Source organism: Antiquaquibacter metalliresistens, from assembly GCF_029211225.1.
Taxonomy (GTDB): domain Bacteria; phylum Actinomycetota; class Actinomycetes; order Actinomycetales; family Microbacteriaceae; genus Rhodoglobus; species Rhodoglobus metalliresistens.
In genome coordinates this window covers 1-54,549 of the sequence record NZ_JARGEM010000009.1, presented here as the reverse complement: position 1 = coordinate 54,549, position 54,549 = coordinate 1, and the positions used below count along the sequence as shown (strand labels likewise).

Annotated in this window: 54 protein-coding genes, 1 tRNA gene, 1 other RNA gene and 3 pseudogenes; 36 read left to right on the top strand and 23 right to left on the bottom strand. The window is 69.4% G+C overall.

Annotated features, from left to right (window positions below; all coding sequences use genetic code 11):
• Positions 1 to 563, bottom strand: a pseudogene (locus tag PYV02_RS14350) (ISL3-like element ISPfr2 family transposase); the annotation flags it as partial.
• Between the two features lie 226 nt (positions 564 to 789).
• Between PYV02_RS14350 and PYV02_RS14345 the strand changes: the two are divergent.
• From PYV02_RS14345 to PYV02_RS14320, 6 genes and pseudogenes are all read left to right on the top strand, one after another.
• Complete coding sequence (locus PYV02_RS14345; protein WP_275759755.1) at positions 790 to 1,770, top strand: dihydrodipicolinate synthase family protein; 981 nt, start codon at positions 790 to 792, stop codon at positions 1,768 to 1,770.
• 84 nt (positions 1,771 to 1,854) lie between these two features.
• On the top strand, positions 1,855 to 3,216 hold the full coding sequence (locus PYV02_RS14340) for an MFS transporter (RefSeq protein WP_275759751.1): 1,362 nt from the start codon (positions 1,855 to 1,857) through the stop codon (positions 3,214 to 3,216).
• 43 nt (positions 3,217 to 3,259) lie between these two features.
• On the top strand, positions 3,260 to 3,766 hold the full coding sequence (locus PYV02_RS14335) for a cupin domain-containing protein (protein WP_275759750.1): 507 nt from the start codon (positions 3,260 to 3,262) through the stop codon (positions 3,764 to 3,766).
• A 38-nt stretch (positions 3,767 to 3,804) separates the two neighbouring features.
• Positions 3,805 to 5,148 carry a PucR family transcriptional regulator gene (locus PYV02_RS14330; protein ID WP_275759749.1) on the top strand — a complete coding sequence of 448 codons (1,344 nt, stop codon included), beginning with the start codon at positions 3,805 to 3,807 and terminating at the stop codon, positions 5,146 to 5,148.
• Between the two features lie 265 nt (positions 5,149 to 5,413).
• A complete protein-coding gene (locus PYV02_RS14325) occupies positions 5,414 to 6,172 on the top strand; it encodes a glucose 1-dehydrogenase (protein WP_247961716.1) in 759 nt (252 codons plus the stop codon).
• Positions 6,173 to 6,250: 78 nt separating this feature from the next.
• Positions 6,251 to 6,586: pseudogene (locus tag PYV02_RS14320) on the top strand (transposase); the annotation flags it as partial.
• A 363-nt stretch (positions 6,587 to 6,949) separates the two neighbouring features.
• Here the strand turns inward: PYV02_RS14320 and PYV02_RS14315 are convergent.
• Complete coding sequence (locus tag PYV02_RS14315; RefSeq protein WP_033107114.1) at positions 6,950 to 7,261, bottom strand: putative quinol monooxygenase; 312 nt, start codon at positions 7,259 to 7,261, stop codon at positions 6,950 to 6,952.
• Positions 7,262 to 7,368: 107 nt separating this feature from the next.
• Here PYV02_RS14315 and PYV02_RS14310 point away from each other — a divergent pair, with 107 nt between their 5' ends.
• Positions 7,369 to 8,310, top strand: coding sequence for a GlxA family transcriptional regulator (locus PYV02_RS14310; protein WP_275759747.1), 942 nt, complete (start codon positions 7,369 to 7,371; stop codon positions 8,308 to 8,310).
• Between the two features lie 538 nt (positions 8,311 to 8,848).
• Here PYV02_RS14310 and PYV02_RS14305 read toward each other — a convergent pair.
• The 5 genes from PYV02_RS14305 to PYV02_RS14285 are packed head-to-tail and all read right to left on the bottom strand — an operon-like array spanning position 8,849 to position 11,281.
• On the bottom strand, positions 8,849 to 9,163 hold the full coding sequence (locus PYV02_RS14305) for a DUF7882 family protein (RefSeq protein ID WP_275759746.1): 315 nt from the start codon (positions 9,161 to 9,163) through the stop codon (positions 8,849 to 8,851).
• Positions 9,164 to 9,165: 2 nt separating this feature from the next.
• Positions 9,166 to 9,522: a hypothetical protein gene (locus PYV02_RS14300; protein ID WP_275759745.1), complete on the bottom strand. Its 357-nt coding sequence runs from the start codon at positions 9,520 to 9,522 to the stop codon at positions 9,166 to 9,168.
• A 24-nt stretch (positions 9,523 to 9,546) separates the two neighbouring features.
• Positions 9,547 to 9,996, bottom strand: coding sequence for an iron chaperone (locus PYV02_RS14295; RefSeq protein WP_420833642.1), 450 nt, complete (start codon positions 9,994 to 9,996; stop codon positions 9,547 to 9,549).
• A gap of 36 nt (positions 9,997 to 10,032) precedes the next feature.
• On the bottom strand, positions 10,033 to 11,010 hold the full coding sequence (locus tag PYV02_RS14290) for a squalene cyclase (protein WP_275759744.1): 978 nt from the start codon (positions 11,008 to 11,010) through the stop codon (positions 10,033 to 10,035).
• Positions 11,011 to 11,026: 16 nt separating this feature from the next.
• Positions 11,027 to 11,281, bottom strand: coding sequence for a hypothetical protein (locus tag PYV02_RS14285; protein WP_275759743.1), 255 nt, complete (start codon positions 11,279 to 11,281; stop codon positions 11,027 to 11,029).
• A gap of 161 nt (positions 11,282 to 11,442) precedes the next feature.
• Here PYV02_RS14285 and PYV02_RS14280 point away from each other — a divergent pair.
• The 4 genes and pseudogenes from PYV02_RS14280 to PYV02_RS14265 form a co-directional block, all read left to right on the top strand.
• Positions 11,443 to 11,766: pseudogene (locus tag PYV02_RS14280) on the top strand (PadR family transcriptional regulator); the annotation flags it as partial.
• A gap of 113 nt (positions 11,767 to 11,879) precedes the next feature.
• A complete protein-coding gene (locus PYV02_RS14275) occupies positions 11,880 to 12,248 on the top strand; it encodes a DUF1048 domain-containing protein (RefSeq protein ID WP_275759741.1) in 369 nt (122 codons plus the stop codon).
• A complete protein-coding gene (locus tag PYV02_RS14270) occupies positions 12,245 to 13,006 on the top strand; it encodes an ABC transporter ATP-binding protein (RefSeq protein WP_275759739.1) in 762 nt (253 codons plus the stop codon). Before PYV02_RS14275 ends, PYV02_RS14270 begins: the two co-directional genes overlap by 4 nt.
• A complete protein-coding gene (locus tag PYV02_RS14265; protein ID WP_275759737.1) occupies positions 13,003 to 13,767 on the top strand; it encodes an ABC transporter permease in 765 nt (254 codons plus the stop codon). The genes PYV02_RS14270 and PYV02_RS14265 overlap by 4 nt, the downstream gene beginning before the upstream one ends.
• A gap of 28 nt (positions 13,768 to 13,795) precedes the next feature.
• On the opposite strand, the gene PYV02_RS14260 is transcribed toward PYV02_RS14265, so the two are convergent.
• From PYV02_RS14260 to PYV02_RS14250, 3 genes are read right to left on the bottom strand one after another with little or no spacing between them, the layout of a single operon-like run.
• On the bottom strand, positions 13,796 to 14,152 hold the full coding sequence (locus PYV02_RS14260) for a DUF7882 family protein (RefSeq protein ID WP_275759736.1): 357 nt from the start codon (positions 14,150 to 14,152) through the stop codon (positions 13,796 to 13,798).
• 54 nt (positions 14,153 to 14,206) lie between these two features.
• The gene (locus tag PYV02_RS14255; RefSeq protein ID WP_275759735.1) at positions 14,207 to 14,530 is read right to left on the bottom strand and encodes a DUF7882 family protein; all 324 of its coding nucleotides are present in this window, start codon (positions 14,528 to 14,530) and stop codon (positions 14,207 to 14,209) included.
• Positions 14,531 to 14,536: 6 nt separating this feature from the next.
• Complete coding sequence (locus tag PYV02_RS14250) at positions 14,537 to 15,415, bottom strand: SDR family oxidoreductase (RefSeq protein ID WP_275759734.1); 879 nt, start codon at positions 15,413 to 15,415, stop codon at positions 14,537 to 14,539.
• 255 nt (positions 15,416 to 15,670) lie between these two features.
• On the opposite strand from PYV02_RS14250, the gene PYV02_RS14245 reads away from it, so the two are divergent.
• Complete coding sequence (locus tag PYV02_RS14245) at positions 15,671 to 16,087, top strand: hypothetical protein (protein ID WP_275759733.1); 417 nt, start codon at positions 15,671 to 15,673, stop codon at positions 16,085 to 16,087.
• Here PYV02_RS14245 and PYV02_RS14240 read toward each other — a convergent pair whose 3' ends face one another.
• Entirely contained in the window at positions 16,088 to 16,282 is a 195-nt protein-coding gene (locus tag PYV02_RS14240) for a PLDc N-terminal domain-containing protein (protein ID WP_275759732.1), read from the bottom strand.
• A 32-nt stretch (positions 16,283 to 16,314) separates the two neighbouring features.
• Between PYV02_RS14240 and PYV02_RS14235 the strand changes: the two genes are divergently transcribed.
• From PYV02_RS14235 to PYV02_RS14225, 3 genes are read left to right on the top strand one after another with little or no spacing between them, the layout of a single operon-like run.
• Positions 16,315 to 17,661, top strand: a complete 1,347-nt coding sequence (locus PYV02_RS14235) for a CoA transferase (protein ID WP_275759731.1) — start codon at positions 16,315 to 16,317, stop codon at positions 17,659 to 17,661.
• 25 nt (positions 17,662 to 17,686) lie between these two features.
• Complete coding sequence (locus tag PYV02_RS14230; protein ID WP_275759730.1) at positions 17,687 to 18,367, top strand: hypothetical protein; 681 nt, start codon at positions 17,687 to 17,689, stop codon at positions 18,365 to 18,367.
• A 58-nt stretch (positions 18,368 to 18,425) separates the two neighbouring features.
• Positions 18,426 to 19,247, top strand: coding sequence for a DUF1684 domain-containing protein (locus PYV02_RS14225; RefSeq protein ID WP_275759729.1), 822 nt, complete (start codon positions 18,426 to 18,428; stop codon positions 19,245 to 19,247).
• On the opposite strand, the gene PYV02_RS14220 is transcribed toward PYV02_RS14225, so the two are convergent.
• On the bottom strand, positions 19,216 to 19,395 hold the full coding sequence (locus PYV02_RS14220; protein WP_275759727.1) for a LuxR C-terminal-related transcriptional regulator: 180 nt from the start codon (positions 19,393 to 19,395) through the stop codon (positions 19,216 to 19,218). The genes PYV02_RS14225 and PYV02_RS14220 overlap by 32 nt on opposite strands.
• Positions 19,382 to 20,866, bottom strand: coding sequence for a helix-turn-helix domain-containing protein (locus PYV02_RS14215; RefSeq protein ID WP_275759726.1), 1,485 nt, complete (start codon positions 20,864 to 20,866; stop codon positions 19,382 to 19,384). The genes PYV02_RS14220 and PYV02_RS14215 overlap by 14 nt, the downstream gene beginning before the upstream one ends.
• A 106-nt stretch (positions 20,867 to 20,972) precedes the next feature.
• Between PYV02_RS14215 and PYV02_RS14210 the strand changes: the two genes are divergently transcribed.
• Positions 20,973 to 21,374: a hypothetical protein gene (locus PYV02_RS14210; protein ID WP_275759725.1), complete on the top strand. Its 402-nt coding sequence runs from the start codon at positions 20,973 to 20,975 to the stop codon at positions 21,372 to 21,374.
• A gap of 363 nt (positions 21,375 to 21,737) precedes the next feature.
• Here PYV02_RS14210 and PYV02_RS14205 read toward each other — a convergent pair whose 3' ends face one another.
• Positions 21,738 to 23,207: a helix-turn-helix transcriptional regulator gene (locus PYV02_RS14205; RefSeq protein WP_275759753.1), complete on the bottom strand. Its 1,470-nt coding sequence runs from the start codon at positions 23,205 to 23,207 to the stop codon at positions 21,738 to 21,740.
• Positions 23,208 to 23,357: 150 nt separating this feature from the next.
• Here PYV02_RS14205 and aceA point away from each other — a divergent pair, with 150 nt between their 5' ends.
• The 9 genes from aceA to PYV02_RS14160 all read left to right on the top strand — a co-directional run bounded on the left by aceA (position 23,358) and on the right by PYV02_RS14160 (position 33,041).
• A complete protein-coding gene (gene aceA, locus PYV02_RS14200; protein WP_275759724.1) occupies positions 23,358 to 24,656 on the top strand; it encodes an isocitrate lyase in 1,299 nt (432 codons plus the stop codon).
• 20 nt (positions 24,657 to 24,676) lie between these two features.
• Positions 24,677 to 26,290: a malate synthase A gene (gene aceB / locus PYV02_RS14195; RefSeq protein ID WP_275759723.1), complete on the top strand. Its 1,614-nt coding sequence runs from the start codon at positions 24,677 to 24,679 to the stop codon at positions 26,288 to 26,290.
• A 134-nt stretch (positions 26,291 to 26,424) separates the two neighbouring features.
• Positions 26,425 to 27,717 carry a GAF domain-containing protein gene (locus tag PYV02_RS14190; protein WP_275759722.1) on the top strand — a complete coding sequence of 431 codons (1,293 nt, stop codon included), beginning with the start codon at positions 26,425 to 26,427 and terminating at the stop codon, positions 27,715 to 27,717.
• 196 nt (positions 27,718 to 27,913) lie between these two features.
• Positions 27,914 to 29,437, top strand: coding sequence for an acetaldehyde dehydrogenase ExaC (exaC, locus tag PYV02_RS14185; protein WP_275759720.1), 1,524 nt, complete (start codon positions 27,914 to 27,916; stop codon positions 29,435 to 29,437).
• A 103-nt stretch (positions 29,438 to 29,540) separates the two neighbouring features.
• Positions 29,541 to 29,945 carry a DUF779 domain-containing protein gene (locus tag PYV02_RS14180; RefSeq protein WP_275759719.1) on the top strand — a complete coding sequence of 135 codons (405 nt, stop codon included), beginning with the start codon at positions 29,541 to 29,543 and terminating at the stop codon, positions 29,943 to 29,945.
• Positions 29,946 to 29,980: 35 nt separating this feature from the next.
• Positions 29,981 to 31,645 (top strand): bifunctional 3'-5' exonuclease/DNA polymerase, encoded by a 1,665-nt coding sequence (locus PYV02_RS14175; RefSeq protein ID WP_275759718.1) that lies wholly within the window; start codon positions 29,981 to 29,983, stop codon positions 31,643 to 31,645.
• Positions 31,646 to 31,657: 12 nt separating this feature from the next.
• Positions 31,658 to 32,200: a PadR family transcriptional regulator gene (locus PYV02_RS14170; protein WP_275759717.1), complete on the top strand. Its 543-nt coding sequence runs from the start codon at positions 31,658 to 31,660 to the stop codon at positions 32,198 to 32,200.
• Positions 32,201 to 32,328: 128 nt separating this feature from the next.
• Positions 32,329 to 32,853, top strand: coding sequence for a DUF3145 domain-containing protein (locus PYV02_RS14165; RefSeq protein ID WP_275759716.1), 525 nt, complete (start codon positions 32,329 to 32,331; stop codon positions 32,851 to 32,853).
• A 14-nt stretch (positions 32,854 to 32,867) separates the two neighbouring features.
• A complete protein-coding gene (locus PYV02_RS14160; protein WP_275759715.1) occupies positions 32,868 to 33,041 on the top strand; it encodes a hypothetical protein in 174 nt (57 codons plus the stop codon).
• Positions 33,042 to 33,048: 7 nt separating this feature from the next.
• On the opposite strand, the gene PYV02_RS14155 is transcribed toward PYV02_RS14160, so the two are convergent.
• The 6 genes from PYV02_RS14155 to aceE form a co-directional block, all read right to left on the bottom strand.
• Complete coding sequence (locus PYV02_RS14155) at positions 33,049 to 34,293, bottom strand: beta-ketoacyl-[acyl-carrier-protein] synthase family protein (RefSeq protein WP_275759714.1); 1,245 nt, start codon at positions 34,291 to 34,293, stop codon at positions 33,049 to 33,051.
• Between the two features lie 83 nt (positions 34,294 to 34,376).
• Positions 34,377 to 34,625, bottom strand: coding sequence for an acyl carrier protein (locus PYV02_RS14150; RefSeq protein ID WP_275759713.1), 249 nt, complete (start codon positions 34,623 to 34,625; stop codon positions 34,377 to 34,379).
• A 72-nt stretch (positions 34,626 to 34,697) separates the two neighbouring features.
• Positions 34,698 to 35,696, bottom strand: coding sequence for a beta-ketoacyl-ACP synthase III (locus tag PYV02_RS14145; protein ID WP_275759712.1), 999 nt, complete (start codon positions 35,694 to 35,696; stop codon positions 34,698 to 34,700).
• Positions 35,693 to 36,613 (bottom strand): ACP S-malonyltransferase, encoded by a 921-nt coding sequence (locus PYV02_RS14140; protein WP_275759711.1) that lies wholly within the window; start codon positions 36,611 to 36,613, stop codon positions 35,693 to 35,695. The genes PYV02_RS14145 and PYV02_RS14140 overlap by 4 nt, the downstream gene beginning before the upstream one ends.
• 272 nt (positions 36,614 to 36,885) lie before the next feature.
• Positions 36,886 to 38,070: a PucR family transcriptional regulator gene (locus tag PYV02_RS14135; RefSeq protein WP_275759710.1), complete on the bottom strand. Its 1,185-nt coding sequence runs from the start codon at positions 38,068 to 38,070 to the stop codon at positions 36,886 to 36,888.
• 3 nt (positions 38,071 to 38,073) lie between these two features.
• On the bottom strand, positions 38,074 to 40,800 hold the full coding sequence (gene aceE / locus PYV02_RS14130) for a pyruvate dehydrogenase (acetyl-transferring), homodimeric type (protein ID WP_275759709.1): 2,727 nt from the start codon (positions 40,798 to 40,800) through the stop codon (positions 38,074 to 38,076).
• Between the two features lie 173 nt (positions 40,801 to 40,973).
• Between aceE and PYV02_RS14125 the strand changes: the two genes are divergently transcribed.
• A complete protein-coding gene (locus PYV02_RS14125; RefSeq protein ID WP_275759752.1) occupies positions 40,974 to 41,447 on the top strand; it encodes a peroxiredoxin in 474 nt (157 codons plus the stop codon).
• Positions 41,448 to 41,521: 74 nt separating this feature from the next.
• Here PYV02_RS14125 and PYV02_RS14120 read toward each other — a convergent pair whose 3' ends face one another.
• Positions 41,522 to 42,217, bottom strand: a complete 696-nt coding sequence (locus PYV02_RS14120; protein WP_275759708.1) for a hypothetical protein — start codon at positions 42,215 to 42,217, stop codon at positions 41,522 to 41,524.
• A 47-nt stretch (positions 42,218 to 42,264) separates the two neighbouring features.
• Positions 42,265 to 42,921, bottom strand: a complete 657-nt coding sequence (locus PYV02_RS14115; RefSeq protein ID WP_275759707.1) for a hypothetical protein — start codon at positions 42,919 to 42,921, stop codon at positions 42,265 to 42,267.
• Positions 42,922 to 42,974: 53 nt separating this feature from the next.
• Here PYV02_RS14115 and PYV02_RS14110 point away from each other — a divergent pair.
• The 10 genes from PYV02_RS14110 (at position 42,975) to rnpB (ending at position 53,882) form a co-directional block, all read left to right on the top strand.
• A tRNA-Val gene (locus PYV02_RS14110) sits at positions 42,975 to 43,047 on the top strand.
• 130 nt (positions 43,048 to 43,177) lie between these two features.
• A complete protein-coding gene (locus PYV02_RS14105) occupies positions 43,178 to 44,542 on the top strand; it encodes an MBL fold metallo-hydrolase RNA specificity domain-containing protein (RefSeq protein WP_275759706.1) in 1,365 nt (454 codons plus the stop codon).
• On the top strand, positions 44,539 to 46,413 hold the full coding sequence (locus PYV02_RS14100) for a heavy metal translocating P-type ATPase (RefSeq protein ID WP_275759705.1): 1,875 nt from the start codon (positions 44,539 to 44,541) through the stop codon (positions 46,411 to 46,413). Before PYV02_RS14105 ends, PYV02_RS14100 begins: the two co-directional genes overlap by 4 nt.
• A 24-nt stretch (positions 46,414 to 46,437) precedes the next feature.
• Positions 46,438 to 47,268 (top strand): universal stress protein, encoded by an 831-nt coding sequence (locus PYV02_RS14095; RefSeq protein WP_275759704.1) that lies wholly within the window; start codon positions 46,438 to 46,440, stop codon positions 47,266 to 47,268.
• A 35-nt stretch (positions 47,269 to 47,303) separates the two neighbouring features.
• Positions 47,304 to 48,224, top strand: coding sequence for a DMT family transporter (locus PYV02_RS14090; protein WP_275759703.1), 921 nt, complete (start codon positions 47,304 to 47,306; stop codon positions 48,222 to 48,224).
• A gap of 9 nt (positions 48,225 to 48,233) precedes the next feature.
• Positions 48,234 to 51,422, top strand: a complete 3,189-nt coding sequence (locus PYV02_RS14085) for a cytosine permease (RefSeq protein WP_275759702.1) — start codon at positions 48,234 to 48,236, stop codon at positions 51,420 to 51,422.
• Positions 51,423 to 51,463: 41 nt separating this feature from the next.
• The gene (locus tag PYV02_RS14080; RefSeq protein ID WP_275759701.1) at positions 51,464 to 52,282 is read left to right on the top strand and encodes a Nif3-like dinuclear metal center hexameric protein; all 819 of its coding nucleotides are present in this window, start codon (positions 51,464 to 51,466) and stop codon (positions 52,280 to 52,282) included.
• A 37-nt stretch (positions 52,283 to 52,319) separates the two neighbouring features.
• Positions 52,320 to 53,060, top strand: a complete 741-nt coding sequence (locus tag PYV02_RS14075) for a zinc ribbon domain-containing protein (RefSeq protein ID WP_275759700.1) — start codon at positions 52,320 to 52,322, stop codon at positions 53,058 to 53,060.
• The gene (locus PYV02_RS14070; protein ID WP_275759699.1) at positions 53,060 to 53,482 is read left to right on the top strand and encodes a reverse transcriptase-like protein; all 423 of its coding nucleotides are present in this window, start codon (positions 53,060 to 53,062) and stop codon (positions 53,480 to 53,482) included. The genes PYV02_RS14075 and PYV02_RS14070 overlap by 1 nt, the downstream gene beginning before the upstream one ends.
• A 14-nt stretch (positions 53,483 to 53,496) precedes the next feature.
• Positions 53,497 to 53,882: RNase P RNA component class A (gene rnpB / locus PYV02_RS14065), an RNA gene on the top strand.
• A 4-nt stretch (positions 53,883 to 53,886) separates the two neighbouring features.
• On the opposite strand, the gene PYV02_RS14060 is transcribed toward rnpB, so the two are convergent.
• On the bottom strand, positions 53,887 to 54,405 hold the full coding sequence (locus PYV02_RS14060; protein WP_275759698.1) for an FAD:protein FMN transferase: 519 nt from the start codon (positions 54,403 to 54,405) through the stop codon (positions 53,887 to 53,889).
• Positions 54,406 to 54,549: the final 144 nt, after the last annotated feature.

Below are 54,549 nucleotides of genomic sequence, written 5' to 3'. Positions count from 1 at the left end.
ATCACGGTGACGTACTTGTCGCCACGCCTGGTGTGGCGCCAGACGTGCTCATCGACGCCAATGACCTTCACGCCCTCGAACCGCGTGGGGTCGTTGATCAGCAGCCGCTTGCCTTCAGCCAGGACCGCGTTGTTGGCGGTGTCCCACGCGACCCCGAGTCCCTCGGCGACACGTGCGACGGTGAGGTGTGCGACCACGATCCCTTCCAGCGCCCACCGCAGCCCGGTGCGCGAGAGCTTCGCGCGTGGCTCCGCCGCGGCGCTGGTGTCTTGGCGCCACACGTGTCCGCAGTCGGCACAGCGGTAGCGGCGCACTACAACTTCCAGCACGGTCGGTCGCCAGCCCAGCGGCTCGTGGGCCAACCGCCGGATCACGGTGTCACGAGCAGCGCCTTCGCTGCCGCACCGTCGGCACCACTGATCTGGTTCCACCACGCGGCACGCGAGGACCGCACGATCCGGTTCAAGTCGTTGTCCGGTCACGCTCAGACCGAGGCCGTCGAGTCGAGCGAAGGCGGTCAGGTCAGGGCGGCCGAAGCCGGCCGGCGGGGTAGCGTCGGTCACGTCGAGGTCTTTCGGATGGATGGCGTAGGAACCTCCGTCGTCGGGAGACCTCGACGTCTATCTGCGGACCGACGCTCCCGGCCGACCTACACCCTCATCTGGGAAGAGCAAGTTTGGTCTGCGGGACCAAGAATCGAGCATCGCCGGCATGCGACGATGTTTGCGCCCAGCGGACGCCATCATCCGCATCGGCACGTTCATTATCAAGGAGGATAACTTGGCGCAGATGTACACGGCTCGGGACTTGGTCGGCGTTCTCGGAATCGTCCCGACTCCTGCAACAGCCGATGCCGGGCGCTGGGACGAGACCAACACGGTCGAGGTGGACGTGACCATCTCGATGATCCGCGATGTGGCTCCGGTCGTCGACGCCATCATGACCCTCGGTACTTTTGGCGAAGGCGCGACGCTCACTGAGGACGAAGTCGTCACTTTCATGACGGCTGTGGTGTCCGAGAGCGGCAAGACGCCGGTCTTCGCCGGCGCGACCACCCTGAACACTCGAGACACGATCCGCCGTGCCCGTGTGCTTGTGGACCTCGGAGTCGACGGCTTGTTCCTCGGACGACCGATGTGGTGTGAAATGGACGACGACTCGATCGTTCGCTTCTACTCCGATGTCGCGGACGCACTGCCTGATGTCCCGGTCATCTTGTACGACAACCCCGCGGCGTTCAAAGGCAAGATCTCCCCGGAACTGTACGCGAGGCTTGCAACGATTCCCACCCTCATCGGTGCGAAGTACACATTCCTTGGCGACCAATATGCGGATGATGCCGAGGCCTGTGGTGACGAGATCCGACTGCTCCCGATGGATGCCGACTGGCTCGATGCTCATCGAGTCGCCGGTGAGCGAACCGCTGCTTGCTGGACCCCCAGCACCGCATGCGGCACCGAGCCGCTCGTGCGGTTGCGCGAGGCGATGGCCTCCTCCGATTGGATCGCCGCTGAGGCGATCGCCCAGGACATGAAGCGGACCTACTCGACGCTCATGCCGGAGGGGGACTTCTCGAGCTTCTCGAGGTACAACATCCCCCTCGACAAGGCGCGGATCGCCGCAGCCGGTGTCATCGACCCGGGCCCGGCCCGCCCGCCCTACCAGTCGGCTCCCCAGTCGTACATCGACGGCGCCACCGAGGCGGGTCGCCGGTGGGCCGAGTTGCGTCGTAGCTACACGACCCGGGCCGAAGACAGGTCGGCCAGCTAACGCCGCTCCGACGCGCGTGGCTGTGCGATTCACTTCGCCCACACGCGAATTCCCTCAGCACATCCCGATACGAGCCGGGCGACGATGCCCGCTCATCACGAAAGGAAGCTCCAAGTGACGACAGATGAGTCGGTTCTGGTCTCCTCAGAACCAGCAGCAGTTCCACGAAGGACTGCGCGCACGATCGCCGCTACGGCGGTTGGCACCGCTATGGAGATGTACGACTTCGTCCTGTACGGAACCGCGGCCGCTCTTGTATTCGGCCCCTTGTTCTTCCCGCAGGTAGACCCCATTATCGGCACATTGGCATCGCTGGCGACTTTCGGCGTGGGCTTCGTCGCCCGGCCTCTCGGCGGCGTGATCTTCGGCAACCTCGGTGACCGAATCGGCCGCAAGCGGGTGCTCATCATCACGATGATGGGGATGGGCGTCTTCTCGACTGTGATCGGATTGCTGCCGACCTATCAGTCGATCGGCCTGTGGGCCCCGATCCTTCTGGTCGTCCTGCGCCTCCTCCAGGGAGTCGCAATGGGCGGCGAGCAAGGTGGGGCTTTCGTCATGGCAGCAGAATCCGGCGGTCAACGCTCCACACGACGCGGGTTCCTGGGCGCATGGCCAGCGGTGGGCATGGCTGGCGGACTTGTTCTTGCGACTCTCATCTTCGGCGCGTTCGCGGGAGCGCTCGACGAGGATGCCTTCCTCTCTTGGGGCTGGCGAGTGCCATTCCTGATCAGCCTGGTGCTGGTCGGAATCGGCCTGGCAGTACGATTGGGAGTGCCGGAGACCAGCGTGTTCGAGGCCGTCAAGAGTCAGAACCGCATCGCGCGCGCACCGATGATCGTGGTGATTCGAAGCTACTGGCGACAGATTCTGCTGGTGATCGGGATGAAGTCCGGCGAGACCGCGGCGTTTTTCCTCATCGCGACGTTCTCGGTTTCCTACGGAAGTCAGTCCCTAGGCATTGCGCGGGCCGATATCTTGAACGCTGTTCTTGTTGCCGCCGTCGTAGAGATTTTCTCCGCTCCACTCTGGGGCGCACTGTCTGACCGAGTGGGACGCCGCCCCGTGATGATCTTCGGGGCTGCGTTCCTGCTGGTGTTCGCCTTCCCGTTCTTCATGCTGTTGAACACGACATCCATGCCTCTGGTCTACCTGGCGCTGATCCTCGCCATGGGCTTGGGTCACGCGCCTCTCAGCTCACCGGTGGGCGCATTCTTCGCCGAGCTCTTCCCAACACGGGTACGGCTCAGCGGCGTCTCCCTCGGAGTTCAGCTCACGTCGATGCTCGCGGGAGGCTTCACGCCCCTGATCGCCACCGCGCTGCTCGCCGCCACCGGCACTGTTTGGCCGGTCGCCATCTACATCGGGGCACTCGCGCTGGTCTCCTTGATCGCCACAGTCCTGACGCGAGAGACCTTTAGGTCGGGCGAGTTGCCGGTCGATTGACTCAAGCAGCTTTCTACAGCCTTCAGGAAAGAGGAAACGGATCATGGACAAGAAGAACGAGAAGCTGAGCGAGGAGGGACTGCATGAATTCATGCAGGAACTGGACCGCATGCACCATCGAGACGACCAGCACGTCATCGAACCGAATCTCGTCACCCACTCGGAGGACGCGTACTGGCTGACTGGATCGACCGACAATCCATCCCACCTCGGCCTGCTCCGTCACCTGCCGATGAAGACGGTCGAGTTCATCCTCCAGATGATCCCCGCAGACACTGCGACAGACCTGCAGCGGCACGTCCACGAGTCGGTTCACTACGTCTCAGACGGAAGCGGATGGTCGGAGATCGGAGACCAGGTCGTCGAGTGGAAGAAGGGCGACTTCGTCTTCACGCCGCCGTGGATCTGGCATCGACACTATGCCAATTCGCAGGACGTGCACATGATCATCATCGAGAACTCCCGGATGCTGAACACGCTTGATGCCGGCCGTCGCGAAAGCCGCGGCAGCGTCAGCTTCGCGGACGAGTTCGGCGCCAAAGATAGATGACCGGGACCGTGGATGGCGGTCGGGAGTACGATCAAGGGATGAAGCGGACCGATTCGTTGCCTCCGAGTCAGGTTCAGCCCAGTCACAGTCTTCTGAGTGACGCGTCGCAGCCGTTCGCCTGGGTACTGGACCTTAGCTCACGGGACAGTGCATCGAGCGAGTTGCCCGAGAACGCGCATGAAGTCGCACGTGAACACCTTGGACCCGGACCCGTGCAATGGGCTGCTTCGAAGGCTGCGAGCGTTGTCGACCTGATCGTCAGTACCGATCCCTCTCTCGCCCCGTCGGGCATGACGGTCCAAGTGACGACGGAAGCGCTGTTCTTGGACACCCTCCTCCGACTCGTGGACCCCGGCCTCGGTCGCTTCATGCGACCGGTTCTGCTGCAATTGGCGCAGGGGGCGCTGAATGAGGGCGCGACCCTGGCCGCTGTGCTTCGTGCCCTCAATCACGGGCAGGCCGGGGTCACCGAGGCGCTCCTTCACGAGTGTGAACGGCGTGTTTCACCCGGCGAACAGGGCACGATCATGCGGGCGCTTGTAAGCAAGGTCGTCAGCACCCACAATCAACTCGCCGAGGCCATCGCGGACATGCAACCGGCCACGGACGACCCCGTACGGTTCCTCCACGAAACAGAGTCGGGAGTCCTCGCATCCCTGTTGAGCGGGCGCGGGCGACCGGAACGGTTCGAGCAGGTCACCCGATACCCACTCGACCGCATCCATGTAGCGGCCATCGCATTCAGCAAACGGCGAGAGCCCAGCAAGCTTGAGGCGGCGACCATGGAGGCTCTCGAAAGCATGGGATGCGATCAAATATTCAAGGTGATGATCGCACCAAACGTGCTCTGGGCGTGGGGCAGCGTACGCACTGCTGACGATCTCCACCTGGAGCCGCCGACTCAGTGCAACGGATGGACGCTGGCCGTCGGCCTCCCGGGGAGGGGAACAGCCGGGTTTATCGCCAGTCATGACGAGGCACGAGCTTTGCAACGAGTCTCCATGATGGCAGGGTGGCGGAACCTCGGCCGAATCCTTCCCTATGACCGATATGGGGCTGTTGCAGAGCTCGCCGCCCGGCCCGAGCGTCTGCAACGATTCCTGGAGGTTCAGCTCGGCGGTCTCCTCGGTGCCGGTGGGCGCGAGACCGACCTGCGCAGCACGATGCTGGAGTACCTCAATGTCAATCGCAGCCAACACGCAGCTGCACGTCGGCTTCACGTATCGAAGAACACCGTGAGTTACCGGCTCCGGCGCGCAGAAGAGATCCTCGGCCGAGACCTTGGCACGGATCTCAGTCCACTCCATACCGCATTGCTTGCGACGGACATCCTCGGTGCGAGCCGTCCCACAGAGATGGACATGCCGCACACGAGCAAGTAGTCACGCCCACCAGGCCACCGCCTACCGGGCCGTGTTCCGGTGGGCGAACCGCTACAACACTCGCCGGCGCCACTCCGCGATCGGCAACATCAGCCCGAACGCCTACGAAGCCGCACGCTCCGCTAGGCTCGCGGAAGCGGCATAGCCGAACCGACACCGTGTCCACGATCAAGGGCCAAGGCCCCACAGCCGACACCGCGTCGCAGCTCCCGCACTGAACGAGCGGCGCCGACCGACGCCGCTCCCTGAGAGAAAGAAGCACACAATGTCAAACTCGCTCGATGGCAAGGTCGCACTCGTCACCGGTGGTGGCGGAGGGATCGGGCGCGAGACCGCGAAGGTCCTCGTCGACCACGGCGCACGGGTCGTCGTCGCCGACCTGTCCGAGGATGCCGGCAACGGGACGCTCGAGTACATCGACGGCGGAGACGCCGTGGCGTTCGTCCGGGCGGACGTGACCGACCTCGCGTCGATGCAGCACGTGGTCCAGGCCGCGGTGGACCGCTACGGCCGACTCGACATCGCGCACAACAACGCCGGCATCGAGCTCACCGGCCCCGACCTCGCCGACGTCACGGTGGAGCAGTTCGACAAGGTGATCGCCGTCAACCTCACCGGAGTGTTCATCAGCATGAAGGCCGAGATCCCGCAGATGCTGGCGCAGGGCGGCGGATCCATCATCAACACCGCCTCGTCCCTCGGGCAGGTCGCCATCGCCCACCAGTCCGCCTACGTCACGTCGAAGCACGGCGTCATCGGCCTCACCCGAGCCGCCGCGGTGGAGTACTCCGACAAAGGCATCCGCGTGAACGCAGTGCTGCCCGGGGTGATCCAGACGCCAATGATAGACGCGCTGGAGGAGACCTACCCCGGCTTCAAGGACGCGCTGCTGACGAAGCACCCGATCGGCCGACTCGGCACGCCGCACGACATCGCCGAGATGGTCGCGTGGCTCGGTTCCGACGCGGCCGCCTTCGCGACCGGCGCGCAGTTCGCCGTCGACGGCGGGTACCTCGCGATTTAGACGAGGTGGCCACGACGGACGGGAGGCACGGTGTCAGCTGGCACCGTGCCTCACGTCCGTCACCGGTCGCACCGCGACCGCGGGTCGCTGGTCGGCGCGATCTTCCACTCCGACCACGGCAGCGTCTACACCTCGAAGGCCTACGCCGCGCTCTGCGAGCAGCTGGGCGTGACCCAGTCCACGGGCGCGGTCGGCACGAGTGCCGACAACTCACTCGCGGAAAGCTTCAACGCCACGCTCAAGCGCGAACTCCTCGCCGGCCGGTCAGCGTTCCCGGACCAGGCCACCGCCTACCGGGCCGTGTTCCGGTGGGCGAACCGCTACAACACTCGCCGGCGCCACTCCGCGATCGGCAACATCAGCCCGAACGCCTACGAAGCCGCACGCTCCGCTACGCTCGCGGAAGCGGCATAGCCGAACCGACACCGTGTCCACGATCAAGGGCCAAGGCCCCGGCGTTTGCGCAGGTCAGCGGCTCGTTCGCCCAGTGGGCGCATCAAGCGATAGACGCAAAGCCGACGTGATTAGGTCGTCGGTTCGATTCCGACAGGCGGCTCCGGCGAACCGTTCTGGTGGTCGCGCGATGCGCTGGCCTCACGGCTCTGCCCGACACCGACGTCGCTCTCCTCTGCGACGGACCCCTCGCCGGCTGAGCGCTCGCGGCCGGCATCCTGTCCGTGTGCCGATAGGCCTCGCACCGCTCGGCAACGCAGCGTGGCGTTGCATCGCGACCTGGCGACGGCTCGGCGGGGCGCGATCGTCTCGTGCGTTGGCGGACTACGGGAGCTTGGACGCGAGGACGTCGGCCGCCAGGATCTCGGGTGCTGCGCCGAGGAGGTGCTGGTTGGCCATCAGGGCTGCGACGATGGCGCCGTTGGCGTGGGCGTCGCGAGCGGCTTCGTCGGGGAATGCATCGAAGATCCAGAAGGTGTCGGCGTGGGTCCTGACCGCGAACCAGACAATCGTTCCTACTTCTTCGTTGGCGAGTGCGACAGCGCCGGCGAGCAGATCGGCGACCGCGTCGTGCTGTCCATCGGCCGCGACGATCTTGGCGACGAAGGCATACGGAAGTGATGCGGGTGTGGACATGAGGGACTCTCCTTGACGTCGGGGTTCTTCGTGGGACGAGTTCAGCGTATGACGAGCAAGGGCCGGTGGGGAGTGGCGTATACGGCAGTATTGCTATTATTAGCGTCATGCGTATCGGACTGATCGCGATCGACGGCTGCCTCGGTTCGGCTATCGCGTCGGTCATCGACATCGTGCGGGTGGCCGACGGAGCCCGCGGCGATGTCGACCCGCGGATCGACCCGATCGAACTCGCCATCCTCGGACCGAAACGGCGAGTGACCACGACGGCATCGATGACCCTGTCGGTGGACCACCCGCTGCCGGAGTCCGGAGAGTTCGACGTGGTCGTCGTCCCTGCGCTTGGAACCCTCACGGCCGCCGCTACCAACGACGCCCTCCAGAGCCGAGATGCTCGTTCGGTCATCGCCTCGCTCGGGCGCCTCGACGAGGCGACCACCCGGATCGCCGCGGCGTGCACCGGCGTGTTCGCTGTCGCCGAGACCGGACGGATGCATCATCGGAGGGCGACGACCAGCTGGTTCCTGGGACCGGAGTTCCGGAAGCGCTATCCGACCGTCGCCCTCGATCTCGACACCATGGTCGTGGTCGACGGGAACCTCGTCACCGCCGGCGCCGCGTTCGCCCACATCGACCTCGCGCTCTCACTCGTGCGATCGATCAGCCCCGACCTGGCCCAACATGTCGCCAAGCTCCTCATCATCGACGAGCGCCCGTCGCAGGCGGCTTTCGTCGCCTACGAACATCTCCGGCACGAGGACCCGATCGTCGTCGAGTTCGAACGCTTCGTGCGCGCCCGCCTGGACGAACCGTTCAACGTCGCCTTCGTCGCGCAGTCGCTCGGCACCAGCCGGCGCACCCTCGAACGACGAGTCCGTGCGGCGCTCAACCTCACTCCGCTCGGCTTCGTCCAACGGCTTCGCACCGAACGAGCTCGACACCTCTCAGCAACCACGGACCTCACCTCCGCCGAGATCGCGCTACGGGTCGGCTACGCGAACGCCGAGACTCTGCGCTCCCTCCTGCGCATGGAGCGACGCCGTTCCTGACCTATCGCCATGCCTGTAGCCGGTGTCCTAGCGCTCGACTGGAACCACCTCTCAGCACGTCGCGTCGACGCTCCTGCGTCGCCCCTGGACTACCCACTCGACACGCCCGCAGCACAGGTCATGTGACGTGTCCCGGCTTCCCGGACGGTCGGGGTTGGGTGGCTGTGATGTCGCTGCGTTCTCGTCGAGAGGATCAGCAGACCCGATCAGGGTCGACTGGGATGAGCCGCGAAGGCGGTCAGGTCAGGGCGGCCGAAGCCGGCCGGCGGGGTAGCGTCGGACACGTCGAGGTCTTTCGGACGGATGGCGTAGGAATCTCCGTCGTCGGGAGACCTCGACGTCTATCTGCGGACCGACGCGCCCGGCCGACCTACACCCTCATCTGGGAAGAGCCGCTTCGCAGCTTCGCAGTCGGTGCCTGGTGGGCATCCATCATCGCCATGAGCGTGAAAGACGTTGCCCACATCGAGCCGCATCGGGGGTTTGCCGCGGAGATCTTCGAGGCGCCCAGAGAGCACACGCCTCCCGATCTGGAGCCTCAGCCCGCGTCACCCTCCGCAGGCTCCGGCACGACCCGCAACCCCGCCGGCGTGTTCGACAGCCTGGCGAGCTCTTCGACCCACGCCCGGTTGAGGCGCGGCTCCTTACTGCCCTGGAAGTCGAACTGCAGGGGGATGGTGGGGTGGATCCAGATCGAGCTGTGACCGCTCCCGGCCGCCGCGGTGTACTCCCACGAGAACGTGAAGCTCTCGCCGCGGCGCACCTTCGAGAGGATCACGATCTTGAGGTGCGCGAGCACGCGATCATCGAAGTCGACGGCGATCGACGGCGTGCCGTAGATGAACTTGCCCATGGTTACTGCCCCAGCCCGTCGTCGAGGTCGCGCATGATCTCGTCGACCTGCTTGGAGGTGCGGGTGGCGTCATCGCTGGTCTCGACGCTGCCGGCGATACCGACCTGCGGCATGACCGGAACCGGAAAGCGCTCGGCCTCCTCCTCCGCGGACATGCCGCCGACATCCGCCACATCGAACTGGCTGGCGGGGCTCAGCAGCAGCGTGTGCACTGAGGTCTCGCCGTTCTCCTCGAGCACCGTGACATCCACGGTGACGGCGTTCTCGGCGTCGGCCACCGCAGTCGTGTACTCGAGAAGCGCTTGCGTGATCGCGTTGCCGGTCACGATGGACCCGCCGCTGTAGGTGATGCGCTTCATGCCCTGAGACTAGCCGCTGCGCACCTACCCCACGGCACGCTTGACAAGCTCAGCAATCCGCGCCTCATCAGCCTTCGTCAGCGTCGTGATGGCGAACGTCGTCGCCCACATCGAGCCCTCATCCAGATTCGCGGTGTCGTTGAATCCCAGCGTCGAGTAGCGCGCCTTGAACTTGTCGGCCGGCTGGAAGAAGATCACGACCTTGCCGTCGCGAGCGTAGGCGGGCATGCCGTACCAGGTCTTCGGGTCGAGCTCGGGGGCGTGCTCGGTGACGATCGCGTGGATGCGCTCCGCGAGCGCGCGGTCCGCCGGCGGCATCTCGGCGACCTTCTCGAGCAGGTCGGCGAGCCCGTCCGCCTTCTTCGCACCCTTGCGAGCGGCGGACTTCAGCTCCTTCGCGCGCTCCTTCATCGCCTCGCGCTCCTCGGCGGTGAAACCCTCGTTCTTCTCGGCCACGGTGGCTCCCTTCGTCACCTCGACACTATGCGGCAGCCCTGGGGCGGTGCTTCTTCAAACCTGATCGGTTTGCGCGGCATCCCACCACTGCAGCACCCGGGTGCCGTAGAAGGTGAGCCACTTCGAGGGCTCGCCCGCCGCGACATCCACCTCGAACCACACGCTGCCCGGATGCCGGCGCTCCTGCACCCAGCTGCCGTCGGCCCGACGCGCCGCCCGAATCGCCTCGACCGCTTCCGCCAGGCGCGGATCGGGCGCGGTGCCCTGGTACAGCGCAGCAGCGCGGAAGTAGTCCACCGCCCGCAGCACGCTGTAGAACGAGCGGAACGGGTAGGCGAACCCCGTCACCCAGCCCGTCACCGGCTCGCCGGTCGTGAGCCTGCGCGTCAGCCGCCGCTCGAGCAGGTACTCCTCGGCCTCGCTGCGTGCGGCGCGCAGGGCATCGTCGCCGCCGACCGCCTGCTCGTAGTCGAGGATGCCGATGAGCGAGTTGAGCGTGGACGCGAACGACGCGCGCGTGGAGCCCTCCACCCACTCGCAGTTCCACCCGCCCTCGGGCATGCGGTGGTCGAGAAACCACTGGGCGATGCCGGAGACGTCGGCGCCGAGCCACACCCCGTTCGCGAGCGTCGACGCGTTGATGCAGCAGTCGACCTCGCCGCCCCAGTAGGGCAGGTCGTCGTACTCCCAGCGGCTGTTGCGATCGATGAGCTCGGCGGTGCCGGCGAGTGCCGCCGGGTCGAGACCCCACTCGCGCAAGGAGTTGAGCGACCACGAGGTCGCCGTCCACGGTTGACCGGCACCCGGCGCGGTCTCCGGGCCGTCGAAGTCGAAGTCGGCCGGGAAGAACGCTCCGCCGGCCCACTGGCCGTCGGCGTCCTGCAGCGCCAGCAGTCGGGCGCCGAAGCCCTCCGTGGCCACCCGCGCGCGTGTCGCCTGCCACACCTCCGGCGGGGCGCCGGCGAGGTCGCGCTCCACCTGCCACCGCAGCGCGGGGTCGGAGTCCAGCATCCAGTCGAGCAACTCGCTCATCTCAGCAGCGTACGTCTCAGTCGTAGACCCGCGCGAGCACCCACCCGCCGTCGCCGCGGCGGTGGATCACGAACATGCGCGAGCGGTCATCGTCGTCGGTGGCCTGGAAGCGCCAGCCGGTCACCGGGAGGGGATGCGTGGTGCCGAGCACCTCATCCTCGAGCCTGGTCGGGGTGTCGGTGACGCGGTAGTGGCGGCCCTCGAAGACGAGGCCGTAGGGCACCGCCTGTTCGAACCAGACGGTCAGTTGGGTGTCGTGCAGCAGGCTCATGGGGCGCTCCCGGCTCGAAGATGTGTTCGAATGTCGAGAGCGTAACCCCGACATCGCCGACACGCCAAACATCTTCGGTATTCAGTGTTGCTATCTACCGGTACTCGGCGTTACTATCTACTGGTAGTCAGCAACACTGAGTAGCAATCCGAGAGGCGCCCATGGGCAAACAAAAGATGACCGAGATGCTCAAGGGCACCCTGGAAGGCATCGTGCTCGCCGTGCTCGCGGCCCGGCCGGCGTACGGCTATGAGGTCACCGCGCGGCTGCGCGAGGAGGGCTTCGCCGACATCGTCGAAGGCACCGTCTATGCACTGCTGATCCGCATCGAGCAGCGCGGGTTCGTGGATGTGGAGAAGGTGCCCTCCGAGAAGGGGCCGCCGCGCAAGGTCTACTCGCTCAATGCGCGTGGCCGCGACGAGCTCGAGGACTTCTGGAGCACCTGGAGCTTCCTCTCGGAGCGGATCGAGCAGCTGCGCACCGAGCACACCGAACCCAGCGTGCGTGCCGACGGCACCGAACGCACCGAACCCAGCGGGCGAGCCGACGGCAGTGCCCGCACCGAACCCACCGAACCCACCGAACAAGGAGACAACTGATGGTTGCCAAGTGGATCGAGGCCCTCACCGGGTCACTCGAGCAGAAGAAGCAGTACAAGCAGGACAAGGCGCGCATCGACGCCCTGCCGGAGCCGTACGGCACCGCGGCGAAGGCGATGCACCGGTACTTCATGTACTACGGGGGAGTCACCGACGGCGACACCCTCGTCACGATGTTCGGCGACCTCGCCGACCTGTGGGAGCGTGCCGCGGCCGATGGCACGCCGCTGCGCGAGATCGTCGGCGACGACCCGGTGGCGTTCGCGGAGACCTTCGCGCAGGCCTACGCCGGCGAGCAGTGGATCGACAAGGAGCGCGCCCGCCTGACGAAGGCGATCGATGACGCGGAACGGGGCGAGCCGTCATGACCGCCGACACCGCCATCCGGGTGCACGGCCTGGAGAAGTCGTACCAGAAGCTCGACGTGCTGCGCGGCGTGGACTTCGAGGTGCAGCGGGGGAGCATCTTCGCCCTGCTCGGCTCAAACGGCGCCGGCAAGACCACGCTCGTGCGGATCCTCTCGACCCTGCTGAAGGCCGACGCGGGTGTCGCCGAGGTCGACGGCATCGATGTCGCGACCCGACCGGCCGACGTGCGCGAGGCCATCAGTCTCACCGGCCAGTTCGCGGCGGTGGATGAGGTGCTGAGCGGTCGCGAGAACCTCGAGTTGATCGCCCGCCTGCGTCACCTCGACGACCCGGGCGCGATCGCGGACGAGCTGCTCACGCGGTTCTCGCTCGCGGATGCCGCCAAGCGCCGGGTCGCGACCTACTCCGGCGGCATGCGACGCCGGCTCGACATCGCGATGAGCCTCATTGGCGACCCGAGTGTCATCTTCCTCGACGAGCCGACGACCGGCCTCGACCCGGAGGCGCGCCTCGAGGTCTGGGACACCGTGCGGCGACTCGCCGACGGCGGCACCACGGTGCTGCTGACCACGCAGTACCTGGATGAGGCCGAGCACCTCGCGGACCGCATCGCGATCCTGCATGAGGGTCGCATCCTCGTCAGCGGCACGCTCGACGAGCTCAAGCGGCTCCTGCCGCCCGCGAAGGTCGAATACGTCGAGAAACAACCCTCGCTCGAGGACGTCTTCCTCGCGCTCGTCGGAGGTGAAGCCAAGTGACCACGCACGTTCTCAGCGATACCGGCACCCTGACCGGTCGCTCGCTGCGCCACATCCTGCGCAGCCCTGACACCATCATCACGACCGCGGTCACGCCGATCGTCCTGATGCTGCTGTTCGTGTTCGTGCTCGGGGGCGCGATCGACACCGGCAGCGGTGGCTCGTACGTCGACTACCTGCTGCCGGGCATCCTGCTGATCACCATCGCATCGGGGGTCGCGTACACGGCCTACCGGCTGTTCCTCGACCTGCAGGGCGGCATCTTCGAGCGGTTCCAGTCCATGCCGATCGCGCGGTCCAGCGTGCTCTGGGCGCACGTGCTCACCTCGCTCGTCGCGAACGTGGTCTCGGTCGCCATCGTGATCGGGGTGGCGCTGCTGCTGGGCTTCCGCACCGGGGCGTCGGTGGGCGCATGGCTTGCGGTGGGCGGGATGCTGGTGCTGTTCATCCTGGCCCTGACCTGGCTCGCGGTGATCGCCGGGCTCTCCGCGAAGACCGTGGACGGGGCGAGCGCGTTCAGCTACCCGCTGATCTTCCTGCCGTTCATCAGCTCGGCGTTCGTGCCGACCGACTCGATGCCCGGCCCGGTCGCCTGGTTCGCCGAGCACCAGCCAGTGACCTCGATCGTGGACAGCGTCCGTGCGCTGTTCGCGCAGCAGCCGGTGGGCGGGGAGCTGTGGATCGCGCTCGCGTGGCTCGCCAGCATCCTGGTCGCCGCGTACGCGGCCGCGATCGTCATCTACCGCCGCAAGCTCAGCTGAGTCGCGCGGGGGAGTCGCTCGGGTCCGGTCAGGACTCGGGCGGCTCCGGCATGAGACGCAGGCCCTCGTTGCTCATCGAGGCGAGCATCATCTGCTCGATCCACGTGTTGTTCAGCGCCGGCGGCCTGCTGCCCACGAAACGGAACTGCAGCGGGATCGACTCGTGCATCCAGACGCTGCGTCGGCCGGAGCCCTCGTTGGGGCCGATCTCCCAGGAGAGCATGAACGGCTCGCTGCGTCGCAGCTTGTTGACGATCACGACCTTGAGGTGGGCGAGCAGGCGATCGTCCATCGGGATCTCCGAGGGCGGCGAACCGTACAGCAGCGTGCCCAAGGTGTCTCCCAGCTCGATTCCCGCCGGCGTCGATCGCGCGGCTGTGCTCACGATAAGCCGCGCGGGCCGATCGTGGAAATCAGAAGAGGGGGACTTCCGTTGCTCTTACGACTCTGCTACGCCCTCCTGGGGTTCCGGCATGAGACGCAGGCCTTCGCTGCTCATCGCCGACTGCGACAACAGCTCCAACCAGTTCTGGTTGAGCTGGGGCGGGCGGTTCGCGGTGAAGACGAACTGCAGCGGGATCGATGGATGCAACCAGATGCTCGCCCGGCCGGACCCCTCGCTCGCCGGCTGATCCCACGACAGCAGGAACGGCTCGTTGCGTCTGAGCTTGGCCACGATCACGATCTTGAGGTGGGCCAGAAGTCGGCCGTCCATCGAGATCTCGTGCGGCGGGGAGCCGTAGAGCAGGGCGTCCTGGGCCATCGCGGGTCAGAGCCCCTTGCCGCCGGTGACGGGCAGCACCGCTCCGGAGATGTACGAGCCCTCGTCGCTGGCGAGCAGCACATAGGCGGGCGCGAGCTCCGCGGGCTGACCGGCGCGACCGAGCGGGGTGTCCTGCCCGAAGGTCGGAAGCTTGTCCGGCCAGCTCGTGGCCGGAATCAGCGGGGTCCAGATCGGCCCGGGGGCGACGGCGTTGACGCGGATGCCCTTCGGCCCGAGCTCCTCGGCGAGCGCCTTCGTGAACGCCACCTGCGCCGCCTTCGTCATGGCGTAGTCGATGAGTCCGGGGGACGGGTTGAAGGCCTGGATCGACGTCGTCGAGATGATGGATGCGCCCGGCCGCAGGTGCGGGATCGCGCGCCCCGCGATCCACATCATCGAGTAGAGGTTGGTGCGGAACACCCGGTCGAACTCCTCGGTCGGGATCGATTCGAGACCCTCGCGGTTCTGCTGGTATGCGGCGTTGAGCACCAGGATGTCGATGCCGCCGAGCTGCGCGATCGTGCGGTCCACCACCTCGGCGCAGAAGGCCTCGTCGCGCACGTCGCCGGCCAGCAGCAGCGCGGTGCGCCCCGCATCCTGCACGAGCTGGGCGGTCTCCTCGGCGTCGGCGATCTCCTCGGGCAGGTGCACGATCGCCACGTCGGCGCCCTCCCGCGCATAGGCGATCGCGACGGCGCGCCCGATGCCCGAGTCGCCACCGGTGATGAGCGCCAGGCGACCCGTGAGCCGACCGGAGCCGCGGTAGCTCTGCTCGCCGTGGTCAGGCCTGGGCTCGGTGGCATCCGTCAATCCCGGCTGTTCCTGCTCCTGCTTGGGAAAGCCGTCGGCGAAGTAGCGTGTGCGGGGATCGATCATCGTCTGCATCACTCCACGCTGGCATGGGCGCGCGGTGAGCACGACGGGTTGACAAGCGCCGCCGTTCGGTGCGCTGTCGCGCACGACAACCGGGCCGAGGCCTTGGTCTCGCGCATCCGGTGCCTGTGCCGACGTCACGGCGCGCTTGACACCGATTGTGTGTCGAACATATCTTCGAATGTGTCACACCATTGGCGACCGAGCGACGAGTTGGAGCCCTCCGCGCGTCCGGGTGTCTGGACGCTGATGGATCGAGGCGTGCGCGTGGGCACGATCGAATCCGGCAGGGTCGGCACGGCCCGCGCGTTCCGAGCGATCTCACGCGACGGCCAGCCGGTGGGCTACGCCCTTGAGCTCGAGGACTGCTGCGATCGGCTCTGGGCGTGGTGGGTGTGCACCAAGAAGGGAGCCCGCATGTCCGCCTGGCCGTGGCCGCCGATCCAGATCGCCGATGACGAGTGGATCATCATGCGAACCGAAGCCTCGACCCCGCGTGCGGTGGTGCGTCGGTTCGTCACCGAGGGGCGCGAGTACTTTCGCGTCGTCAGCTGGTCGCCGCGCTCGGAGGAGCGCAGGCTCATCGGGCGCTACCCGAGCCTGGCGGCGGCGGACGACGCCGTGCTCACCGATCCGCCGCAGGACCTGCGACGCGGCCCCGACAAGGATCGGCGGCGGGCGTGATCAGCGCTTGGCCACCTTGCCGCGACCGAAGATCAGCCACAGCAGTGAACCGATGAAGCTCAGGAAGAACGCCACGAGAATCCACACGAACTTGCCGAACCCGCCGTGGTTGGGGTTGTTCACGATAGACACGACGGTGACGATGAAGATGACGAGGCCGATGAGGCCGCCGATGCTCCAGGTGATGGGATCCATGCCGCAATCCTAGGGGAGTCGTACCATCGAGCATGAGCGTTCTCGCAGCCGCATGGCGGGCTCTCGACGAAGATCCGGCCGCACTCTCGCTCGTGCGCGATCACGGCGAATCCGTGCCGCTGTCGTCCACCCTCGCGGTGGGGCCGCTCGTGCACGACGCCATCGCTGCGGCCTCCCTCTCGGCCGCACTGCTGGCCGCGCGCCGCAGCGGCACGGCGGTGCCGACCGTCGAACTCGACCCGGTGCGCATCGCGACCGCCGTCACGAGCGAGCGACACTTCCGGCTGGCGGGTGAACCGGTCAACGCCTTCGCCGAGCTCTCCGGGTTCTGGCCGACCGCCGACGGCTGGGTGCGAACCCACGCCAACTACCCGCACCACCGTGCTCGATTGATCGGCGCGCTCGGCCTCGGCGAGGATGCGACGGCGGATGACCTGCGTCACGCCCTTCGGCAGCGCTCCGCGATCGACGTCGAGGAGGCCGTGACGGCGGCGGGAGGCATCGCGGTGGCGGTGCGCACCGAGCAGGAGTGGGCGCGGCATCCGCACGCCGCTGCGGTCGCGCAGCACCCACTGCTGGGGCTGCGCCGCCTCGGGGATGCCACGCCCGCCGGCTGGGAGCCCGGCGACCTCGACGCGCCGGCCGCGGGCATCCGCGTGCTCGACCTCACCCGGGTGATCGCGGGCCCGGTCGCGACCCGCACGCTCGCGCTCTGGGGTGCCGACGTGCTGCGCATCGACTCGCCGAGCCTGCCCGAGATCGCCTGGCAGCACCTGGATTCGGGGGCGGGCAAGCGTTCCGCCCTGCTCGACCTCGCCGCCGACCCCGCCACCTTCGAGCGCCTGCTCGCCGAGGCGCACGTCGTGGTCACGGGCTACCGCCCCGGCTCTCTCGACGCGCTCGGCCTGTCGCCCGAGGCGCTCGCACGGCGCAGGCCCGGCATCGTGGTCGCGCGGCTGAGTGCCTGGGGCGACACGGGGCCGTTCGCGTCCCGGCGCGGCTTCGACTCGATCGTGCAGGCGGCCACCGGCATCGGATGGCTCGAGGGCGATGGCACGGCGCCGGGCGCGTTGCCTGCCCAGGCCCTCGATCACGCCGCGGGGTACCTGCTCGCCGCGGGTATCACCTCCGCGCTGCGCCGCAGGCACGACGAGGGCGGGGCCTGGCTCGTGGAGACGAATCTCGCCAGGGTTGCGCAGCAGCTGCTCGAAGGCCCACGAGGCGAGCGCCGCGACTGGCCGAGCTGGCAGCCGACCGTGATCACCACGGGCGAGGTGACGAGCACGGCCGCAGCGCCGCACTACGACGACGGTCCCGACTCCTGGGCGACGCCGGCCGTGCCGTGGGGCAGCAGCGCACCGCAGTGGGTGGCGCGCTGAGGCTGTCTACCCCTACGGTATCCCCATGACGAGACGGTTTCAGCTTCTGCCGGTGCTCGCAGCTGCGTTGCTCGGCGCGGCGAGCCTGACCGCCTGCGCGCCGAGCGGGGGCGCGACGCCGACTCCCACGGCAGCGGCGACCGCGACGCCGACGCCGACCGTCACCGCGGCGGCCGAAGCGGTGCCGCTCGCGGCGGCGCGCATCGACATCAGCGGCACACAACTGGTGGTCAGCGCAGCCGACGGCACCGCGATGGTGGCCATCCCGTTCAGCACGGAGCCGACGACCGCGGTCGCAGAACTCTCCGAGGCGCTCGGCGTCGAGCCGACCACCAGCACCCGGGCCGCCAACATCTGCCAGCCCGAGACGGTGGTCTACACGTGGGGTCAGCTGGATCTGCACGTGCCGGGCTATGTCACCAAGGATCCGGGTGCGGTGTTCACCGTGCAGGCCAACGGGCCGACCACCGTCGAGGGGGTGCCGATCAGGTCGGCGGGCATCGCGGTCGGCTCGACCCTCGCGGAGGTCTCCGCCGTGCCGGGCGTGTACACCTTCGACGACAGCTTCGGCGGGGTCACGGCCCAGCTCGACCGCATCTCGGGCACCGGACCCGACGACGTCGACGCGACCGGCGCGCTCGCCTACCTGTCGGCGGGCGTCGTCACCGACCTGATCTCGCCGGTGTACTACTACGGGGACTGCTAGCGGGCATACGGCCGTGTCCGCGGCGGTTGCACCCCACAACGTGACCAGAATGGATGCCATGACCGAGACCGCCACGCAGACCCCCGAACAGCGACTGAAGACCTACCACGAGCGCCGGGAACTCGCCGTCACTCAACCGCAGGGCAGCCTCGCGCTCGTCAACACGCAGTGGGTGGATGCCGAGCAGACGATCTGGGGAGTGCCCGGCACGTGGGCGCCGGCGGAGGGCGGCCTGAAGGTCACGGCCGCGGCATCCGACGGCATCGTCGTGGACGGTGTGCTCGTCGACGGCGAGGCGATCGTGCGCAGCAAGAAAGACCCGAACCCGAGCACGATCGTGTTCTCCGACACCGTCACCGGGTTCGTGATCGCGAGCCCCGAGAACACCTACGCGCTGCGGGTGTGGGATGCCGCATCGGAGGCCATCACGCAGTTCGGCTCGATCGACGCCTTCGACTACAACCCGGAGTGGGTGATCACCGCCACGTTCACTGAGAACCCCGAGGGCACGACGATGGGCTTCGAGCACCTCAAGGACGACGGTGCGCAGCGCGAGGAGGTCATCCCCGGCGAGATCACGTTCACCAAGGACGGCGTGGACTACAACCTCGCCGCCTTCAAGTCGGGCCGTGCCCTGCAGCTGGTCTTCGCGGATGCCACGAACGGTGCCGACACGTACAGCGTCGGGCGCTTCCTGTTCCTCGCCCCCAACCCTGACGGCACGATCACCCTCGACTTCAACCTCGCGGTGCTGCCGCCGTGCGCCTTCAGCTACAACTTCAACTGCCCGTTGCCGCCCAAGCAGAACCGCTTCGGGGTGCGCATCGAGGCGGGGGAGAAGAACGTGCTCACGAAGGACGGGGCGCTGCTGCACGGCTGACGCCGGCTCGTTCGCCGAGCGCGAGCCTCACGATCGCCGCGCGGGACCCGACTCGCCACCGGCGCAGGATCGCGGCGACGTGCTTCTCGACCGTCGTGACCCCGATGCCGAGACGCTCGGCGATCTGACGGTTGCTACGCCCGGCCACGAGGTGCTCGACGACCTGCCGCTGGCGGGGCGTGAGCTCGGGTGCGGGATGTTGCGCGGGGCTGGCGAGGGCAGCGGCGACCCCCGCGGCTCGGCACGCCGAACGCGTGCAGCACGCGAGAGACGTGGATGCGCACCGTGTTCTCCGAGAGGAAGAGTGCGCGAGCGACCTCCGCGTTCGTGTGGCCCTCGGCGAGCAGCATCGCGACCTCGCGCTCGCGGGCGGACAGGCCATCCCAGCCGCTCGAGGCCGCGGGTGGCAGTCGGCGACCGACCGTCCGCAGCTCTCGCGAGGCGGAGCGCAGCACCGCGAGGTGCCCCCTGCCACGGGCGCGATCGGCCGATGCGGCGAGGTCGCGCGCGGCCTCGCCGCGCCGGTTCAGGGCGATGCGAGCGCGGGCGAGCACGATCGTGCCCTCCTCGACCTCGATGCTGCGGCCGTCGGCCTTGGCGCGCTCGATGGAGGCGGTGGCGTGCTCCTGGGCGCCCTGCGCGTCCCCGGCGAGCAGCGCGACTCGCGCGCGGATGCGGTCGATGGTCGAGCTCGCGATCGGGTGCCCCGCGAGCGGGAGTGCGCGATGCAACCAGGACTGTGCGGCATCCAGATCGTCGTCGGCGACGGCCGCCGAGACGAGCAGTTCGAGTCCCAGCGCGCGGTCGATGATGCGCAACTGGTCGAGATCGGGTCCGCCCCCGCCGCGCAGGATGAGCTCGGCGGCGCGCTCGATGTCTCCCAACGCGACGGCGCCGTAGGCGGCGAGCACGAAGCACCCGCGGCTGAGCGTGTCGACCGGTGGGATCGTGCCCGCGGACACGACATCCACGAGCCTGCGGGTCTCGGCGCGCTGGTCGGCGTTGCCGCGAACCAGTGCAGCGCACGATCCCGCGAAGACCAGTTCCAAGGTGCTCGAGGCCGACTCGACCGCCGAGTCGGCGAGCCCGAGGGCGCCCGAGACGTCCCCACGGAAGGCGCGGATGCGAGCCTCGAGCACGCGCGTGAAGGTCAGGAAGGGATGCCGCGGGTCGCCGAACAGCGTCTCATGAGCCGCGGTGCCGAGCCCGAGCAACTCGGTCGCGAGGTCGAGGCGGGCGCACGCCAGGGCTCCTTCGGCGAGGAGTGCGGCGAGGGACCACTCGACGTCGGCGTCGAGATGCTGCGGGTCCTCCCGCGCGGCGACCAAGGGATCCTCGCCGGTGCGCGGATCTCGCAGGGCGGGATCGTGAACGCTCTCGGCCCAGCTCGCGATGCACAGCCCAGCCGCCGCACCCGCCAGTGTCAACGACTCGGGGTCGTCGGCGCGCGCGAGGGCCCCGGCCGCCGCATCCGCCGCGCGTGCGAACTCGCCGCGCCACGTCAGGCGCAGGCTCAGCAGGCCGAACGCGACAGCGTCGACTCCGTCGAGCGTGCCAGCGAGGGTGTCGCCGCTCATGAGTTCGCGCAGGGTGCCGTCGAGGCGTGCCGTGCGATCCATGCGGTCAGCGTAGCGATCGCCCGGCCTTGCGAAAGGAATACTCCGAAACCCCCATTGGCGGCGCTCGCGGGCGCGGCTAGCGTCGAGAACCGAAGGGGAGGCGCTCATGGTTGCGGTTCGTATGCGCGAGATCGTCGTCGGTCTGGTCGTCGTCGGGGGCGTCATGGCGGGGCTCGCGGGCTGCGCACCCCTCGACTCGAGCACGGGCGATACCGGCGGTGACAGCGGCGACACGACCACCGAGGAGAGCGCCGAGGACGGCGCGGGCGCGGACTTCGTGACGGTGTCGGGCACGGGAACCTATGCGATCGGTGTCGACATCCCGCTCGGCGGATTCCAGCTTCAGGGGGAGCCCGACGCTCAGCCCGATGGGTGCACGTGGGCGATTCTCGACGCCGACGGCGGCGTGGCGTTCGAGAACCAGGGTCAGTACGTGTTCCTGACCGACATCCCCGAAGCGGTCACCTTCGAGACCGCGGGATGCCCGGACTGGGAGCAGTTCGAATAGTGCTGGTGACGATTGAGGACGGCGTCGTCACGAGCTTCCATTCGCCAGCGAAGTTCTTCTCGGACTGCTGATCTGGACTCGAGTTCGCCGTCACGAGCGACGGTTGGCGCGCTGAGGACCGCCCGCACGAAGTCGACCTGAGCGTTGGGCGATTTTTGTTCCTCACCCCAACCTGGATGGCACGACCACCCTCGACGTCACAGCGGAGGGAGCTATTTCCGTTGCGGCCTCAGTTCGCGACGGATGGCGGGAGTCATTGCTCTCGCCGTGCGTGGATGCCTCCCGCCGCTGTTCTCGCGCGCTGTTCCTCCCGCGCCCGTGATTGGCACCCGTCAGCGCCCGGGCCGCCGGGCGAGCCGGATGCTACGCCTTCGGGTCGTGCCGCTCCAGGAACTCGTACACCGCGAGGCTGTCGACGCCGGCGAAGCTGCCGGAGGGCAGCGCCGCGAGCAGTGAGCTATTGAGCCGGGGACTCGGCTTGGAGTGGTCCTCCCAGCGCTCGGTCAGTCCGGCAGGTGGCCGACGGCAGCAGGATTCGTCGGGGCAGGTCGAGACCGAGCGGTGCGCGGTATCCCGACCACGGAACCACTTGACGTGCGCGAACGGCGTGCCGACGCTGACCGAGAAGGCGCCCCGACTCGTGCCGTGGATGCGCGACGTGCACCAGTAGGTGCCGGTCGGCTTGTCCGTGTACTGGTGGTACGGCGTGAAGCGGTCTTCGACGTCGAACACGCGGCGCGCGCTCCACTGCCGGCACACCAGCTGACCTTCCACGGCGCCGAGCGCGTCGGTGGGGAAGATCGCGTTGTCGTTCTCATAGGCCTTCGAGATGGTGCCCGACTCGTGCACCTTGAGAAAGTGCACCGGGATGCCGAAGTGCTCGGTCACGAGGTTCGTGAACCGGTGCGCGGCGGTCTCGTAGCTGACCGCGAACTCGTCGCGCAGGTCCTCCACCGAGAGCTCGCGCTGCTCCTTCGCCGCCCGGAGGAACTCGACCGCGGAGTGCTCGGGCACCATGAGCGCCGCGGCGAGGTAGTTGGCCTCGACGCGCTGACGCAGGAAGTCACCGGAGTCCTTCGGCTTGCCCGCGCCGAGCACGTGCGCGGCGAGCGCTTGCAGCAGGGTGGTGCGCGGGTCGCGACCGGCCTCCTGGGTGATCGGCAGGTAGATGCGACCGTTGCGCAGGTCGGTGACGCTGCGGGTGGTGGGCGGCAGGTCGGGGGCGTAGTGCAGCGTGAATCCGAGGTGTGTCGCCAGGTCGGATGCCACACGCTGCGAGAGCGGGCCACCATCGTGACCGACCGCGGAGAGCAGTTCCTTGGCGGTGGTCTCGAGTTCGGGAAAGTAGTTGTTGCGGCGGCGCATCTCGCGGCGCAACTCGGTGTTCGCCCGCCGGGCCTCCTCCGGGGTCGCGGCGCGCTCCACGTGCAGGCGCTGCAGTTCGTCGTGCAGCCCGAGGATCGTCTCGATGGCCTCGTCGCTCAGCGACTTGCGCACCGGCAGCGGCGGCAGCGGCAGCGACGCGTAGAGGGGACCACGCTGGGCGCGCTCCAACGCGATCTCGAGGGCGGCGCGCCTGGATGGCGCCTCGGGGCTCAGCAGCTCGTCGACGCTCACCCCGAGCGCCCGGGCGAGGCGCTGCAGCTCGCCGAGCTTGAGCTCGCGCTTGCCGTTCTCGATGACCGACACCTGGGACGCCGCCCGGTCGATCGCGGCTCCCAGGTCATCGAGCGTGAGCCCGCGGTCGTTGCGCAGCTGACGGATGCGACGGCCGATCGTCAGCGGATCGAGCGCGTCATCGAAGGCGCCGTGGGGGGCCGGGCTCGCGTTCATCGTGTCCGTCACGGGGTCTCCTCTGTGTCAGTCCGGTGGCAGTCCTTCGGATTGACAGAAGAATAGCAAGAATTCTGCAAAGGATTGGGCAGAAGAATGCGAGAGACCCCTCGATAGTGGAAGAGCAAGCCCACCGAGAAGGAGTCACCGATGACCAGCAACGCCCGCCCCGGCGACCAGACCCAGACCGCAGCCGAGCTCGAGACCGCGTGGAAGACCGACGCGCGCTGGAACGGCATCGAGCGCGAGTACACCGCCGAGGACGTCATCGCGCTCCGCGGCTCGGTGCAGGTCGAGCACACGCTCGCGCGACGCGGTGCGGAGAATCTGTGGAACCTCATCCACTCCGAGGACTACGTCAACGCGCTCGGCGCGCTCACCGGCAACCAGGCGGTGCAGCAGGTGCGGGCCGGGCTGAAGGCGATCTACCTCTCCGGTTGGCAGGTGGCCGCCGACGCGAACCTCTCCGGCAACACCTACCCCGACCAGAGCCTCTACCCGGCGAACTCCGTGCCGGCCGTCGTCAAGCGCATCAACAACGCACTCATGCGCGCCGACCAGATCGAGGTCGCCGAGGACGGCGCACCGCGCACCGACTGGCTCGCGCCGATCGTCGCGGATGCCGAGGCCGGCTTCGGCGGACCGCTGAACGCCTACGAGCTCATGACCTCGATGATCGAGGCCGGAGCCGCCGGTGTGCACTGGGAGGACCAGCTCGCGAGCGAGAAGAAGTGCGGTCACATGGGCGGCAAGGTGCTCATCCCGACCCAGCAGCACGTGCGCACCCTGAACGCCGCGCGCCTGGCCGCCGACGTCGCAGGGGTGCCGAGCCTCATCATCGCGCGCACCGACTCGCTCGCCGCCGACCTCGTCACGAGCGACATCGATGACCGCGACAAGCCGTTCCTCACCGGGGAGCGCACCGAGGAGGGCTTCTACCGCACGCGCCCCGGCATCGAGACCGTGCTCGCCCGCGGCCACGCCTACGCCCCCTACGCGGACCTGCTGTGGGTGGAGTCGAGCGAGCCCGACCTGGAGCTCGCGCGGGTCTTCGCGGAGAGCATCCACAGCCGCTTCCCCGGCAAGAAGCTCGCCTACAACTGCTCGCCGAGCTTCAACTGGAAGCGCCACCTCGACGACGCGACGATCGCCAAGTTCCAGAACGAACTCGGCGCCATGGGATACGCCTTCCAGTTCATCACGCTGGCCGGCTTCCACTCCCTCAACCACTCGATGTTCGAGCTCGCGCGCGGCTACAAGCAACGCCAGATGAGCGCGTACGTCGAACTGCAGGAGGCGGAATTCGCCTCCGAGGCCAACGGCTACACCGCCACCAAGCACCAGCGCGAGGTCGGTACCGGCTACTTCGACCGGATCGCCACCGCGTTGAACCCGCAGAGCGCCACCCTCGCGCTCGTGGGTTCCACCGAGGCCGAGCAGTTCCACTAAATCGACAAGGACACCAGATCATGACCACACCACGCATGGAGGTGCTCGCCGGACTCGACGAGCGCTTCGACGAGATCCTCACCCCCGAAGCCCTGCGCTTCCTGACCCGGTTGCACGACCAGTTCGCGGGCCGTCGGCACGAGCGCCTCGCGGCGCGCATGGAGACGCGAAAGCACATCGAGAACGGTCGCAACCTGCGATTCCTGCCGGAGACGCGCGCCGTGCGCGAGGAGCCGAACTGGCGCGTCGCCGGTGCCGGTCCCGGCCTCGAAGACCGTCGCGTCGAGATCACCGGACCGACCGATCGCAAGATGACGGTCAACGCCATGAACTCGGGTGCGAAGGTGTGGCTCGCGGACCAGGAGGATGCCACGAGCCCCACCTGGCACAACGTGATCGGCGGGCAGGTCAACCTGTTCGACGCGATCCGTCGGCAGATCGACTTCGTCAGCCCCGAGGGCAAGGAGTACCGACTGGGGGAGACCACGCCGACGATCGTCATGCGTCCCCGCGGCTGGCACCTCGTGGAGAAGCACCTGCGGTACACGGATGTGCACGGGCTGCGCTCGCCGGCATCCGGTTCGCTCGTGGACTTCGGGCTGTACTTCTTCCACAACGCCAAGGAGCTCATCGCCCGCGGTTCGGGCCCGTACTTCTACATCGCCAAGCTCGAGAACCACCTCGAGGCGCGGCTGTGGGATGACGTGTTCACCTTCTCCGAGAACGCGCTCGGCATCGAGCACGGCACGATCCGGGCGACGGTGCTCATCGAGACGATCTCGGCGGCCTTCGAGATGGAGGAGATCCTCTACGAGCTGCGCGAGCACTGCGCGGGGCTGAACGCCGGTCGCTGGGACTACATCTTCTCGATCATCAAGGCGTTCCGCGGGCGCGGTGCGAGCTTCGTGCTGCCGGACCGCTCCGCCATCACGATGACCGTGCCGTTCATGCGCGCGTACACCGAACTGCTCGTCGCCACCTGCCACAAGCGCGGTGCGCACGCCATCGGGGGCATGAGCGCGTTCATCCCGAACCGCCGTGACCCCGAGGTGACCGCTCGGGCCCTGGCCGCCGTGACGGCGGACAAGAAGCGCGAGGCCACGGACGGCTTCGACGGCACGTGGGTGGCCCACCCCGACCTCGTCGAGACCGCGCGCGCCGAGTTCGACGCCGTGCTCGGCGACCGCCCGAACCAGGTGGACCGCTTGCGCGACGACGTGCACGTGACCGCCGACGACCTGCTCGACCTGCGCATCGACGGCGCTGTGACCGATGCGGGCGTGCGCGCCAACGTCTCGATCGCGGTGCGCTACATCGAGAGCTGGTTGCGCGGCGTGGGTGCCGCGGCGATCGACAATCTCATGGAAGACGCGGCGACCGCCGAGATCTCCCGTGGGCAGTTGTGGCAGTGGATGCACCAGGGCATCGTCACCGCGGAGGGCACCCCCATCACCCGTGAGCTCGTCGAGCGCGAGCTCGCCGAGGTGCTCGCGGCGGCCCCGGCGGACGGACGGTACGAGGACGCGGCCGAGGTGTTCCGTGCGGTGACGCTCGAGGAGGACTTCCCGACGTTCCTCACCCTCATCGCCTACGCGCGCTACCTCGTGGACACCCCGCAACCGGTCGCGGCCTAGGCAGCCCACCCCGGCGACCAATCGGGAGGATGACACGCCGCTGGCGTGAGCGCGAGCTCGCCCTGGCGGCGTGTCATCCTCCGCGTCGGCGCGTAGACTGCAGCGCACCTCGACCAACGCCGATCGGAGTGACCGTGACGAGCCCATGGAGCATCGTGAACGATGACTCCGCGCGCGCCCGGCTCGAGAAGGCGCACGAGACCGCCGTCGCCGACCGGATGCCCGCACCGGGCGTACGACGGGTCGTGCAGGAGTCCTGGCAGCGCTCGCTCCAGCTCGCGGTCGACCCCGACCGGCCGCTCCGCGGCGTGGACCTCCTCGACGACGAACTGCGGGCGTACCGTGACGCGCACCCGCTCGCACTCGCGTTGCCGACGATCCACCGGCTGCTGATCCGGCACACCTTCGACGCGGGGCTCATCGTCGCCGTCGGCGACCAGGACGGTCGCCTGCTGTGGATCGACGGCGACCGCGGGCTGCGCCGCAAGGCCGAGAGCATGCTCTTCGTCGAGGGCGCGGACTGGAGCGAGCGCGCGGTCGGCACGAGCGCGCCGGGCACGGCCCTTGCGCTGGGGCACGGCATCCAGATCCAGGGCGCCGAGCACTTCAACCGCATCGTGCACCCATGGAGCTGCACTGCGGTGCCCGTGCACGATCCGGACTCGGGATCGGTGCTCGGCGTCATCGACATCACCGGCGGTGACGAGGCGGTCGCCCCTGCCACCCTGCCCCTGCTCGAAGCCGCGGTCGCCGCGGTGGAGGCGGAGCTGCGCATCCGCCGGCTCGACGAGCAGGCCGACCGCCCCAGGCGCACGCCCCAACGCGCCGTCGCGCGTCCGCACGCCGCGCCGCAGCTCTCGGTGCTGGGCGGCGAGGGCGGGCGACTCGAGGTTGCCGGCCGCGCGGCCGAGCTGAGCACCCGGCACGCGGAGATCCTCACGCTGCTCGCCTGGTATCCGGCCGGACTCACCGCGGAGAGTCTCGCGGCGTTGCTCGACTGCAGCGTGGAGACCCTGCGCCCCGAGATGGTGCGCCTGCGCAAGCAGCTCGAGGCCATCGACTCCTCGCTCGTGCCCCTGTCCCGCCCCTACCGCCTCGCCCAGCGGCTCGACCTCGACGCGCACCGCGTGCTCGCCTTCCTCGACCGCGGCGCGCACCGGGTGGCCCTCGCCGGCTACGCGGGACCGGTGCTGCCCACCTCGGTCGCGCCAGGCATCCGTTCGATCGCCGCCGAGGTGAGCACCCGGCTGCGCGACTCGCTCCTCAGCGATGCGGCCGTCGACACCCTGCTCGACTACGCGCGCACCGACGAGGCTGCCTACGACGTCGAGGTGTGGCGAGCGGTGCTGCGGATGCTGCCGCCGAAGTCACCGAAGCGCGCGAGCGTCGTGACCCGCATCGAGCGCATCGAGTCCGAGTTGCGCTGAGCTCGGACTGTGCTGAGTCTGAGTTGCGCTGAGCTCGGACTGTGCTGAGTTCGGGTTGCGCTGAGCTCGGGCTGTGCTGAGTCCGGGCCGCGCTGCGTTCGCGGCCCATCGCAACGTTGCGGCAACCTGCGCCGGCCTAGTCTCGCCGCGAGCCCTCAACGGGCATCCGAGACAACGACGTCGACAGGAGCGGACGATGACCGTCTATGCAGCACCAGGAACCAAAGACTCTCTAGTCACCTTCAAGCCCCGCTACGAGCACTGGATCGGCGGCGGCTGGGTCAAGCCCGTGAAGGGCGAGTACTTCGAGGACATCTCGCCGGTCAACGGCAAGCCGTTCGCGGAGGTGGCCCGTGGCACGGCCGAAGATATCGAGGCCGCCCTCGACGCCGCCGAGAAGGCCGCACCGGCGTGGGGCAAGACCTCCGCGACCGAACGTGCTGCGGTGCTCAACCGCATCGCCGACGTCATCGACGCGAACCTCGAGATGCTCGCGGTCGCGGAGACCTGGGACAACGGCAAGCCGATCCGCGAGCCGCTCAACGCCGACCTGCCGCTGGCGGCGGACCACTTCCGCTACTTCGCGAGCCTCATCCGCGCGCAGGAGGACTCGTTCAGCCAGCTCGACGGCGACACGGTCGCGTACCACTTCCGCGAGCCGCTCGGCGTGGTCGGGCAGATCATCCCGTGGAACTTCCCGATCCTCATGGCCGTCTGGAAGCTCGCCCCCGCACTCGCCGCGGGCAACGCCATCGTGCTCAAGCCGGCGGAGCAGACCCCGGTCTCGATCCTCGTGCTCGTCGAGCTCATCGGCGACATCCTGCCGCCCGGGGTGCTGAACATCGTCAACGGATTCGGGGTCGAGGCCGGCAAGCCGCTCGCCTCGAGCAAGCGCATCCGCAAGATCGCGTTCACGGGGGAGACGACCACCGGCCGGCTCATCCTGCAGTACGCCGCGGCCAACATCATCCCCGCCACCCTCGAGCTCGGCGGCAAGAGCCCCAACATCTTCTTCGAAGACGTGCTCGACAAAGACGACTCCTTCCGCGACAAGGCGCTCGAGGGCTTCACCCTGTTCGCGTTCAACTCGGGTGAGGTGTGCACGTGCCCGAGCCGCGTGGTGATCCAGAAGTCGATCTACGACGAGTTCGTGGAGCTCGGCATCGCGCGCACCAAGCTCGCGATCCAGGGCAACCCGCTCGACACCGCCACCCAGGTCGGGGCGCAGGCCTCGAACGATCAGCTGGAGAAGATCCTCAGCTACATCGACATCGGGGTGAAGGAGGGCGCGAAGCTCTCCGCGGGCGGCGGTCGCGCCGACCTCGGCGGCGACCTCTCCGGCGGCTACTACGTCGAGCCGACGATCTTCGAGGGCACGAACTCGATGCGACTGTTCCAGGAGGAGATCTTCGGGCCGGTCGTCGCGGTGACGAGCTTCGAGGACTACGCCGAGGCGATGCTGATCGCCAACGACACCCTCTACGGTCTCGGGGCCGGCGTGTGGTCGCGCAACGGCAACCTCGCCTATCGGGCGGCGCGCGACATCCAGGCCGGACGGGTCTGGGTGAACAACTACCACGCCTACCCGGCGGGGGCGGCGTTCGGCGGCTACAAGAGCTCGGGCATCGGTCGCGAGAACAACGCGCTCGCGCTGGACCACTACCAGCAGACCAAGAACCTCCTGGTCTCGTACTCCGAGCAGCCCCTCGGCTTCTTCTAGGCCGCACCCACTTCTCGGTGGCCGACCCGCGCCAGGGGTGTCGGCCACCGAGAGACCTTCGCGGAGGAGACCTTCGCGAACGAGACCTGGAGAGGGGACGAGCATGCGCGAGGCGAGCATCGCCATCGAGGGCGAGACCAAGTCGCGGGTCGCACTGACCGCCGAGAGCATCGACCTGCTCCGCAAGCTCTGGAACAAGCACGGCCCGCTGATGTTCCACCAGTCGGGTGGGTGCTGCGACGGGAGCGCACCGATGTGCTTTCCGGCCGGGGAGTTCCTGACGACGCAGGGCGACATCCTGCTCGGGGTGTTCGACATCGCCTCTGGCGCGGTGCCGCAACCGATCGAGTTCTGGATGTCGCGGGAGCAGTTCGAGTACTGGAGCCACACGCACCTCACGATCGACGTCGTGGCTGGGCGCGGGAGCGGCTTCTCGGTGGAGAGCCCGGAGGGACTGCGCTTCATCGTGCGATCGCGTCTCATGGATGAGGCCCTGCCCTTCGCGTGATCGGCGGCGTCGCCGGTCACCGGCAGACTGGAGCCGTGCTCATCGTGCTCGCTCGACTCGACGGCGGCGTCATCGCGACGCGGCTCGACGACGACGGCACCGTGCTCGGTGAGCAGACGGTCGACGACCTGGCGGCGTTCGTCGCGAGCGAGGAGGCCGCGCATCCGCGCTGGGTGTGGGATGACACGTCCCGTTGGTACCCGCCGCTGCTCGCCGCGCGGGTGCGCGTGGAGCGCTGCTTCGACCTGCGGCTGTGCCACGCGATCCTGCGCTCCTCGGCGCTGACCGCGGACTCCGCGCTCGCGACCGCGCCGCTCGGGCCGTGGGACGCACCGGCCGCCGCCACGCACGAACCGGAGCGGGATGATGCGCTCTTCGCCCTCGACGAAGCGCCGCCGGCACCCGAACCCGACCCGCTCGCCGAATACCTCTCGCAACGGGATGCCGTCGCCGCCGCCGCGGAACCCGCCCGCATCGGCCGACTGCTCGCCGCCGAATCCGCCGGTGCGCTCATCTCCGTCGAAATGCGGTTCGCCGGCCTGCCGTGGAGCGCCGAGGCGCACGACCGCATCCTCACCGGCATCCTCGGTGCGCGGCCCGCGGCGGGTCGGCGACCGGAACGGATGCAGGAGCAACTCGACCGCATCCGCGCCGCCCTCGACACCCCAGACCTCAACCCCGACTCGGCGCAGACGCTGCTCGGAGCCCTGCGGCGCGCCGGACTGCGGGTGAAGTCGACCGCGAAGTGGGAGCTGCGCGAGCTCGACCACCCCGTGATCGAGCCGCTGCTGGCGTACAAGAAGCTCGCCCGGCTGCTGAGCGCGAACGGCTGGCACTGGCTGGAGACCTGGGTGGTCGACGGGCGGTTCCGACCCGAGTATGTGCCGGGCGGCGTGGTGACCGGACGGTGGGCGACGAGCGGCGGCGGCGCGCTGCAGCTGCCGCGCCAAGTGCGCGGCGCCGTGATCGCCGACCCGGGGTGGAAGCTCGTGGTCGCCGATGCCGCGCAGCTCGAACCGCGTATCCTCGCCGCGATGGCCGGGGATCGCGGCATGGTCGAGGCGGGCGCCGCGGGCGACCTGTACGCGGGCATCGTCGCCAGCGGCGCCGTGGAGACCCGCGACGAGGCGAAGATCGCGCTGCTCGGCGCGATGTACGGGGCCACCACGGGCGACAGCGGCCGCCTGCTGCCCCGGCTCGCGCGCACCTATCCGAAGGCGATCGGCCTCGTCGAGGAGGCGGCGCGGGCGGGGGAGCGCGGCGAGATCGTCACGACTCGGCTCGGGCGGTCATCCCCGACACCCGGCTCGGGTTGGCAGCAGTCGCAGTCGCTCGCCTACGACGAGACGGCCACCGAGGCCGACACCAGCCGCGCGCGGTCGAGGGCCCGGGCGTGGGGCCGGTTCACGCGCAACTTCATCGTGCAGGGCACCGCCGCCGAGTGGGCGCTGTGCTGGATGGCATCCCTGCGCCGTCGCCTGACCGACCTCGCCCCGGATGCCTGGCTCACGGATGCCCCGCACCTGGTGTTCTTCCTGCACGACGAGGTCGTCGTGCACACCCCGGCCGAGCTCGCCGACGAGGTCGCCGCCGCCCTCGCCGCCGCCGCCGAGGAGGCCGGGCGCCTGCTCTTCGGTGAACTGCCCGTGGCGTTCCCGCTGAGCATCGCCGTCGTCGACGACTACGGGCAGGCCAAGTAGCGTGGGGGTGCCATGACCATTCGCCGCAGCATCCTCGCGATCCTCGACGAGGGGCCGTGCTACGGCAACCAGTTGCGCACCGAGTTCGAGCGGCGCACCGGTGGCATCCGCGCGCTGAACGCGGGCCAGGTCTATGCGACGCTCGATCGGCTCGAGCGGGACGGCCTGGTGAGCAAGCATGTTGCCGCCGGCGGGCAGGCGACCTACGCGGTCACCGCGGAGGGCTCCCGGCGCGCGCGGGAATGGCTGACCGAGCCGGCCGACGGTGAGGAGCTGCCGCTGAAGCTGGCCCTGGCCTCGACACTGTCGCGGGCGGATGCCGCGGCCCTCGTGCGGGCACAGCGCGCGCACACCGCCGCCGGGCTCGAGGCCGCGCGCGCGGCGCCGGCGGACGGACCGCGGGGGATCGTGGCATCCGCCCTCATCGCGGCGGGGGAGGCGCAGCTGGCATGGCTCGACGCGATCGAGCCGGTGGTGGCGGCCGCCGTCGCCCTGCCGCTCGAGACCGAACCGCCCAAACGTGGCCGTCCCGCGCACTCGCGAACCGCCGAATGACAGCCTTGTGATTTGCGGGGGTCATCCGCCATAATGGCCCCAGCGGTTCGCCGCCCAATTTCACACGCATTTACGAACACACCGTTCCACCGGGTCGATGGGGAAGTCGCACCCAAACCGGAACGGAGATGATCGTGACTGCACACAGTGTTTCCCAAAACACGGCTCGCGGAGTGCTGTTCGTGCACTCCGCTCCTCGAGCGCTGTGCCCGCACATCGAGTGGGCGGCAGGCCGAGCACTCGGTCGTGCCGTGAACTTCGATTGGATCGAGCAGCCCGTGCTCAAGGGCGCTCAGCGCGCCGAGTTCTACTGGGAGGGCCCTCGCGGCACCGGAGCGACGCTCGCCTCCGCGCTGCGCGGCTGGGAGCACCTGCGCTACGAGGTCACCGAGGATGCCGGGCTCGGCACCGACGGCGGCCGCTGGATGCACACCCCCGACCTCGGCATCTTCTTCGCCCAGACCGACACGGTGGGCAACATGGTCATCCCGGAGGATCGCCTGCGCTACGCGATGGAGGTCGCGGGCGCGAACGCCACCGAGCTGCACCGCGAGCTGCGGCTCGCGCTCGGTCAGGCCTGGGACGACGAACTCGACGTCTTCCGTCACGCCGGCCAGGACTCGGCCGTCGTGTGGTTGCACAAGGTGGGTTGAGGCAAGGAGGCATCATGCATACGCTGCACCGTGAACTGGATGAGCTCAGGGCCGAGTTCGTGCCACCGCTGGTGGACCTCGAGCAGCTGGAGCGACTGGCCACCGAAGACGAACTGCGCGTCTTCGACGACGAGTGCACCGTGCACGACGGCTGCCGCCCCGTGCTGCAGCGGCGGCTCGCCGGCTGAGTCGCGCCTAGCCCTGGTAGCTGCGGAACGCCACGACGGCGTTGTGTCCGCCGAAGCCGAACGAGTTGCTCAGGGCCAGCAGCGGTCCGTCCCCGAGCGCGCGCGGCGAGGTCACGACGTCGAGCGGGATCGCGGGATCCTGCTCGGTGAGGTTGATCGTCGGCGGGGCCGTGCGGTGGTGCAGGGCGAGGATCGTGAAGATCGCCTCGAGCGCACCCGTGCCGCCGAGCAGGTGCCCGGTCGAGGCCTTCGTCGCCGAGACCGCGATGTTCGGCAGGTGATCGCCGAACACGCGCAGCATGGCGTTGTACTCGGCGATGTCGCCGACCGGCGTGCTCGTCGCGTGGGCGTTGATGTGCGCCACCTCGCTCGGCTTCGCTCCGGCCTGCTCGAGTGCGTTGAGCATCGCACGCGCCGCTGCCGACCCCTCCGGGTCGGGCGCGGTGATGTGGAACGAGTCGCTCGTGACCGACCCGCCGGCCAGCTCGGCGTAGATCTTCGCGCCGCGCGCGAGCGCGTGCTCCTCGGTCTCGAGCACGACCGTGCCGGCGCCCTCACCGAGCACGAAGCCGTCCCGCGAGACGTCGTAGGGACGCGAGGCGGTCTGGGGCGAATCGTTGCGCTTGGACAGCGCTTGCATCGATGCGAAGGCGGCGATCGGCAGCGGATGCACCACCGACTCGGTGCCGCCGGCGATCACCACATCGGCGAGCCCGGCCTGCAGGTGCACGTACGCGTTCGCGATCGCCTCGGTGCTGGACGCGCACGCGGACACGTCGGTGCGTGCGTAGGCGCGCGACGGGATCGACATGCTGATCGCGGCAGCGGCGGCGTTCGGCATGAGCATCGGGATCGTCATCGGCAGAACCCGGCGCGGGCCCTTCTCCTTGAGCGTGTCCCACGCGTCGAGGAGGGTCCAGAGCCCGCCGATGCCGGTGGAGTAGTCCACGCCGACCCGGATCGGGTCCACGTCGGGCGAGCCGGCATCCGCCCAGGCCTCACGGGCCGAGATGAGGGCGAACTGGCTGGAGGGGTCGAGACGCTTCGATTCGACGCGTTCGAGCACCTCCTCGGGGCGCACCTTGGCCTCCGCGGCGAAGGTCACCGGCAGCTCGAGCTCGGCGACCCAGTCCTGGGTGAGCGTGTGCGCACCCGATTCACCGGCGAGCAGGGCCTCCCAGGACGAGGTCGCGGTGCCGCCGAGCGGGGAGGTCGCACCGATACCGGTGACGACGATCTTCTTCTGGGTCATGTCAGCATTCCTGTTTGGTCACATCGAGACAATCGCGGGCGGCCAGCCGGGCGGATGCGACGGCTGGCCCTCCGCGGGTCGTGCTAGCCCTGCGCGCTGGTGATGAAGTTGACGGCGTCGCCGACGGTCTTGAGGTTCTTGACCTCTTCGTCGGGGATCTTCACGTCGAACTTCTCTTCGGCGTTGACGACGATGGTCATCATCGAGATCGAGTCGATGTCGAGGTCGTCGGTGAACGACTTGTCCAGCTCGACGGTGTCCGTCGCGATGCCGGTCTCGTCGTTGATGAGCTCGGCCAGGCCGGCGAGGACTTCTTCGGTGGACAGTGCCATGTTCGTTCTCCTTGGGGTTGTTCCGGGGGTGTGATGCGACCGCTGCCAAGTTTAGGGGAGCGACCGCGTCGCTCAGGGCAGTCGCACCACTTGGGCGCCGAAGACGAGTCCCGCCCCGAAGCCGATCTGCAGGCACAGTCCGCCGCTGAGCTCGGGATGCTCCTGCAGCAGCCGGTGCGTCGCGAGCGGAATCGAGGCGGCACTCGTGTTGCCCGTGGTCTCGATGTCGCGCCCGATGATCACGGTCTCGGGCAGCTTGAGCTGCTTGGCGAGCTCGTCGATGATGCGCATGTTGGCCTGGTGCGGCACGAAGGCGGCGAGATCGGATGCCTCGACCCCCGCCACCTCGAGCGCGCGCTTAGCGACCTTCGCCATGTCCCACACCGCCCAGCGGAAGACCGTCTGGCCCTCCTGGCGCAGCGTCGGCCAGGCGGCCTTGCCGTCGCGGAAGTCGACGAGCGTCGCGTTCATGCCCACCGCATCCGCCTTCGAGCCGTCCGAACCCCACACGGGCGCGCCGATGCCGGGCTCGTCACTCGGACCGATCACGACCGCGCCGGCGCCGTCGCCGAGCAGGAACGAGATGGTGCGGTCGGTGGGGTCGACGATGTCGGAGAGCTTCTCGGCGCCGACGACGAGTGCGTAGTGCGCCGCCCCGGCGCGGATCAGCGCGTCGGCCTGCGTGACGCCGTAGCTGAAGCCGGCGCACGCCGCGTTCGAGTCGTAGGCGGCCGCGGGATTCGCGCCGACCCGGTCGGCGAGCACGGCGGCCATCGACGGGGTCTGCTGCACGTTGCCGATCGTCGCGACGATCACGAGGTCGATCTGCTCGGCGGGCACCCCGGACTTCGCGATCGCCTCTTTCGCGGCATCCGTAGCGAGATCGATTGCGAGGATGCCGGCCGAGGCCCGCGTGCGCGTCACGATGCCGGTGCGCTGCTGGATCCACTCGTCGCTCGAGTCGATCGGGCCGACGAGATCGTCGTTGGGAACCACGAGGTCGCCGCGGGCGGCGCCGTAGCTGTAGATGCGGGTGTAGGCGGGCCCGCTGGACTGCTTGAGGGTGGTCATGCGGCTCCGTCGATCAGTTCGTGGGCGGCGTTGAGGTCGTCCGGGGTCTTGACCGCGACCGAGCGCACGCCCTTCAGTCCGCGCTTGGCGAGACCGACGAGAGCGCCCGCGGGGGCGAGTTCGATGATGCCGGTGACCCCGGCCGCCGCGAGGGCGTCCATGGTCTTGTCCCACCGTACCGGCGAGGAGACCTGGCCCACGAGCAACTCGACGAAGCGCTCACCGGTCTCCACGCGCGATCCATCGCGGTTCGTCCAGATCGGCAGGCTGGGGTCGTGCTTCTCGAGCCCGGCCGCGAAGGCCGCGAGGTGCGCGACCGCCGGTTCCATGTAGCGGGTGTGGAAGGCGCCGGCCACCTGCAGCGGGATGACGCGCGTGCCGGGCACCGGATCCGCCGCCAGCTGGGCGAGCGCGTCGAGGGCCCCGGCGACCACGATCTGCCCGCCGCCGTTGAAGTTCGCGGGCTCGAGTCCCAGTTCGGCGAGACGGGCGAGCAGGGCGGCCTCGTCGCCGCCGATGACGGCGGACATGCCGGTGGGGGTGAGGGCTGCGGCATCCGCCATCGCGTTGCCGCGCTCGCGCACGAGGGCGATCGCGTCCGCCTCGGTGAGGATGCCGGCCGCGGCCGCCGCGGTCACCTCGCCGACCGAGTGGCCCGCGACTCCGCCGACCTTGTCGCGGCGGCCGCCGTCGAACAGCGCGCTGAGCGTGAGCAGCCCGGCGGCGACGATGAGGGGCTGGGCGACCTTGGTGTCGCGGATGGTGTCGGCGTCGCTGACGGTGCCGTGGGCGGCGAGATCGATGCCCGCGGCGTCGGAGAGCGCGGCGAGCTGCTCGGCGAATCGCGGCTCGGCGAGCCACGGTTCGAGGAAGCCCGGAGTCTGGGAGCCCTGTCCGGGCGCGACGATGACGATCACCGTTCTAGTCTGCCGACTCCGCCCGTTTCGTGCTGGGGTCACTCGACCAAGAATCACGCAAATCGTTGTGCGATGCGTTCAACGCAGGGGCGGGCATCCCCCCGCCTTGCCGTCTCCAACGGTGCGCAACTCATGGGACGGCGGCGCGACACGCCGAGCGGCGGTGCGACTCGGGGCGTGTCGTGGCGGCGCCCATGAGTTACGCGAGGTTGGGCGGGTGAGGGGGCGGGAGGGGTGGGCCTGGGGCGGCGGTACCCGGAAGGGCAGCGGCCTCAGCGGCGCTTGGGGGCCTCCGGCTCCGCGATGGAGCCGAGGATGAGCGCGGCCTGCAGGATGAGCGCCTCGCGAGCACCCGTGGCATCCCACCCGATCACGTCGCTGACCCGCTTGAGCCGGTAGCGCACGGTGTTGGGATGCACGAACAGCTCCCGCGCGGTGGCCTCCAGCGACCGGCCGTTGTCGAGGTAGCACCACAGCGTGGCCAGCAGGTCGGTGGAATGCGCCTGCAACGGCTTGTAGATGCGGTTGATCAGGGTGGATCGCGCGAGCGGGTCCCCGGCGAACGCGCGCTCGGGCAGGAGGTCGTCGGCGAGCGTGGGGCGCGGGGCATTGCGCCACGCGCGCGCGACGGCGAACCCCGCGAGGGCCGCCTTCGCGGAACGGGATGCCTCCACGAGCGTCGGCACCTCCGGTCCGAGCACGAGGTGCCCGGGCCCGAAGCCGGGCTCCAGCTGCTCGGCGATGGCGAGGAAGGGCATCGGGGTCGCGACATCCGGATCCTCGGAGCGCGGGCTCGCACGCCCGATCACGAGCACGAGCCGATTGCCCTGCACGCCGATGAGCACGTCCGCGTCGAGGTGGCGCGCGGTGCGGCGTAGCTGGTCGACGTCGAGCATCTTCGGCGCGGTGCCGACGAGCACGCACACCTCGCCGTGACCGTTCCAGCCGAGCGCGGCGATGCGCGACGGCAGCTCGTTGTCGTACTCGCCGGAGAGGATCGAGTCGACCACGAGGGCCTCGAGGCGGGCATCCCAGAGTCCGCGGGCCTCGGCGGCGCGGGCGTAGACGTCGGCGGCGGCGAAGGCGATCTCGCGCGAGTAGAGCAGGATCGCCTCGCGCAGCACGTCGTCGCCCTCCTTGACGCGTTCCTCGACCACCTCGACCGTCAGTCGGATCAGCTGGAGGGTCTGCGTGAGCGAGACGGAGCGCAGCAGCTCGCGCGGGGCGGCGCCGAACACGTCGGCGGCGATCCACGGGATCGACTTCGGGTCCTCGAACCAGGAGATGAAGCTCGTGATGCCCGCCTGGGCGACGAGCCCCACCGCGGAGCGCCGACCGGGCGGCATGTCGCCGTACCAGGGCAGCGTGTCATCCAGTCGCTTGAGCGTCGCCGTGGCCAGCTCACCGGAGATGGTGCGCAGCCAGGCGAGCGTCTGCTCCTTGGTCCGGGGCGCCACCGCCTAGCTCTCGCCCCCCACCGAGCCGCTCGTGCCGGCGGCGACATCGTGCAGGCGATACTTCTCGATCGCCTGGGATGCCAGCGACCGGTCGACGAGACCGCGCTTGTCGAGCAGTTCGAGCGCACGCACCACGATCGACGGTCCGTCGATCTTGAAGTACCGTCGGGCGGCAGCGCGCGTGTCCGAGAAGCCGAAGTCGTCGGCGCCGAGCGTCGCGTAGTCGCCGGGCACGAACTGGCGGATCTGGTCGGGCACGGCGTGCATGAAGTCGCTCACGCCGATGAACGGCCCGTCCGAGCCCGAGAGCTTCTGCGTCACATACGGCACGCGCGGCTCCTCGTCGGGGTGCAGGAAGGCGTGCTCCTCGGCGGCGACGCCGTCGCGGCGCAGCTCGGTCCAGCTCGTCACCGACCAGACATCGGCCGCGACGCCCCAGTCGTTCGCGAGCAGCTCCTGGGCCTCGAGCGCCCACGGCACGCCGACGCCGGAGGCGAGCAGCTGGGTGCGCGGTCCCTCGATCGGTGCCGACTTGAGGTGGTAGATGCCCTTGAGCAGCCCCTCGAGATCGAGGTTCTCCGGCTCGCCCGGCTGCACGATCGGCTCGTTGTACACGGTGAGGTAGTACATGACATTGGGGTCGGGATGCGTGCCCCCATACATGCGCTCGATGCCCGCGCGCACGATGTGCCCGATCTCGTAGCCGTAGGCCGGGTCGTAGCTGACGACGGCCGGGTTGGTCGAGGCGAGCAGCAGGGAGTGGCCGTCGGCGTGCTGGAGGCCCTCGCCGGTGAGCGTGGTGCGTCCGGCGGTCGCACCCATGATGAAGCCGCGCGCCATCTGGTCGCCCGCCGCCCACATCGCATCTCCCGTGCGCTGGAAGCCGAACATCGAGTAGAAGACGTACACCGGGATGAGCGGCTCGCCGTTCGTGGCGTACTGGGTGCCCGCCGCGGTGAACGCGGCGAACGCGCCGGCCTCGTTGATGCCGACGTGCACGATCTGGCCCTGCGGGGACTCCTTGTAGGCCAGGAGCAGCTCGCGGTCGACCGAGGTGTACTGCTGCCCGTTGGGGTTGTAGATCTTGGCGGTGGGGAAGTAGGCGTCCATGCCGAAGGTGCGTGCCTCATCCGGGATGATCGGCACGATGCGGTGGCCGAAGTCCTTCGCCTTCAACAGGTCCTTGAGCAGGCGGGCGAAGGCCATCGTGGTGGCGATCTCCTGCTTGCTGGAGCCCTTCTTGGCGATCTCGTAGGCGGAGTCTTCGGGCAAGGAGATCTGGGTGTACTTGGAGCGGCGCTCCGGCAGATATCCGCCGAGCGCGCGACGGCGCTCGTGCAGGTACTGGATGGCCTCGTCGGAATCGCCGGGGTTGTAGAACGGCGGCTGGTACGGGTCGGCCTCGAGCGCGGCATCCGTGATCGGGATGCGCATGACGTCGCGGAACTGCTTGAGTCCGTCGAGCGTGAGCTTCTTCATCTGGTGGGTCGCGTTGCGGCCCTCGAAGCTCGGGCCCAGGCCGTAGCCCTTCACCGTCTTCGCGAGGATGACGGTGGGCTGGCCCTTGTGCTCGGTCGCCGCCTTGAACGCCGCATAGACCTTGCGGTAGTCGTGACCGCCGCGCTTGAGCCCCCACACCTGGTCGTCGGTGTAGTCCTTGACCATCTCGAGGGTGCGAGGGTCGCGACCGAAGAAGTTCTCGCGCACGTACGCGCCGGACTCGGCCTTATAGGTCTGGTAGTCGCCGTCGGGCGTGCGGTTCATCAGGTCGCGCAGGGCTCCCTCGTGGTCTTGGGCGAGCAGGGCATCCCACTCACGGCCCCAGATGACCTTGATGACGTTCCAGCCGGCACCGCGGAAGAAGCTCTCGAGCTCCTGGATGATCTTGCCGTTACCGCGCACCGGGCCGTCGAGGCGCTGCAGGTTGCAGTTGATCACGAAGGTGAGGTTGTCGAGGCCCTCGTTCGCGGCCCACTGCAGGGCGCCGCGCGACTCGACCTCGTCCATCTCGCCGTCGCCGAGGAACGCCCAGACCTGCTGGTCGCTCGCGTCCTTGATGCCGCGGTTGGTGAGGTACTTGTTCGACTGCGCCTGGTAGATCGCGTTGATCGGGCCGAGGCCCATCGACACGGTCGGGAACTGCCAGAACTCCGGCATGAGCCGCGGGTGCGGGTAGCTGGAGAGCCCGTTCGGCCACTGCGACTTCTCCTGACGGAAGCCCTTCAGCTGGTCCTCGGTGAGGCGGCCCTCGAGGAAGGCGCGGGCATACATGCCTGGTGAGGCGTGCCCCTGGTAGAACACCTGATCGCCGCCACCGGCATGGTCGGGGCCGCGGAAGAAGTGGTTGTGGCCGACCTCGTAGAGGGCGGCGGATGACGCGTACGTCGAGATGTGCCCGCCGACACCGATCCCGGGCCGCTGCGCTCGGTGCACGGTGATCGCGGCATTCCAGCGGATCCAGGCGCGGTACTTGCGCTCCAGCTCCTCGTTGCCCGGGAACGTCGGCTCGTTCTCCGTCGCGATCGTGTTGATGTAGTCCGTCGTGGGGACCATCGGCACGCCCAGGTGCAGGTCCTTGGACTCCTTCAGGAGGCTCAGCATGATCTCGCGACCGCGCTGGTGGCCCTTCTCCGCGACGAGTCCGGCGAGCGACTCGCGCCACTCCGCCGTCTCTTCGGGGTCCCGGTCGATGTGAGTGACCGAGTAGGGGTCCTGATCGTTGACCGTCACCGATGACCTCTTTCTTGTAGACAGTGGTGGCGTGCACGCGGGCCGGGTTACGGTCCTGACGTGGGGTTGCGCACCGACGAGTCTAGTTCCACCACCCGCCCCGGGGTCGGCGGGCGTATCATTGCTGCTCGTGTGTGCCCGAGACCTCGGGCACGAGAGGAATGACCACGATCATGGCCCTGGAGAACGACACCACGGCACCCGATTTCGAGCTCGCCAACCAGTTCGGTGAGCACATCCGGCTTCACGACTACCGCGGCAAGTCGGCCGTCGCGCTGGTGTTCTTTCCCCTCGCGTTCTCGAGCACCTGCACGAGCGAACTGTGCGACCTGCGCGACAACCTCGCGTTGTTCAAGGCCGCCGGCGTCGAGTTGGTCGGCATCTCGGTGGACTCGAAGGCGACGCTGCGGGCCTGGGCCGAGCAGCAGGGCTACGACTTCACGCTCCTGGCGGACTTCTGGCCGCACGGCGACGTCGCCAAGGAGTACGGGGTGTTCCTGGAAGACAAGGGTTTCGCGAACCGCGCGACGTTCCTGATCGACATCGACGGCGTCATCCGGGCGAGCTTCATCACCGCACCGGGCCGGGCGCGTTCGCTCGAGGAGTACCGGGCCGCGCTCGAAGAGCTGACCACGACGCGCGTCTAGTCAGGCCGCACTGTGCTGGTCCGGTCGTTGCTGCGCTAGCCCAGCAACACTGTGCTGGTCCGGTCGTTGCTGCGCTAGCCCAGCAACGACACCGCGCGCGCGATCACGAGCACCAGGATCACGAACGCGCCGAGCGCCTGCAGCCCGACGAGGATCTTCGCCCGGGCCGTCAGCGGCATCGCATCCGGCGGGCTGAAGGCCATGGTGTTCGAGGCCGAGAAGTACAGGTAGTCGACGAAGCCGGCGGTCCAGTTCGAGTTGGCCGACGAGCCCCGCGCGACCTCGATCACCGCGTCGTGGTCCTCGTCCTGCGGAAACCGGATGTCGGCATCCGGCAGCTCCTTGCGAGCGGTGAGCGTGCGCACCACCGGTCCGCCCCGGTCCATCTCCCAGTAGATGAGTGCGAAGACGATCACGTGCGTCGCCCAGACCTGTGCGGCTGCGAGCAGCAGCGTGCCGTCCTGGTCGCTCTTCGCAGTGACGAGCTGCACGATGAGCTGCACGAGGGCGACGGTGTTGGCGACGGCCAGCAGCACGGTGAGCCCGATCGCCAGCCACCGCGACCACGGTGTCTGCGTGCGCATCCGCACCGGGTTGATGACCACCATCGGCACGAGCAGTGCCAGGCATACGGCGACCACCGCGTACCGCAGGGTCGGCAGAAAGCTCGACGGCAGCAGCGCGTAGAGCGTGAGGGCGACCAGAATGGATGCCACCGCGGGCCAGCGATGCTCGGGGCGACCCTGTCCCTCTGCGATGTTCTTGGGCATGGGGCGAGTATGGGCCGCCCGCGCGCGCCGCGGGAGGGGCTTGCGTTTCAGGCCAGGATGTTCACCGCGCGCGAGATCACCAACGCCAGCAGCACGAATCCGGTCAGCGACTCGTAGGCCATGAGCGCCTTCGCCCGCAGGGTGAGCGGCATGACGTCGGTGGGGCTGAAGGCCATCATCGTGTTGATCGAGAAGTAGGCGTAGTCGAAGAACACCGGCTGCCAGTTCGGATCGGTGCCGGGTGAACCGTCCTGCTGGGGGAACCGGAAGTCCTGCGGGTTGGAATCGAGACGACCGAGGTCGCGGCGGGCGACGGGGCCGCCGCGGTCGAGCTCCCAGAACACGAGCGCGAAGGCGATGACGTTGGTGATCCACACGCCGAAGGCCATCGCGAGCACCGTCGGGCCGTTCGTCTCCCCGGCGATCAGATCGCTGATGATCGAGACGATGTAGATCTGGTTGATCGCCGCGAGTGCGAACGAGAAGCCGAGACCGACGATGCGCGACCAGCGGGACTCGCGAGTGAGCCGTCGGGGGTTGTAGAGCACGAGCGGCGTGAGCACCACGAGCCCGACCACGGGAATGAGCCACGAGGGCAACCAGGGCCGCGGGTCGGGCAGCGCGACGTAGAGCGCGAAGGTCGCGAGGGTCGTGATGAGTACCGGCCAGCGATGCTCCGGTCGCGGCTGTGGACGCTCTGCCATGGCATGAGTATGCCGGTAGCATGGTGGCGCATCGACCCGGCCCGCCGGGCGATGGGCCTTTAGCTCAGTTGGTAGAGCGCCACGTTTACACCGTGGATGTCATCGGTTCGAGCCCGGTAGGGCCCACGGTTCACGACGGCGGCCGGAGGTCGTCGGCGTGAAGCGTCGATGGTGCAGGGCGAGAACCGCTTGCTGCGGCCGCACGCAGTGACCTTCGCCCCTTGCCCAGCGCACCGGGACGGCGCAGCCTGGGACCATGACAACCACGCTGCAGTTCCTCGGAGCGGCCGACACGGTCACGGGCTCCCGGTACCTCGTGACGACCGCCGATGCGCGAGTGCTCGTCGACTGCGGCCTGTTCCAGGGACTGAAGGTGCTGCGCGAGCGCAACCGGCGGCCGTTGCCGTTCGCTCCGGCGGACCTGGATGCCGTGGTGGTGACGCACGCGCACCTGGACCACTCCGGCTATCTACCGGCGCTCGTGCGCGACGGCTACGCGGGCGCGGTGTTCTGCACGCCGGGCACGGAGGAGCTGTGCGGCATCCTGCTGCCCGACAGCGGGTACCTGCTCGAAGAGGAGGCGCGGTACGCGGGCAAGCACGGCACATCACGGCACGCTAATCCGGCACCGCTCTATACGGTCAACGACGCGCTCGTGGCGCTCGATCAGTTCGTGTCGATTCCCTTCGACGAGGCGCGCGGGGTCGCGCGCGGCGTGACCGCGACGTTGCTGCCCGCGGGACACATCGTGGGTGCTGCACAGGTGCGTCTGAAGGCAGCGGATCGCACGGTGACCTTCAGCGGCGACCTCGGTCGCTGGGACGATCCCCTCATGCGCGCGCCGCGAGCGCTGGGCGAGACCGACGTGCTCGTCGTCGAGTCCACCTACGGCGACCGCGACCACCCGGCGGAGAGCCCGGAACGCGCGCTCGGCGAGATCGTGCGGCGCGTGTGCGGTCGCGGCGGGGTCGTGATGATCCCCGCCTTCGCGGTCGGCCGCACGGAGTCGCTTCTGCTGCACCTGTCGCGCCTGCGGGAGCGGGGGGAGATTCCCGACGTGCCGATCTACGTCAACAGTCCGATGGCGTCGAACGCCGCGAGGATCTATCGCGCGTTTCCCGAGGAGCACCGCGTCTCCGACGAGGAGTTGGAGCGCCTGTACTCGTTGCCGCACTACGTGCGCAGCGTGGAGGAGTCGAAGGAGCTCAACCTGCGCAGCGGCCCGATGGTCATCATCTCCGCCAGCGGCATGATCACCGGCGGTCGCATCCTGCATCATCTCGCGGCCTTCGGCGGGGATCCCGCCAACGCGGTCGTGCTCGCCGGGTTCCAGGCCGCGGGCACGCGTGGTGCCGCCCTCGCGCGGGGCGAGCGCAGCCTGCGCATCTTCGGTCGTGACGTCGCGATCGAGGCCGAGGTCGTTTCCCTGCCGAGCATGTCGGCGCACGCGGATGCCGACGCCGTGATGCGGTGGCTTGCGGCGGCACCGCAGGCTCCTACGATGACCTACGTGACGCATGGAGAGCCTTCTGCCGCCGACGCGCTGCGGCTGCGCATCAAGCACGAGCTCGGCTGGGCGGTACGGGTGCCCGATCAGGGCGAGATCGTCGAGCTGGCGTGAGGCGCGCGGCGCGCTTCCGGCTCCGCGAGTACCCCTGGGTGATCGCGGCGGTCGCGGTCGGACTGCTCGGTCTCGGCGCGCAGCTCGCGGGCTTCGAGGTCGTCGCCCGCTGGGGCATCTCGGCTTTCGCGGTGCTCGTCGCCATCCGATCGTTGATCTCGATGATCCGGGCGATCCGTTCGGGCGCGTGGGGCATCGACTTCCTGGCGATCCTCGCGATCGGCAGCACCGTCGCGCTCGGCGACCAGTGGGCGGCGCTCATCGTCGTGATCATGCTCACCGGCGGCGAGGCGCTTGAGCAGTTCGCCGAACGCAGCGCGCGCGCCGAGCTGACGGCGCTGCTGGAGCGGGCGCCCGCCGTCGCCCACGTGGTGACGGATGCGATCAGGGATGTCCCGGTCGCCGAGGTGCGGATCGGCGACGTCGTCGAGGTGCGGCCCGGTGAGACCGTGCCGGTGGACGGCATCCTGCTCGATGACGGCGTGTTCGACGAGTCGTCGATGTCGGGGGAGAGCCTGCCGGTGTCCCGCGCCGAGGGAGCGGCGGTGCTCAGCGGTGCGGTCAATGGCGAGCGCGGCGTGCGGGTGCGCGCGACCGCGACGGTGGCCCACAGTCAGCTGCAGTCGATCATCGACCTCGTGGCCGCGGCCGCGGACGAACGTGCGCCGTTCGTGCGTCTCGCCGACCGATTCGCGCTGCCGTTCTCGATCGCGGCCGTCGTCTTCGCCGGGCTCGCGTGGTTCCTCTCCGGAGAGCCGAGTCGGTTCGCGGAGGTGCTGGTCGTCGCGACCCCGTGCCCGCTGCTGATCGCGGCGCCCGTCGCGTTCCTCGCGGGCACGAACCGCGCCTCCGGGCTCGGGGTGATCGTGAAGTCGGGCGGGGTGCTCGAGCGCGCCTCGCGCATCCGCACCGTCGCGCTCGACAAGACCGGCACGCTCACGGACGGCCACCCCACCGTGATGCGCGTCGAATCCGCGGCGGGCGTGGACGTGCTCGGCCTGGCCGGGGCGCTGGAGGCGCACTCTCCCCATCTGCTCGCGGCGTCGATCGCGGAGGCCGCCGAGCGGGCCGGTGCGGTGCCGACCGCCACCGACATCCGCGAGGTGCCCGGCATGGGGCTCGAGGGCACGGTCGACGGGCGCACCGTGCGCGTCGGCAAGGCCGCCTTCGTGCCGGGGGCCGAGCAGGGCTTCACCACGCCGCTCGGTGCCGGCGAGATGGCCGTGCACGTCGGTGTCGTCGACGACTACGCGGGCACCATCGTGCTGCGCGACACCCTGCGTGAGGATGCGACGCAGACCATCGCGCGGCTGCGTGCGCTCGGCGTGCGCCACTTCATCATGCTCACCGGCGATGCGCGCGGCACGGCGGAGACCATCGGCGCGCAGTCCGGCCTCACCGACATCCGGGCGGCCCTGATGCCCAGGGACAAGGTCGAGGCGGTGCGTACGGCGGAGAAGCCCGTGATGATGGTCGGCGACGGGGTCAACGACGCCCCGGTGCTCGCGGCGGCCGACGTCGGCGTGGCGATGGGTGCCCGCGGTTCCTCCGCGGCGAGCGAGAGCGCGGACATCGTGCTGCTCGTCGACGATTTCGGTCGCGTGGCCGACGTCGTGGCCATCGCCCGCCGCACGGTGCGCGTGGCGACGCAGAGCGTGTGGGTCGGCATCGGCCTGAGCTCAGCGCTCATGGTCGTGGCCGCGTTCGGATTCCTGCCGGCGATCTTCGGGGCCCTGCTGCAGGAGGGCATCGACGTGCTCACGATCCTGAACGGGCTGCGGGCGAGGTGGGGCGGTCCGCGCGCCAGCCGTTCGGCGCAGGGAGGGACGTTCGGCCCTGTCGCTGCCGGATCGAAGAAACGAGATTCGTAGCATCCAGACGCGAAGGAGCTCACCATGGCAGACAGGATCGTCGCCGGAGTCGGCGGCAACGACACAGAGGTGCGCGCGATCGCATGGGCCGCGCAGCGAGCGCTCGCCACGGGCGTCGAGTTGGAGATCGTGCACGTCGTCGATGACGATTGGGGCACGGATGCGCTCGATCTCACCGCGGACGCCGTCGCCGAGGCCGAGAAGCGCATTCACGACATCGCCGATCGGCTTCGCGCCGATCACGAGGGCCTCAGCGTGCACGCGGCGGTGATCGTCGGCTCGCCGGTGTACGAGTTGTGCGATCACGCATCGGATGCCGCGCTGCTCGTGGTGGGATCGCGCTCGGCCGCGCACGGCGCGGGTCGCCGCGCGGGCGTGCGCGCGTCGCGGATGGCGGAGTACGCCACGGTGAGCGTCGTCATCGTGCCGGATGTCCCCACCGACGGCCACGGCGTCGTGGTGGGCGTCGACGGCTCCGAGCTCTCCGCTGCGGCCGTACGGTTCGCGGCGGCCGAAGCCGACCGCGCGGGCGAGACCCTCACCGCCGTGCGTGCGTGGCAGCCGCCGTGGTTCTGGGGCGCCGAGTCCGGGCAGTGGCCGATCTCGCCCTCGACCGACGACGAACTGGCGCTCGCCGAGTCGCTCGCGGGCATCGCCGAAGACCACCCCGATCTGCGGGTGGAACGGGTACTTACCCCGATGCGGCCTGCCGATGCCCTCATCGACGCGGCCAAGGGCGCGAGCATGCTCGTGGTCGGCAGCCATGGGCGTGGTGCGCTCGGTCGCGCCTGGTTCGGCTCGGTGAGCGAGGAGGTCGCGCTCGCGATGCCGTGCACGGTCGCCGTCATCCGGTGACCTCCACGCGGGGGCGCCATCGCCGCTAGCCTCGGATGGTGCCCGCCGCTACCTCCCCGTCGACCGGTTCCGGTGCGTGGGCGCTCGTCGTGGCCTCGCTGCTGTGGGGCACGACGGGCACCGCCGCGAGCTTCATGCCGAGCGACGTGAGTCCGCTCGCGATCGGCGCCTCGACCATGGCGGTCGGCGGCCTGTTGCTGTTCGCCACGTCCGCGCGCTCGGCCCTCGGTGCCCTGCGCGCCGGCGGGAGCCGACGCTGGCTGATCGTGGGCGCGGCCGGGGTGGTGGTGTATCCACTCGCCTTCTATGCCTCCATGGACATCGCCGGCGTCGCGATCGGCAACGTCGTCTCGCTGGGCACGGGGCCATTGTTTGCGGCCCTGCTCGAGTGGCTGTTCGAACGGCACCGTCTGTCGCCGCTGTGGGCGGGATGCACGGCGGTGGCGATCACCGGCGTCGTGCTGCTCGCCCTCGGTGGCCACGGCGGCGGCGGCGGGGGCGACGGCGTCGTGGCGGGGGTGCTGCTCGGCATCCTGGCCGGGCTGGCGTACGCGCTGTACACCTACGCATCGAGCCGGGCGATCGGTTCGGGGCAGCCGTCGCGCGGGGTGATGGGCGGCATGTTCGGGCTCGGTGCAGTGGCGCTCGTGCCGGTGCTGCTCGTCTTCGGCGCACCGCTGCTGCAGTCCGGGCGCACGATCGGCATCGCCGCCTACCTCGCTCTCGGCCCGATGTTCGTGGCGTATCTGCTCTTCGGCATCGGCATGCGCAGGCTGCGCAGCAGCACGGCGACGACGATCACCCTGCTTGAGCCGTTCGTCGCCACCCTGCTCGCGGTGATCGTCGTCGGGGAGCGACTGGATGCGATCGGGTGGATCGGTCTGGGGCTCATTCTCGCCGCGGTAACTGTGCTCGCCACGGCCCGTCACCCGCGTACCTCGGTCGCCTCGCCGTAGACTTCCGGCATGGCAGACGACGAGGACGAGGTCGGCACCGACACCCCGTCCGACCCCACGTTCGCCACGGCGGGTCCGCGACGTTCAACGTTCACGCCGCCGCCGGCAAGCGTGCAACGGGCTCCGGGAGACGCGGGCACGACCGACGATGACGCGCTCGCGGAGGCGCTCGCGGCCGAATACACCCGCCTGGGCTCGGGCACGATCCTGCTGCCGCAGGCGCCCGCCGCCACCGAGGAGGACGCGCCGCGCGCCGCCGCCGCCGAACCGCATCCGCAGGCCGCGCCCGAACCGCAGGGCGCCCCGGGCCCGCAGAGCACCCCCGAACCGCAGGTGGCACCCGAGACCACGGGACCCGTGCCCGCGTGGAGTTCGGCGCCGGCACCGGACCCGGCGCAGGCCGTGCCGCTCGACAGTCCGTTCGAGCCCCCGGTTCGGCGTTCGCTGCCCGATGACGAGCTGCTGCGCTGGGTGGAGGAGGCCGCGAGCCAGCCCGGCGGCACACTCGACGTGATCGAACAGCTCGAGACCCAGCTGCGCCTGCGCGAGGAGGAGGCCCGCGAGTTCGAGGCCTGGGAGTCGCGCATGCAGGCCCTCGGGCCGGATGCCGCCGCGGTCGTCGAGGACGCACGCCCCGAGTACCCCGGCGCCCTGCCGAGCGTGCCGGTGCCCCCGAGCTTCCCCCCGCCGGCGCCGGACGCCTTCGTGGCACCCGCGGCCGAGTCGGCCGTCGAACTCCCGCCGCCGCCGCTGCCGGCGTGGGACGTCCCGGCACCGAGCGCGGGCTGGGCACCGCCCCCGGACTACGAGCCCGAGGAGCCGAGTCCGCCGGTCCAGGAGGCGGCCCCCGTGCCGCCGGTGTTCCCGGATGTCCCGGCCGATGCCACCGCGCCCGTCGCGCCCGTCGAGCACGCCTTTCCGTTCCCGTTCGGGCTCGGTGAGTCTGCGCCGGAGCCGGAGCCGGAGCCGGAGCCGGAGCCGGAACCGGAACCGGAGCCCGAGCCGGAACCGGAGCCCTTCCCTGCGCCCGAGCCCGCATCCTTCCCCGCGCCGGATCTCCCGTTCCAGCCTCCGTCGCCGCCGCCCTTCGCCCCCGAACTGCCGGGCGAACCGGAGCCGGAGCCGCTCGCAGCGCTCGAGCCGCAGCCGCAGCCGGAGCTCGAGCCCGAGCTCGCGTTCGAGCCCGTCATCGAGGCCACGATCGAGCCGGACACCGGGGATGTCGAGTCCGCCCCGCTCGCCGCGCCCCCGCCTCTCGTCGAGCCGCCGCCATTCGGCGGACCGCCGCGCCCTCCGGTCGAACCGAGCGACGAGATCGACCCGGGCGCGCACTCGTTCGACTTCGGACTGGGCGCCGCCGTGCCGCCGGTCGCACCACCGGCGGCCGCCGCGCCGGCTGCCGCGTTCAGTTTCGACGACCTTCTGGCCGGGGCGCCCGAGTCCGGTTCGCCGGCGCCCGGCGTCACGCCCACGGGCGCGGTGCCCCCGGGCTACATCGATCCCACCCCGGTGTCCGCCGCCGTGCCCTTCCCGACCGACACCGACTCGGTGACGATCATCGAGCAGGGCCTCGACCGCGATGTCGAGGACGACGTCGACGAGACCGATCGCATCGTCGGTGGTATCTCCGGCGCGGTCGCGGTGGACGCCGCCGGTCGAGCGGTGATCGCCGACCACGTCTCACCGCCGTCCGGACCGATCTCGACCGTGCGCATCCCCGCCGACGAGCAGGTGCTCATCGACAACGAACCCGTGCGTCAGCCCGTCTTCAGCCTCGAGCGGGCGGGCGAGGAGCCGACCCCGCTCGATCACCGGGTCGGCCGGGCGGCACGCCTGTTCTGGCTCTGGTTCGCGGCGAACTCCTCGATCCTCAGTCTCGGGCTCGGCGCCGCGGTCTTCGCGGTCGGCATGAGCCTGCGGCAGTCGATCGTGGCGATCCTCGCCGGCGTCGCGCTGTCGTTCGTCCCGCTCGGTCTCACCACGCTGGCAGGCAAGCGCAGCGGCCAGCCGACGATGGTGGTCTCCCGTGCCACGTTCGGCCTGCTCGGCAATGTGCTGCCGGCGATCATCGCGCTGCTGACGCGCGTGTTCTGGGGCGCGGTCATGCTGTGGCTGCTGGGTTCGTCGATCGCGATCGTGCTGGTGCGAGCCCAGCTCGGCGGAGTGCTGGGCGAGCGGATGCTGCTGCTGGTCTCCCTGGCGCTCGCCTTCGTGATCGCGGTGCTCGTCGCCTTCACCGGATACCCACTGCTGTCGCGCATCCAGCTGGTGCTCTCCGCGATCTCCGGGCTGCTCGTCGTCGGCCTGATCGCCATGACCGCCTCGTACATCGACCTGGGAGAGGCCCTCACCACGCCGGACGGCCCCTGGCTGCTCACCGTGACGGGTGCGGTGCTCGTCTTCAGCTTCGTCGGACTCGTGTGGGCCAACAGCGGCGCCGACCTGGCGAGGTACCAGCGCCCGGGGTCGAGCGGCGCGTCATCCATGCTCTGGGCGACGTTCGGCGCGACGCTGCCGGCGTTCCTGCTGATCGGCTACGGCGCGCTCCTGGCGGCCTCGAATCAGGGGATCGCGAGCGGGTTCCTCGAGTCGCCGCTCGACACGCTCGCCCTGATCCTGCCGCTGTGGTACCCGATCCCGCTGATCGCCGCCACCGCGCTGAGCCTGCTCTCCGGCATCACCATCACCCTCTACTCCGGCGGTTTCGCGCTGCAGGCGATCGGCGTGCGCGTGCGGCGCCAGGTGGGTGTCCTCATCGTCGCCGTGCTCCTCGGAGCGCTCGCGCTGCTGTTCACCTTCGGTGTCACCGGGGGCATCGTGGAGTTGTTCCGCGACGCCGCGACGACGCTCGCCGTGCCGACGGCGGCCTGGGCCGGCCTGTTCGCCGCCGAGACGATGATCCGCAACCGGCGGTTCGAAAGCGAGTCGCTCGTGCGCCGCGGCGGTGTCTACGAAGACGTGCGGTGGGGCAACGTGATCGCGTTCGTGGTGATCAGCGCGATCGGATTCGCCTTCACCTCCGCGACGATCGCGTGGCTATCCTGGCAGGGGTTCGGGTTCAGCCTGCTCGGCATTCCGCTTGACGGCGACCTCGCCGGCACCGACCTGGGGGTGCTCGTGGCCCTCGTGCTCGGGTTGCTGGTGCCGATCGTGTTCGGCATCCCGGCGATCCGTCGTCAAGAGGCCGCAAAGCCCTGAGGCGGTGCTTCGAGCCGGGGCCCGCTGGGTAGGCTGGCAGCGTGCCAACCAACGTCGCGGATGTGACCGCCGCCGTCGAGCGCCTGTGGCCCGCCTCCGGCGCTGAGCCCTGGGATGCCGTCGGCCTCGTCGCCGGGGATCCAGGCGACGAGGTGTCCCGCATCCTGCTCGCCGTGGATGCCGTGCTCGACACCGTGGACGAGGCGGTCGAGCGTTCCGCAGACCTGCTGCTCGTGCACCACCCGCTGCTGCTGCGCGGCGTCACGAGCGTCGCGGGGGACCGGTACAAGGGTGCGGCGCTGACCCGGCTGATCCGCGCGCACTGCGCGCTGCTGGCCGCCCACACCAACGCCGACGTCGTCGAGCGCGGCACCTCCGCGGTGTTCGCCGAGCGTCTCGGGCTGCTCGACACTGCGCCCATCGTGCCGGCGGCCGATCCCGCGCGCGGCATCGGCAGGGTGGGTCGGCTCGCCGCCCCCACGACGCTCGGCATGCTCGCGCGCGCCCTCGGTGACGTGCTGCCGGCGACCGCGTCGGGCATCCGGGTCTCCGGGGACTTCGATCAGCGCGTGCAGACGGTGGCCCTGTGCGGGGGTGCCGGCGACGCCTACCTCGGTCATCCCGCGGTGCTCGCCGCCGATGTCTACATCACGAGCGATCTGCGGCATCACCCGGCCTCGGAGGCACGGGAGAATGCGCGTGTCGCCGGTGGTCCCGCACTCATCGACGTGTCGCATTGGGCGAGCGAATGGCTGTGGCTCGACACCGCGGCCGCGCAGTTGCGCACCGAGCTGAGCGACGTCGAGATCGTCGTGAGCGAGTTGCGCACCGATCCCTGGGATTTCGCGGTTCTGCAATGACCGCAGTTGCATTGACCGCAGTGAAGGAGAACCACCCATGGCTTTGAAAGCCGCCCCCGACGTGCAGGCGAGACTGCTCGACCTGCAGGCGCTCGACACCCGTCTCGCCCAGCTCGACCACCGCGCGAAGAGCCTGCCCGAACTCGCCGCGATCGCCGATCTCGGCACGCAGGCTGCAGCGTTGCGCGTGCGACTCACCGAGGAGCAGGGTGTGCTGGAGAACACCCAGCTCGAGCTCGGTCGTGTCGAGGCCGATGTCGCCGTGGTCGAGACCCGCATCCAGCGGGACAGCGAGCGTCTGCAGGCCAGTTCGTCGGTGAAGGATGTCGCCGCGCTGGAACAGGAGCTCTCCGCCCTGCGCAAGCGCCTCGACGACCTCGAGGAGATCGAGCTGGCGGTGATGGAGCGCGCCGAGCTGCAGCAGGCCGCGGTGGGCACCACCGAGGCGGAGCTGGGCGCGATCGCCGCTCGCACCCTCGAGGCCGAGGCGGCCAGGGATGCCGCGCTGGCCGCACTCGCAGCCGATCGCGCCTCGGCCGCCGCCGACCGCGGCGTGATCGCGTCGGCCCTGCCGGAGGATCTGCTCGCGCTCTACGAGAAGCAGCGCTCCCGCTACGGCACCGGGGCATCCCTGCTCCGCGGCGGCGTCTCGCTCGCCTCGGGCGTAAAGCTGCTCGAGGACGAACTGCAGAAGATCCGTGCCGCCGCGCCCGACGACGTGCTGATCTGCCCGTCCAGCGACGCCATCCTGGTGCGCACCGAGGAGTCCGGACTCTGATGGGTCGACTTCTCGTGATCGAGGCGGATGGCGGTTCTCGTGGCAACCCGGGGCATTCCGGCAGCGGCGCGGTGGTGATGGACATGGCCAGCGGCGAGATCCTCGCCGAGATCGGTCTCTACGGCGGCATCGCCTCCAACAACGTCGCCGAGTACAAGGCGATGATCGCCGGGGTGCGTCGCGCACTGGAGATCGATCCGGATGCCGACCTGCTCATCCGCATGGATTCCAAGCTCGTGGTCGAGCAGATGTCCGGCCGGTGGCGCATCAAGCACCCGGACATGGCCGAGCTCGCCGCGGAGGCGCGCGACCTGCTCACCGGCACTCCGGTGCGTTTCGAGTGGATCCCGAGGCTCGAGAACTCGCGCGCCGACAAGCTCGCGAACCTCGCGATGGATGCCAAGGCCGACCTCGGTCGGTAGGCTTGCTGCACGAATGGGCCGGCAAGACGGTCGCGTCGGTGTCGTCCCTCTCGACGAGGGGGACGCATCGCCGAGGAACGTCCGGGCTCCGCAGAGCAGGATGGTGGGTAACACCCACCCGGGGCAACCCGCGAGAACAGTGCAACAGAAAGCAGACCGCCGCCGGGCTTCGGCTCGGAGGTAAGGGTGAAACGGTGGTGTAAGAGACCACCAGCGGCCGCGGTGACGCGGTCGGCTAGGTAAACCTCGTCCGGAGCAAGGTCAGACAGGGAACCATGGGGCTGCTCGTCCCGTTCCCGGGTAGACCGCTTGAGACGTGCGGCAACGCACGTTCTAGATAGATGGCCGTCCAAGGTGCAGTGCACCCCAACAGAACCCGGCGTATCAGCCGGCCCATTCGCCCGCTAGGCAGCGAGGGCGGCGCGCAGGCCCGGCGTCGCGAGCATCGCCCCGTCACGATCGACCGTGAAGACGTCGACGTCCCAGCGATCGCACACCGCATCGAGCGTGTCACGACCGCCAGCGACGATCGCGGTGGCGAGCACATCGGCGGTGACGATGTCGTCGGCGACCACGCTCACCTGCACGAAGGCCGCAGGCGTGCGCGAGCCTCCGCGCCAGATGTGGTCGCCGCGTTGTGCGGAGCCGGAGGTGGCGACGGCGCGGCGGGGGCCGGCGAGGGTGATCGCGCAGAGCGTGGCGGAGGCATCCGCGGGATCGGCGAGGGCGATCAGGTGCGGCGCTCCGTCGCCGGCCACGAGGATGTCGCCGCCGGCGTTGATCGACCAGTGGTGGCATCCCGCCGCAGTCAGCGCAGCACCGGCCGCCTCGACCGCCTCGGCCTTGACGATGCCGTTGAGGTCGATCACGCCGTCGGGGCGGTTCGGCGTGAACGCGCCGTCGGTGCGCTCGCGCCACAGCACGGCGCGCGCGTAGGTGTCGCGCAGCTGCGAACCGGCCTGGGTCAGGGGGGCGTGAGGAACGAACTGGTGACAGGTTCGGTTTAGGCCGCCAGTGTGTGCGGCTCGGCTAGCTTGGCTTCGAACTCGATGGGCGTCAAGCCGCCG

What these genes read in the sequence shown, in the direction of transcription:
- PYV02_RS14315 (WP_033107114.1), bottom strand. Translation starts at nt 7,261, where the DNA reads ATGTCCACACCCGCATCACTTCCGTATGCCTTCGTCGCCAAGATCGTC.
- PYV02_RS14310 (WP_275759747.1), top strand. Translation starts at nt 7,369, where the DNA reads ATGCGTATCGGACTGATCGCGATCGACGGCTGCCTCGGTTCGGCTATC.
- PYV02_RS14105 (WP_275759706.1), top strand. Translation starts at nt 43,178, where the DNA reads ATGACAACCACGCTGCAGTTCCTCGGAGCGGCCGACACGGTCACGGGC.
- PYV02_RS14290 (WP_275759744.1), bottom strand. Translation starts at nt 11,010, where the DNA reads ATGAGCGAGTTGCTCGACTGGATGCTGGACTCCGACCCCGCGCTGCGG.
- PYV02_RS14335 (WP_275759750.1), top strand. Translation starts at nt 3,260, where the DNA reads ATGGACAAGAAGAACGAGAAGCTGAGCGAGGAGGGACTGCATGAATTC.
- PYV02_RS14330 (WP_275759749.1), top strand. Translation starts at nt 3,805, where the DNA reads ATGAAGCGGACCGATTCGTTGCCTCCGAGTCAGGTTCAGCCCAGTCAC.
- PYV02_RS14075 (WP_275759700.1), top strand. Translation starts at nt 52,320, where the DNA reads ATGGCTTTGAAAGCCGCCCCCGACGTGCAGGCGAGACTGCTCGACCTG.
- PYV02_RS14240 (WP_275759732.1), bottom strand. Translation starts at nt 16,282, where the DNA reads ATGGATCCCATCACCTGGAGCATCGGCGGCCTCATCGGCCTCGTCATC.
- PYV02_RS14210 (WP_275759725.1), top strand. Translation starts at nt 20,973, where the DNA reads ATGGTTGCGGTTCGTATGCGCGAGATCGTCGTCGGTCTGGTCGTCGTC.
- PYV02_RS14170 (WP_275759717.1), top strand. Translation starts at nt 31,658, where the DNA reads ATGACCATTCGCCGCAGCATCCTCGCGATCCTCGACGAGGGGCCGTGC.
- PYV02_RS14205 (WP_275759753.1), bottom strand. Translation starts at nt 23,207, where the DNA reads ATGAACGCGAGCCCGGCCCCCCACGGCGCCTTCGATGACGCGCTCGAT.
- PYV02_RS14215 (WP_275759726.1), bottom strand. Translation starts at nt 20,866, where the DNA reads ATGGATCGCACGGCACGCCTCGACGGCACCCTGCGCGAACTCATGAGC.
- PYV02_RS14085 (WP_275759702.1), top strand. Translation starts at nt 48,234, where the DNA reads ATGGCAGACGACGAGGACGAGGTCGGCACCGACACCCCGTCCGACCCC.
- PYV02_RS14305 (WP_275759746.1), bottom strand. Translation starts at nt 9,163, where the DNA reads ATGGGCAAGTTCATCTACGGCACGCCGTCGATCGCCGTCGACTTCGAT.
- PYV02_RS14230 (WP_275759730.1), top strand. Translation starts at nt 17,687, where the DNA reads ATGACGAGACGGTTTCAGCTTCTGCCGGTGCTCGCAGCTGCGTTGCTC.
- PYV02_RS14255 (WP_275759735.1), bottom strand. Translation starts at nt 14,530, where the DNA reads ATGGCCCAGGACGCCCTGCTCTACGGCTCCCCGCCGCACGAGATCTCG.
- PYV02_RS14145 (WP_275759712.1), bottom strand. Translation starts at nt 35,696, where the DNA reads ATGACCACCCTCAAGCAGTCCAGCGGGCCCGCCTACACCCGCATCTAC.
- PYV02_RS14270 (WP_275759739.1), top strand. Translation starts at nt 12,245, where the DNA reads ATGACCGCCGACACCGCCATCCGGGTGCACGGCCTGGAGAAGTCGTAC.
- PYV02_RS14120 (WP_275759708.1), bottom strand. Translation starts at nt 42,217, where the DNA reads ATGCCCAAGAACATCGCAGAGGGACAGGGTCGCCCCGAGCATCGCTGG.
- PYV02_RS14115 (WP_275759707.1), bottom strand. Translation starts at nt 42,921, where the DNA reads ATGGCAGAGCGTCCACAGCCGCGACCGGAGCATCGCTGGCCGGTACTC.
- PYV02_RS14250 (WP_275759734.1), bottom strand. Translation starts at nt 15,415, where the DNA reads ATGCAGACGATGATCGATCCCCGCACACGCTACTTCGCCGACGGCTTT.
- PYV02_RS14090 (WP_275759703.1), top strand. Translation starts at nt 47,304, where the DNA reads ATGGTGCCCGCCGCTACCTCCCCGTCGACCGGTTCCGGTGCGTGGGCG.
- PYV02_RS14155 (WP_275759714.1), bottom strand. Translation starts at nt 34,293, where the DNA reads ATGACCCAGAAGAAGATCGTCGTCACCGGTATCGGTGCGACCTCCCCG.
- PYV02_RS14165 (WP_275759716.1), top strand. Translation starts at nt 32,329, where the DNA reads ATGATCGTGACTGCACACAGTGTTTCCCAAAACACGGCTCGCGGAGTG.
- PYV02_RS14300 (WP_275759745.1), bottom strand. Translation starts at nt 9,522, where the DNA reads ATGAAGCGCATCACCTACAGCGGCGGGTCCATCGTGACCGGCAACGCG.
- aceA (WP_275759724.1), top strand. Translation starts at nt 23,358, where the DNA reads ATGACCAGCAACGCCCGCCCCGGCGACCAGACCCAGACCGCAGCCGAG.
- PYV02_RS14070 (WP_275759699.1), top strand. Translation starts at nt 53,060, where the DNA reads ATGGGTCGACTTCTCGTGATCGAGGCGGATGGCGGTTCTCGTGGCAAC.
- exaC (WP_275759720.1), top strand. Translation starts at nt 27,914, where the DNA reads ATGACCGTCTATGCAGCACCAGGAACCAAAGACTCTCTAGTCACCTTC.
- aceB (WP_275759723.1), top strand. Translation starts at nt 24,677, where the DNA reads ATGACCACACCACGCATGGAGGTGCTCGCCGGACTCGACGAGCGCTTC.
- PYV02_RS14225 (WP_275759729.1), top strand. Translation starts at nt 18,426, where the DNA reads ATGACCGAGACCGCCACGCAGACCCCCGAACAGCGACTGAAGACCTAC.
- PYV02_RS14095 (WP_275759704.1), top strand. Translation starts at nt 46,438, where the DNA reads ATGGCAGACAGGATCGTCGCCGGAGTCGGCGGCAACGACACAGAGGTG.
- PYV02_RS14285 (WP_275759743.1), bottom strand. Translation starts at nt 11,281, where the DNA reads ATGAGCCTGCTGCACGACACCCAACTGACCGTCTGGTTCGAACAGGCG.
- PYV02_RS14180 (WP_275759719.1), top strand. Translation starts at nt 29,541, where the DNA reads ATGCGCGAGGCGAGCATCGCCATCGAGGGCGAGACCAAGTCGCGGGTC.
- PYV02_RS14160 (WP_275759715.1), top strand. Translation starts at nt 32,868, where the DNA reads ATGCATACGCTGCACCGTGAACTGGATGAGCTCAGGGCCGAGTTCGTG.
- PYV02_RS14125 (WP_275759752.1), top strand. Translation starts at nt 40,974, where the DNA reads ATGGCCCTGGAGAACGACACCACGGCACCCGATTTCGAGCTCGCCAAC.
- PYV02_RS14275 (WP_275759741.1), top strand. Translation starts at nt 11,880, where the DNA reads ATGGTTGCCAAGTGGATCGAGGCCCTCACCGGGTCACTCGAGCAGAAG.
- PYV02_RS14150 (WP_275759713.1), bottom strand. Translation starts at nt 34,625, where the DNA reads ATGGCACTGTCCACCGAAGAAGTCCTCGCCGGCCTGGCCGAGCTCATC.
- PYV02_RS14235 (WP_275759731.1), top strand. Translation starts at nt 16,315, where the DNA reads ATGAGCGTTCTCGCAGCCGCATGGCGGGCTCTCGACGAAGATCCGGCC.
- PYV02_RS14345 (WP_275759755.1), top strand. Translation starts at nt 790, where the DNA reads ATGTACACGGCTCGGGACTTGGTCGGCGTTCTCGGAATCGTCCCGACT.
- PYV02_RS14340 (WP_275759751.1), top strand. Translation starts at nt 1,855, where the DNA reads ATGCCCGCTCATCACGAAAGGAAGCTCCAAGTGACGACAGATGAGTCG.
- PYV02_RS14325 (WP_247961716.1), top strand. Translation starts at nt 5,414, where the DNA reads ATGTCAAACTCGCTCGATGGCAAGGTCGCACTCGTCACCGGTGGTGGC.